Origin of the sequence: Azospirillum melinis (assembly GCF_013340935.1) — a bacterium.
GTDB lineage: Bacteria > Pseudomonadota > Alphaproteobacteria > Azospirillales > Azospirillaceae > Azospirillum > Azospirillum melinis.
In genome coordinates this window covers 1-56,105 of sequence record NZ_WHOS01000008.1, presented here as the reverse complement: position 1 = coordinate 56,105, position 56,105 = coordinate 1, and the positions used below count along the sequence as shown (strand labels likewise).

At 67.5% G+C, this 56,105-nt stretch carries 53 protein-coding genes (1 of these 53 running past the window's edge); 26 read left to right on the top strand and 27 right to left on the bottom strand.

The genetic code is table 11. From position 1 onward, the window contains the following. Nucleotides 1-1,549, bottom strand: the 5' portion of a protein-coding gene (locus GBZ48_RS08445) for an electron transfer flavoprotein-ubiquinone oxidoreductase (protein WP_174470630.1). It extends 101 nt beyond the left edge of the window; only the first 1,549 of its 1,650 coding nucleotides appear in the window; the start codon lies at nt 1,547-1,549; the stop codon falls past the left edge of the window. Nucleotides 1,550-1,701: 152 nt separating this feature from the next. Between GBZ48_RS08445 and GBZ48_RS08440 the strand changes: the two genes are divergently transcribed. From GBZ48_RS08440 to GBZ48_RS08420, 5 genes are all read left to right on the top strand, one after another. Then, nucleotides 1,702-2,592, top strand: coding sequence for a uracil-DNA glycosylase (locus tag GBZ48_RS08440; protein WP_174470629.1), 891 nt, complete (start codon nt 1,702-1,704; stop codon nt 2,590-2,592). Between the two features lie 426 nt (nt 2,593-3,018). Continuing rightward, a complete protein-coding gene (locus GBZ48_RS08435) occupies nt 3,019-5,103 on the top strand; it encodes a transglycosylase SLT domain-containing protein (RefSeq protein ID WP_343049444.1) in 2,085 nt (694 codons plus the stop codon). Nucleotides 5,104-5,155: 52 nt separating this feature from the next. Then, nucleotides 5,156-5,692 carry a molybdenum cofactor biosynthesis protein B gene (gene moaB / locus GBZ48_RS08430; RefSeq protein WP_174470627.1) on the top strand — a complete coding sequence of 179 codons (537 nt, stop codon included), beginning with the start codon at nt 5,156-5,158 and terminating at the stop codon, nt 5,690-5,692. Further along, nucleotides 5,689-6,705: a phosphotransferase family protein gene (locus tag GBZ48_RS08425; RefSeq protein WP_343049441.1), complete on the top strand. Its 1,017-nt coding sequence runs from the start codon at nt 5,689-5,691 to the stop codon at nt 6,703-6,705. Before moaB ends, GBZ48_RS08425 begins: the two co-directional genes overlap by 4 nt. Before the next feature lie 92 nt (nt 6,706-6,797). Further along, nucleotides 6,798-8,513 carry a tetratricopeptide repeat protein gene (locus GBZ48_RS08420; protein ID WP_174470626.1) on the top strand — a complete coding sequence of 572 codons (1,716 nt, stop codon included), beginning with the start codon at nt 6,798-6,800 and terminating at the stop codon, nt 8,511-8,513. Between the two features lie 45 nt (nt 8,514-8,558). Here the strand turns inward: GBZ48_RS08420 and GBZ48_RS08415 are convergent, their stop codons facing one another. Next, nucleotides 8,559-8,963 (bottom strand): bacteriohemerythrin, encoded by a 405-nt coding sequence (locus GBZ48_RS08415; RefSeq protein WP_174470625.1) that lies wholly within the window; start codon nt 8,961-8,963, stop codon nt 8,559-8,561. A 206-nt stretch (nt 8,964-9,169) separates the two neighbouring features. Here GBZ48_RS08415 and GBZ48_RS08410 point away from each other — a divergent pair, with 206 nt between their 5' ends. Next, a complete protein-coding gene (locus tag GBZ48_RS08410; RefSeq protein WP_174470624.1) occupies nt 9,170-9,922 on the top strand; it encodes a Fic family protein in 753 nt (250 codons plus the stop codon). On the opposite strand, the gene GBZ48_RS08405 is transcribed toward GBZ48_RS08410, so the two are convergent. From GBZ48_RS08405 to GBZ48_RS08360, 10 genes are all read right to left on the bottom strand, one after another. Beyond that, nucleotides 9,919-11,574, bottom strand: a complete 1,656-nt coding sequence (locus tag GBZ48_RS08405; protein WP_174470623.1) for a CocE/NonD family hydrolase — start codon at nt 11,572-11,574, stop codon at nt 9,919-9,921. The genes GBZ48_RS08410 and GBZ48_RS08405 overlap by 4 nt on opposite strands. A gap of 324 nt (nt 11,575-11,898) precedes the next feature. Next, complete coding sequence (gene ade / locus GBZ48_RS08400) at nt 11,899-13,608, bottom strand: adenine deaminase (RefSeq protein ID WP_174470622.1); 1,710 nt, start codon at nt 13,606-13,608, stop codon at nt 11,899-11,901. A gap of 66 nt (nt 13,609-13,674) precedes the next feature. Further along, the gene (locus GBZ48_RS08395; protein ID WP_174470621.1) at nt 13,675-14,871 is read right to left on the bottom strand and encodes a GNAT family N-acetyltransferase; all 1,197 of its coding nucleotides are present in this window, start codon (nt 14,869-14,871) and stop codon (nt 13,675-13,677) included. A gap of 28 nt (nt 14,872-14,899) precedes the next feature. Then, nucleotides 14,900-16,237 carry an ATP-binding protein gene (locus GBZ48_RS08390; protein WP_174470620.1) on the bottom strand — a complete coding sequence of 446 codons (1,338 nt, stop codon included), beginning with the start codon at nt 16,235-16,237 and terminating at the stop codon, nt 14,900-14,902. Beyond that, the gene (spbR, locus tag GBZ48_RS08385) at nt 16,234-17,370 is read right to left on the bottom strand and encodes a SpbR family protein (protein ID WP_174470619.1); all 1,137 of its coding nucleotides are present in this window, start codon (nt 17,368-17,370) and stop codon (nt 16,234-16,236) included. The genes GBZ48_RS08390 and spbR overlap by 4 nt, the downstream gene beginning before the upstream one ends. 162 nt (nt 17,371-17,532) lie before the next feature. Beyond that, complete coding sequence (locus tag GBZ48_RS08380; protein WP_174470618.1) at nt 17,533-18,297, bottom strand: DUF6969 family protein; 765 nt, start codon at nt 18,295-18,297, stop codon at nt 17,533-17,535. Nucleotides 18,298-18,411: 114 nt separating this feature from the next. After that, nucleotides 18,412-19,053 (bottom strand): ABC-type transport auxiliary lipoprotein family protein, encoded by a 642-nt coding sequence (locus tag GBZ48_RS08375; RefSeq protein WP_174470713.1) that lies wholly within the window; start codon nt 19,051-19,053, stop codon nt 18,412-18,414. 11 nt (nt 19,054-19,064) lie between these two features. After that, the gene (locus GBZ48_RS08370) at nt 19,065-20,024 is read right to left on the bottom strand and encodes an MlaD family protein (RefSeq protein ID WP_174470617.1); all 960 of its coding nucleotides are present in this window, start codon (nt 20,022-20,024) and stop codon (nt 19,065-19,067) included. A 9-nt stretch (nt 20,025-20,033) separates the two neighbouring features. Continuing rightward, nucleotides 20,034-20,855 carry an ABC transporter ATP-binding protein gene (locus tag GBZ48_RS08365; RefSeq protein ID WP_174470616.1) on the bottom strand — a complete coding sequence of 274 codons (822 nt, stop codon included), beginning with the start codon at nt 20,853-20,855 and terminating at the stop codon, nt 20,034-20,036. Further along, nucleotides 20,855-21,961, bottom strand: coding sequence for an ABC transporter permease (locus tag GBZ48_RS08360; RefSeq protein WP_246307073.1), 1,107 nt, complete (start codon nt 21,959-21,961; stop codon nt 20,855-20,857). Before GBZ48_RS08360 ends, GBZ48_RS08365 begins: the two co-directional genes overlap by 1 nt. A 319-nt stretch (nt 21,962-22,280) precedes the next feature. Between GBZ48_RS08360 and GBZ48_RS08355 the strand changes: the two genes are divergently transcribed. Further along, nucleotides 22,281-22,796: an adenine phosphoribosyltransferase gene (locus GBZ48_RS08355; protein WP_174470615.1), complete on the top strand. Its 516-nt coding sequence runs from the start codon at nt 22,281-22,283 to the stop codon at nt 22,794-22,796. Nucleotides 22,797-22,798: 2 nt separating this feature from the next. Here the strand turns inward: GBZ48_RS08355 and GBZ48_RS08350 are convergent, their stop codons facing one another. The 3 genes from GBZ48_RS08350 to GBZ48_RS08340 form a co-directional block, all read right to left on the bottom strand. After that, nucleotides 22,799-23,248 carry a DoxX family protein gene (locus GBZ48_RS08350; protein WP_174470614.1) on the bottom strand — a complete coding sequence of 150 codons (450 nt, stop codon included), beginning with the start codon at nt 23,246-23,248 and terminating at the stop codon, nt 22,799-22,801. Between the two features lie 70 nt (nt 23,249-23,318). After that, complete coding sequence (locus GBZ48_RS08345) at nt 23,319-24,278, bottom strand: DMT family transporter (RefSeq protein WP_246307072.1); 960 nt, start codon at nt 24,276-24,278, stop codon at nt 23,319-23,321. Nucleotides 24,279-24,423: 145 nt separating this feature from the next. Beyond that, nucleotides 24,424-25,266 (bottom strand): 2-keto-4-pentenoate hydratase, encoded by an 843-nt coding sequence (locus tag GBZ48_RS08340; RefSeq protein ID WP_174470612.1) that lies wholly within the window; start codon nt 25,264-25,266, stop codon nt 24,424-24,426. Nucleotides 25,267-25,427: 161 nt separating this feature from the next. Between GBZ48_RS08340 and GBZ48_RS08335 the strand changes: the two genes are divergently transcribed. Further along, nucleotides 25,428-26,744 (top strand): acetylornithine deacetylase/succinyl-diaminopimelate desuccinylase family protein, encoded by a 1,317-nt coding sequence (locus GBZ48_RS08335; protein ID WP_174470611.1) that lies wholly within the window; start codon nt 25,428-25,430, stop codon nt 26,742-26,744. Nucleotides 26,745-26,825: 81 nt separating this feature from the next. Here GBZ48_RS08335 and GBZ48_RS08330 read toward each other — a convergent pair whose 3' ends face one another. Then, nucleotides 26,826-27,524, bottom strand: coding sequence for a hypothetical protein (locus tag GBZ48_RS08330; RefSeq protein WP_174470610.1), 699 nt, complete (start codon nt 27,522-27,524; stop codon nt 26,826-26,828). Nucleotides 27,525-27,847: 323 nt separating this feature from the next. Between GBZ48_RS08330 and catB the strand changes: the two genes are divergently transcribed. Both catB and GBZ48_RS08320 read left to right on the top strand, forming a co-directional pair. Further along, complete coding sequence (catB, locus tag GBZ48_RS08325) at nt 27,848-28,483, top strand: type B chloramphenicol O-acetyltransferase (protein WP_174470609.1); 636 nt, start codon at nt 27,848-27,850, stop codon at nt 28,481-28,483. Nucleotides 28,484-29,084: 601 nt separating this feature from the next. Beyond that, a complete protein-coding gene (locus GBZ48_RS08320; RefSeq protein ID WP_174470608.1) occupies nt 29,085-29,945 on the top strand; it encodes a hypothetical protein in 861 nt (286 codons plus the stop codon). 270 nt (nt 29,946-30,215) lie between these two features. On the opposite strand, the gene GBZ48_RS08315 is transcribed toward GBZ48_RS08320, so the two are convergent. From GBZ48_RS08315 to prs, 3 genes are all read right to left on the bottom strand, one after another. Continuing rightward, nucleotides 30,216-33,056, bottom strand: a complete 2,841-nt coding sequence (locus tag GBZ48_RS08315) for a bifunctional diguanylate cyclase/phosphodiesterase (RefSeq protein WP_174470607.1) — start codon at nt 33,054-33,056, stop codon at nt 30,216-30,218. Then, a complete protein-coding gene (locus GBZ48_RS08310; protein WP_174470606.1) occupies nt 33,056-33,562 on the bottom strand; it encodes a hypothetical protein in 507 nt (168 codons plus the stop codon). The genes GBZ48_RS08315 and GBZ48_RS08310 overlap by 1 nt, the downstream gene beginning before the upstream one ends. Before the next feature lie 223 nt (nt 33,563-33,785). Further along, nucleotides 33,786-34,697, bottom strand: a complete 912-nt coding sequence (prs, locus tag GBZ48_RS08305; protein WP_174470605.1) for a ribose-phosphate diphosphokinase — start codon at nt 34,695-34,697, stop codon at nt 33,786-33,788. Nucleotides 34,698-35,086: 389 nt separating this feature from the next. Between prs and GBZ48_RS08300 the strand changes: the two genes are divergently transcribed. Further along, the gene (locus GBZ48_RS08300) at nt 35,087-37,243 is read left to right on the top strand and encodes a TonB-dependent receptor (protein WP_174470604.1); all 2,157 of its coding nucleotides are present in this window, start codon (nt 35,087-35,089) and stop codon (nt 37,241-37,243) included. Between the two features lie 49 nt (nt 37,244-37,292). Here GBZ48_RS08300 and GBZ48_RS08295 read toward each other — a convergent pair whose 3' ends face one another. Beyond that, the gene (locus GBZ48_RS08295) at nt 37,293-38,120 is read right to left on the bottom strand and encodes an AraC family transcriptional regulator (protein WP_174470603.1); all 828 of its coding nucleotides are present in this window, start codon (nt 38,118-38,120) and stop codon (nt 37,293-37,295) included. 183 nt (nt 38,121-38,303) lie between these two features. Here GBZ48_RS08295 and GBZ48_RS08290 point away from each other — a divergent pair, with 183 nt between their 5' ends. Together GBZ48_RS08290 and GBZ48_RS08285 are read left to right on the top strand one after the other, a co-directional pair. Next, nucleotides 38,304-38,702, top strand: coding sequence for a hypothetical protein (locus GBZ48_RS08290; RefSeq protein WP_174470602.1), 399 nt, complete (start codon nt 38,304-38,306; stop codon nt 38,700-38,702). Nucleotides 38,703-38,731: 29 nt separating this feature from the next. Beyond that, nucleotides 38,732-39,136, top strand: a complete 405-nt coding sequence (locus GBZ48_RS08285) for a hypothetical protein (RefSeq protein ID WP_174470601.1) — start codon at nt 38,732-38,734, stop codon at nt 39,134-39,136. A gap of 126 nt (nt 39,137-39,262) precedes the next feature. Here the strand turns inward: GBZ48_RS08285 and GBZ48_RS08280 are convergent, their stop codons facing one another. After that, nucleotides 39,263-39,772, bottom strand: a complete 510-nt coding sequence (locus tag GBZ48_RS08280) for a hypothetical protein (RefSeq protein WP_174470600.1) — start codon at nt 39,770-39,772, stop codon at nt 39,263-39,265. A 150-nt stretch (nt 39,773-39,922) separates the two neighbouring features. Here GBZ48_RS08280 and corA point away from each other — a divergent pair, with 150 nt between their 5' ends. After that, entirely contained in the window at nt 39,923-40,948 is a 1,026-nt protein-coding gene (gene corA / locus GBZ48_RS08275) for a magnesium/cobalt transporter CorA (RefSeq protein WP_174470599.1), read from the top strand. A gap of 89 nt (nt 40,949-41,037) precedes the next feature. After that, on the top strand, nt 41,038-41,442 hold the full coding sequence (locus GBZ48_RS08270; RefSeq protein ID WP_174470598.1) for a hypothetical protein: 405 nt from the start codon (nt 41,038-41,040) through the stop codon (nt 41,440-41,442). Between the two features lie 221 nt (nt 41,443-41,663). Here GBZ48_RS08270 and GBZ48_RS08265 read toward each other — a convergent pair whose 3' ends face one another. The 3 genes from GBZ48_RS08265 to GBZ48_RS08255 form a co-directional block, all read right to left on the bottom strand. After that, on the bottom strand, nt 41,664-42,665 hold the full coding sequence (locus tag GBZ48_RS08265) for a LysM peptidoglycan-binding domain-containing protein (RefSeq protein WP_343049438.1): 1,002 nt from the start codon (nt 42,663-42,665) through the stop codon (nt 41,664-41,666). A gap of 260 nt (nt 42,666-42,925) precedes the next feature. Then, nucleotides 42,926-43,822 (bottom strand): c-type cytochrome, encoded by an 897-nt coding sequence (locus tag GBZ48_RS08260; RefSeq protein ID WP_174470596.1) that lies wholly within the window; start codon nt 43,820-43,822, stop codon nt 42,926-42,928. A gap of 3 nt (nt 43,823-43,825) precedes the next feature. Further along, nucleotides 43,826-44,311 carry a c-type cytochrome gene (locus GBZ48_RS08255; RefSeq protein WP_174470595.1) on the bottom strand — a complete coding sequence of 162 codons (486 nt, stop codon included), beginning with the start codon at nt 44,309-44,311 and terminating at the stop codon, nt 43,826-43,828. 146 nt (nt 44,312-44,457) lie between these two features. On the opposite strand from GBZ48_RS08255, the gene GBZ48_RS08250 reads away from it, so the two are divergent. The 7 genes from GBZ48_RS08250 to GBZ48_RS08220 all read left to right on the top strand — a co-directional run bounded on the left by GBZ48_RS08250 (nt 44,458) and on the right by GBZ48_RS08220 (nt 50,831). Further along, nucleotides 44,458-45,042, top strand: coding sequence for an LOG family protein (locus tag GBZ48_RS08250; protein ID WP_174470594.1), 585 nt, complete (start codon nt 44,458-44,460; stop codon nt 45,040-45,042). A gap of 174 nt (nt 45,043-45,216) precedes the next feature. Continuing rightward, nucleotides 45,217-46,722 (top strand): replicative DNA helicase, encoded by a 1,506-nt coding sequence (locus GBZ48_RS08245; protein WP_174470593.1) that lies wholly within the window; start codon nt 45,217-45,219, stop codon nt 46,720-46,722. 5 nt (nt 46,723-46,727) lie between these two features. Continuing rightward, complete coding sequence (alr, locus tag GBZ48_RS08240) at nt 46,728-47,849, top strand: alanine racemase (protein WP_343049437.1); 1,122 nt, start codon at nt 46,728-46,730, stop codon at nt 47,847-47,849. Nucleotides 47,850-48,179: 330 nt separating this feature from the next. After that, a complete protein-coding gene (locus tag GBZ48_RS08235; protein ID WP_149231975.1) occupies nt 48,180-48,956 on the top strand; it encodes an MlaE family ABC transporter permease in 777 nt (258 codons plus the stop codon). Between the two features lie 11 nt (nt 48,957-48,967). After that, entirely contained in the window at nt 48,968-49,741 is a 774-nt protein-coding gene (locus tag GBZ48_RS08230; protein WP_174470591.1) for an ABC transporter ATP-binding protein, read from the top strand. A gap of 87 nt (nt 49,742-49,828) precedes the next feature. Then, a complete protein-coding gene (locus GBZ48_RS08225; protein WP_343049436.1) occupies nt 49,829-50,509 on the top strand; it encodes an endonuclease III domain-containing protein in 681 nt (226 codons plus the stop codon). A gap of 85 nt (nt 50,510-50,594) precedes the next feature. Further along, the gene (locus GBZ48_RS08220) at nt 50,595-50,831 is read left to right on the top strand and encodes a DUF1178 family protein (RefSeq protein WP_174470590.1); all 237 of its coding nucleotides are present in this window, start codon (nt 50,595-50,597) and stop codon (nt 50,829-50,831) included. 26 nt (nt 50,832-50,857) lie between these two features. Here GBZ48_RS08220 and GBZ48_RS08215 read toward each other — a convergent pair whose 3' ends face one another. Then, a complete protein-coding gene (locus tag GBZ48_RS08215) occupies nt 50,858-51,826 on the bottom strand; it encodes a peptidoglycan-binding domain-containing protein (protein ID WP_174470589.1) in 969 nt (322 codons plus the stop codon). 246 nt (nt 51,827-52,072) lie between these two features. Between GBZ48_RS08215 and GBZ48_RS08210 the strand changes: the two genes are divergently transcribed. Beyond that, nucleotides 52,073-52,399: a hypothetical protein gene (locus GBZ48_RS08210; RefSeq protein WP_246307071.1), complete on the top strand. Its 327-nt coding sequence runs from the start codon at nt 52,073-52,075 to the stop codon at nt 52,397-52,399. A gap of 4 nt (nt 52,400-52,403) precedes the next feature. On the opposite strand, the gene GBZ48_RS08205 is transcribed toward GBZ48_RS08210, so the two are convergent. Together GBZ48_RS08205 and GBZ48_RS08200 are read right to left on the bottom strand one after the other, a co-directional pair. After that, entirely contained in the window at nt 52,404-52,832 is a 429-nt protein-coding gene (locus GBZ48_RS08205) for a hypothetical protein (RefSeq protein WP_174470588.1), read from the bottom strand. 22 nt (nt 52,833-52,854) lie between these two features. Then, complete coding sequence (locus GBZ48_RS08200; protein WP_246307070.1) at nt 52,855-54,342, bottom strand: GH1 family beta-glucosidase; 1,488 nt, start codon at nt 54,340-54,342, stop codon at nt 52,855-52,857. Between the two features lie 149 nt (nt 54,343-54,491). Here GBZ48_RS08200 and GBZ48_RS08195 point away from each other — a divergent pair, with 149 nt between their 5' ends. The 3 genes from GBZ48_RS08195 to GBZ48_RS08185 all read left to right on the top strand — a co-directional run. Further along, nucleotides 54,492-54,686: a twin transmembrane helix small protein gene (locus GBZ48_RS08195; RefSeq protein WP_098735145.1), complete on the top strand. Its 195-nt coding sequence runs from the start codon at nt 54,492-54,494 to the stop codon at nt 54,684-54,686. 9 nt (nt 54,687-54,695) lie between these two features. After that, nucleotides 54,696-55,265, top strand: a complete 570-nt coding sequence (locus GBZ48_RS08190) for a cob(I)yrinic acid a,c-diamide adenosyltransferase (RefSeq protein ID WP_174470587.1) — start codon at nt 54,696-54,698, stop codon at nt 55,263-55,265. 199 nt (nt 55,266-55,464) lie between these two features. Continuing rightward, the coding region (locus GBZ48_RS08185; protein ID WP_174470586.1) for an electron transfer flavoprotein subunit beta/FixA family protein at nt 55,465-56,105 on the top strand (641 nt) is incomplete at its 3' end.

The window sequence follows — 56,105 nt, the reverse complement described above, 5'->3', positions numbered from 1 at the left end:
AATTCTGCGCGTTGATCTGCAACCGCGGATCGCTGCCGTCGTCGTTGCGGACGATCTCGTACACACCGGCCGGGCAGTAACGCTGCTCCGGCGCGTCGTAGAGCGCCAGATTGACGCTGATCGGGACCGACTTGTCCTTCAGCGTCAGGTGCGGCGGCTGGTCTTCCTCATGGTTGGTGTTGGAGAGGTAGACCGAGGACAGGCGGTCGAAGCTGACCTTGCCGTCCGGCTTGGGATAGGCGATCTTCGGCGCCTCGCTGGCCTTCACCAGCGTGGTGTGGTCGGCATGGTGCTTCAGCGTCCAGGGCGACTTGCCCTTCAGCCCCGTCTCGTAGGCGGCGTTCGCCAGACCGGCCCACAGGCCCTTCTGGAAGCCCGGGCGGATGTTGCGGACGGCGTACAGCTCCGGCCAGACCCAGGACTGCTTCAGACGCTCCGGATAGGCGATGACCTCCGGACCGTTGTTGTCGCCGCCGGTCAAATGGTCGAACACCGCCTCGGCCGCGACCATGCCCGACTTCATGGCGGTGTGGTTGCCCTTGATCTTCGGCACGTTCAGGAAACCGGCACCGTCGCCGATGAGGAGGCCGCCGGGGAAGGTCAGCTTCGGGATCGACTGGAAACCGCCTTCCGACAGCGCGCGGGCGCCATAGGACAGACGCCGGCCGCCTTCGAAGGTCGGGCGGATCGCCGGGTGGGTCTTGTAGCGCTGGAACTCCTCGAACGGGCTCATGTGGGGGTTCCAGTAGTCGAGGCCGACGACGAAGCCGACCGACACCAGATTCCCTTCCATGTGATACAGCCACGACCCGCCATAGGTCTTGGGGTCCATCGGCCAGCCGATGGTGTGGACGATCAGGCCCGGCTTCGACTGCGACGGGTCGACCTCCCACAACTCCTTGATGCCGATGCCGTAGGTCTGCGGCTGGCAGTCGCGGCGCAGGTCGAACTTCTCGAACAGGGTCTTGGTCAGCGACCCGCGGCAGCCCTCGGCGAAGATGGTCTGCTTGGCGTGCAGTTCCATGCCGGGCGTGTAGTTGCCGGTCTTCTCGCCGTCCTTGCCGATGCCCATGTCGCCGGTGGCGACACCCTTCACCGCACCCTTGTCGTCATACAGCACTTCCGCCGCTGCGAAGCCGGGATAGATCTCGACCCCAAGCTCTTCCGCCTGCGTCGCCATCCAGCGGGCGAGATTGCCCAGGCTGATGATGTAGTTGCCGTGGTTGTTCATCTGCGGCGGGGCGAAGGGCGACTTGTAGGCCTTCGTTTCCGTCAGGAACAGGAAATGGTCTTCGCGCGCCTTGGTGGTGAGGGGGGCGCCCTTTTCCTTCCAGTCCGGGATCAGCTCGTCCAGCGCATGCGGCTCGAAGACGGCGCCGGACAGCAGGTGGGCACCCACCTCCGACCCCTTCTCGATCACGCAGACGCTGAGTTCCTGCCCGGTCTCGACCGCGCGCTGCCGCAGACGGATCGCGGCGCTCAGGCCCGACGGGCCGGCGCCGACGATCAGAACATCGTATTCCATGACCTCGCGCGGTTCGCGTTCCATCACCACACTCCCCCACCGTCTTGTTTTGGTACTGTTTCCCTCGGGACGCCCTATGGTCTTTTTGCGGGCGCGTGCTTGTAGCACGGTTTGCGCCGCACCCAAATTGGGTATCTGGACATGTAAGACCACACGATCTGTGGTAAGGTCAAACGATGATTGACGTATGCGACATCCTCGACGCGCTGCGCTGGCATGCCGATATCGGCTGCGACGAGGCCATCGGCGACGAGCCGACCGACTGGGCCGCCCTCACCACCCGGCCGGTGGCACGCGCACCGTCCGCCGGCGCAGCCGCGGCCGGTGGCGCCGCTTCCGGCCCTGCTGCGGGGGCCAACACGGCGAGCGGTCCCACCCCGACTCGGGCGCCGGCCCCGGCGGCAGCACGTCCGGCAACGGCTCTCTTCGCCTCGCCCGACCAGCCGCTGGGCGCCAGCGAGGCCGGCATCCAGGCCCGCGCCCGCGCCGGCGAGGCGCAGACGCTGGAGGCGCTGGAGACGGCCCTGCGCAGCTTCGACGGCTGCCCGCTGAAGGCAACGGCGATGAACACCGTCTTCGCCGACGGCAACCCGCAGGCGCGGGTGATGCTGATCGGCGAGGCGCCGGGCGAGGACGAGGACCGGCAGGGCAAGCCTTTCGTCGGGGTCAGCGGCAAGCTGCTGGACCGCATGCTGGCCCAGATCGGCCTGGACCGCAGCGCCGTCTACATCTCCAACATCCTGCCCTGGCGCCCGCCCGGCAACCGCAGCCCGACCCAGGCGGAAATCGCTGCCTGCCTGCCCTTCCTGGAGCGGCATGTGGAGCTGGTGCGGCCGAAGCTGCTGGTGGCACTCGGCGGGGTTTCGACCAAGACCCTGCTGAACCGGGCGGAGGGAATCACCCGCCTGCGCGGGCAGTGGCGAACCTACGAGGTCGTGGGAACTCCCGTTCCGCTGATGCCCATGCTCCATCCGGCGTACCTCCTGCGCAACCCTATCGCAAAACGGGAAGCGTGGCGGGACATGCTTGCGTTGCAGCAAAAGATCGCCGAAGAAGGGATCAAGTAATCGAAAGAGAAAATGGGATGTCACAGGGCTGCCGAAATCGTTCGTATGATTGCGATCACCGCGCAGCACAAATGTGGTCAGACCATGCCGAAAGGCATTTTCCCAACGGGCTAGAGCCTTTTTCCCAGCTCTGTTAAAGCGTTGTAACATCTGGCGAATACCGGGGCCGACACATTCCGAGCGAATCCGTTGCTTGCGGTTCGCGCCGATGTGATGTATCCCGAAACCATGCTCCGGATATTTTGCAGTGCAGCATACCGGGTCGCGAGCGCGGCCCCGCTGCGGCGGAACCTTCTGGGGGTGCTGGGTCTCACGGTGGCTTACACCCTGGGACCCGACGGTGCGGTCGGGTTCCGGCCCGCTTGCGCCGCCCTCATCATCCACGCGCCGGACGGTCACGCCGTCGTCCCGCCCGGCGGGGATTCCGTGCCTGACCCCGCCAGCCCCGTTTTCGCCGACGCGCCGGTCGATCCAGCGATGGGGCTTCCCGAAACCGCCACCCCCGATTTCTCCGCCCCTGATTTCTCCGCTGCCGATTCCGCGGCATCCGGCAACCCGACCGCCGGAACGGCGCCGTCCGCCGTCGTAGACGACTCCATCGCCTCCGCCGGCGCGCTGCTGCTGGCTGCCGACGAGACGGCCCGCGCCGTCCAGCTGGACGAGGAGGATGCCGCCCGCTACCGCCGCATCTTCGCAGCCCAGGAACGGGCGGAGTGGGACGCCGCAGATGCCGAGATGGCGAAGCTGAAGGACCGCCGGCTGATCGGCTATGTCCTGCGCCAGCGCTATCTCCACCCCGACCGCCGCGCCGGTTACGAGGAACTCGCCCGCTGGATGCAGGATTACGGCGACCTCGCCGGGGCGGAGCGGGTCTACGCTCTGGCCCAGAAACGCCAGCCCGCCGGCCAGCGGGCGCCGAAGCCGCCGCGGGGCGAGGAGCGTGTCCGCCTCGTCGGGTCGCTGGAACGGCTGGGCGGCCTGCGCACCGTCGCCAGCAACGAGGAGGACGATGACGACAGCGTCACTGTCGCCCCGCGCAGCCGCACCGTGTCCCGTGCCCGCAGCGACCGTGCGGCGGTGGCGCGGGTGGAAGAGCTGCTGCGCTCCGGCCGCACCAACAGCGCACTGAGCCTGCTGAGCCAGGACGAGTTTGGCGGCAAGCTCGACACAGTGCAGTATGACGCCGCCCGCGCCCGCATCGCGACATCCCTCTATTATGCCGGCGAGACGGCCCAGGCACTGACGCTCGCCTCGGCCAGCGCCGCGCGGTCGGGCGACATGCTGCCGGAAGCGCATTGGATCGCCGGTCTGGCCGCCTGGCGGCTGAAGCAGACCGACCGTGCCGCCCGCCATTTCACCGGCATGGCCGCCGCCGGCCCGCGTAATCCCTGGAAGGCCGCCGCAGCCGATTACTGGGCAGCCCGCGCGCTGGCCCGCAAGCCCGGCAAGGAGAAGGAGGCGGCGGAGCATCTGGCCGCTGCCGCCCGCTACCCCCACACCTTCTATGGCCTGATCGCCCTGCAGACGCTGGGCAGCCTGGGCGACGTGCGCTGGCAGGCACCGGACCTGACCGGGCGGCAGCTGGCGGCGGTGGCGGCCAAACCGGCAGGATCCCGTGCCATCGCCCTGCTCCAGGCCGGTCAGCGCGAACTGGCGGGGCTGGAACTGCAACGCATCGACCCGCAAGGCGAGCCGCTGATCGAACAGGCGATGGTCGCACTGACCGACCGCGCCGGGGTGGCCTCGCTGGCGCTGCGGCTCGGCAATGCGGTGGCCGGTCCGGACGGCGCCCCCTATGCCGCCGCGCTCTACCCGCTGCCCCATTGGACGCCGCGCGACGGCTTCGCGGTCGACCGCGCGCTGGTCTTCGCGGTGATGCGGCAGGAATCGCGCTTCGACCCGCGGCTGGTCAGCTCCGCCGGAGCGACCGGACTGATGCAGATCCTGCCCAGCACCGCCCAGCATGTGCGGGAGCGCAATGCCGACATCGGCAGCGACGACGCCAACCGCGACGCCCTGTTCGACCCGTCCCGCAACATGGAGCTTGGCCAGCGCTATCTGTCGGAACTGCTGGGCATGCCGGAGATCGACGGCAACCTGTTCCTGGCGACGGCCGCCTACAATGCCGGGCCGGGCACGCTGGCGCGCTGGCGGCGGGATCTGAGCGACATCACCGATCCGCTGCTGTTCATCGAAAGCCTTTCCTTCGGCGAGACGCGCGACTATGTGGAGAAGGTGATGGCGAACTTCTGGATCTACCAGCTTCGGCTGGGCCAGGAGACCGCCTCGCTCACCGCCGTCGCCGACGGGAAATGGCCGGCCTATGTTCCCATGGACGGCCGTCCACCCCAGGTCGCGGCCCGTCCCGACCCGCAGCCTGCGGCGAAGGTGGCCCCCCCGGCTCCCGACCTGCCTGTCGCAACGGCGTCGGATCCAGTGGAAGCGGCGCCAGCGGGACCGGTGCCGGTGGAAACGGTTGCTGAGCGGGGAGAGGCCAGCCCGATACCCTGACCGCCGGCGCCCATGTCGGGCTCCGGCCCGACTTGAGGACACGCCTGCCGCCATGCCGAAGATCGACGAGAGCCGCCCCTTCCTTCCCGTGAACATCGCCGTGGTGACGGTGTCCGACACCCGCAGCGCCGACGACGACCGGTCCGGCGATGCGCTGGCGGAGCGGATCGCCGGGGCCGGCCACCGGGTCGCCGCCCGCACCATCGTCCGGGACGACATCGCCGCGATCCGCGCCCAGGTGCAGGCCTTCATCGCCGATCCGCAGATCGACGTGGTCCTGACCACCGGCGGCACCGGCGTCACCGGCCGTGACGTGACGCCCGAGGCGGTCGAGGCGCTCTATGAGAAGGCGATTCCCGGCTTCGGCGAGCTGTTCCGCTATCTCAGCTATGCCAAGGTCGGCACCTCCACCATCCAGAGCCGGGCGACCGGCGGCGTCGCCAACGGCACCTACATCTTCGCCCTGCCCGGCTCGCCCAGCGCCTGCCGCGACGCCTGGGACGACATCCTGGTCTGGCAGCTCGACAACCGCCATCGCCCCTGCAATCTGGTCGAGTTGATGCCCCGCCTGCGCGAGCATATGGCGTGAGCGAACCGCAGGGCTTCTCGATGGAGGCGCTGCACGCCGCCCTGATCCGGCTGCCGCGCCTTGCCGATCTCTCCCCCGACGCGCTGGAGCCGATGCCGCTGAAGGGCGTCGCCCACGACCATGTGCGGCTGCGCGGCCGGCGGCTGGTCGCCCGCATCCCGCGCTGGAGCCAGCTCGGACTCGATGCCTGGACGGCGCTGGACCGGCAGGCCACCGCCTTCCGGCGGGCGGAGATGTCAGGCCATACCCCGCGCTTTGCCGGCCTGCTTCCGCCCGGCGAGGGTCTGCCGCTGGGCGCCCTGGTGGTGGGCGAGGTCGAGGGGCGCACGCCTGTCCTGCCCGGCGACATGCCGGCCATCGCCCGCGCGCTCGCAGCATTGCACCGCATGGCGCCGCCGGACTTCTACGAGCCGCTGCCCGCTCCGCCCGATCCTGTCGCCGCATTGCTGGCCCAGGTCGAATGGCAGGCAGCATGGTTCGACAATGCCCCCCTGTCGACCGAGACCCGTGTCCTGATCGCGGAGGAACTTGCCGCCGCCCGTGTCGGCGACCTCTTACCGCCGCCCGAAACGCCGATGCCGCTGACCGCGGTCGGGGTGGATGTGCATCCCGGCAACTTCCTGATCGACGGCCACGGCAAGGCGTGGTTCACCGACCTGGAGAAGCTGCAATACGGCCACCCGGCCAGCGACCTTGCCCATGCCAGCCTTTACACCTCGACCAGATGGGACCCGGCGGTGAATGCGGAACTGGCCCCGGAGGACATCGACGCCTTCGTCGCGGCCTGGGCGATGGCGGTGCCGGGCGACCTCGCCGACGAGGTTCTGCCCTGGCTGAAGGCACTGCGCCGGCTGACCTGGCTGCGCACCCTGTCCTGGATGGCCCGCTGGTCGGTGGAGGGCGCCAGCCTGTCGCCGGGCATGCCGGAAGACTTGCGAGCCCATATGGACGCCCACGCCACCGACATTCTGCGGCCGGAACGGATCGAGCAGGTGCGGGGGGAGTGGCGTTAGCAGATGCGAAAAGGGGACACGTACGAAAGTCTCTTGCCCGCGCCCTGTCGAAGATGATGGGATACCGACTCGGAAAACGAGGTGACGAGAGCATGACGAGGTTCCGACGCCGGTTGCTGCCGGTCTCCCTGGCCATCCTGATGTCCGGGACCACCCTGACGCCCGCCCTTGCCGCCGGTCCCGGTGTAGACCGGGGCGCGGATGGCGGTGGAACGGCCACCGGCAGCTATCTGGCCGGCCGCTATGCCCAGCACCAGGACGACTGGACCGCGGCGGCGCGCTTTACCGCGCAGGCGCTGGCCGCCGACCCGGACGACCCCGCCCTGCTGGGCCGCACCTTCCTGCTGCGGCTGGGCGAGGGCCGGATCGAAGCGGCGATCGACCATGCCAACCGGCTGCTCAGCGGCCAGGGCGAGCCGCAGATGGCGCTGACCCTGCTGGCCGCCGATGCGCTGGCCAAGGGCAAGCTGGACGAGGCCGACGGCTATGCCGCCCGGCTGCCGTCCGACGGACTCGGCCGCTTCCTGACGCCGCTGACCCGCGCGTGGCTGGTGACTGCCCGCGGCAAGACGGACGAGGCGCTGGCGGCTCTGCAGCCGCTGTCCGACGTCAAGGGCTTCGAAGCGCTTTACAATCTGCATGCCGCGCTGATCCTCGATCTTGCCGGCCGCAACGATGAGGCGGCGGCCCGCTATGCCAAGGTGACGGATACCGACGCGCCGCTGCGGGTGGTGCAGATCGTCGGCAACTTCATGACGCGCACTGGCCGTAAGGACGAGGCGCACAAGCTCTATCAGACCTTCCAGGGCAACAACCCCGACGGACTGCTGGTGGAACCGGCACTGGCCGCCATGGCGAACGCGCCGTCGGAAGCCCGCCCGGTCCCCGATGCCCGGTCCGGTCTGGCGGAGGCGCTGTTCGACCTGGGCAGCGCGTTGCACCACGAGAATGCCGACGAGCCGGCCCTGCTGTTCGGCCGCATCGCCCTGCATCTGCGTGACGATCTGGCCCTGGCCCATCTGCTGATCGGCGACATCACCGCCTCGCGCGACCATCACGAGGAGGCGCTGGCCGCCTACAAGCGGCTGGAGACGGATCCGCTGCTGGGTTGGACCGCCCGCATGCGCGAGGCCGACAGCCTCGCCCGCATGGACCGCAACGACGAGGCCATCGCGATCCTCAAGGATCTCTCCGCCGAACGGCCGGAGCGCACCGACGCGATCACCCGGCTCGGCGACATCTACCGCTACTCCAAGCGCTACGCCGAGGCGATCCCCGCCTACACCACGGCGCTGGAGCGGATCGGCACGCCGCAGGAACGGCATTGGCCGCTGCTCTACGCCCGCGCAATGTGCTTCGAGAAGACCAAGCAGTGGCAACAGGCCGAAACCGACCTGCAAACCGCGCTGAAGCTGCGCCCGGACGAGCCGTCTCTGCTCAATTTCCTCGGCTACAGCTGGATCGACCGCGGTGAGAATCTGCCCAAGGCCAGGGCGATGGTGGAGCGAGCGGTGGAACTGCGCCCGCGCGACGGCTACATCGTCGACAGCCTGGGCTGGGCGCTCTACACGCTGGGCGATTACGAGGCGGCGGTCGCCAAGCTGGAGCGCGCGGTCGAGTTGAAGCCGGGCGATCCGACCATCAACGACCATCTCGGCGACGCCTATTGGCGGGCCGGCCGCCGGAACGAGGCCCGCTTCCAGTGGATGCGCGCGCTGCGCAGCGCCGACGAGGAGACTGACAAGGGAGCCATCCAGGCCAAGCTCGACAAGGGCCTGCCCGACCAGAAAGCCGCCGCGAAGCAGTGAAAGAAGGCCCTCCCTCTCTCCGGCGGGGAGAGGGGATTGTCCCGCCTATGCCTGCGTCCCCACATAGGGCTTGTACAGGCTGTCGGTCTGCTGGATGTGCTCCACGAACCAGTCCTTGAGCAGCAGGATCAGGTCCACGCGCAGCATGGTGGGGTTGTCGCCCTCGAAGTCGCGGGCCAGCTTCTCCACCTCGTCGGCGAAATAGCGGTGGGCGGCGAGGTGGCCGTCCAGTTCGGGATAGCCGCAGCGCACCATCATCGCCTCCTCCCGCGCGAAATGGACGGCGACATAGTCGCGGAGGCTGGCGAGCAGGCTGGACAGTTCCTCGCGGTTGGCGGGCGTGATCCCGCTTTCCAGCAGGCCGTTGAACAGGTCGAGGAGCCGCCGATGCTCGTCGTCGAGCACGGGCACGCCGACGCTCATGGATTCGTCCCAGACGACATAGCTCATCGCAGCCATCTCCCCCCTCGCATCCCGCAATTGCAGGTGCATCCCGCCAAATCAAGCGGTTGCGGCCGGCCATGGCAGGGTTGTGGACATCTTGACAGGGATCCTAAAACCGGCAACCGTGCCAGTCCAAGCGGCAAATCCCCGCAGGGGGGCGGCAGGATGCGCGGTACGCCACCCCCTCCCCTGCCAAAGCGACAGAGTGACCGATGGCCCTGCTCGACGAGATCGCGGAGAAGAAACGGGCGCTGGACGCCGCACGCCCCCTGCCGCAGGAGGTCGTCCACGGCATCGCCGACCGGTTCGAGCTGGATTTGACCGCCGCCGCCGCGGCGCTGGAGGATTATCCGCTCAAGCGCGCCGACGTTAAGGCCATATTGGAGCGCGGCAGCGTCCTGCGCCACCGTGCGGTCGAGGAGCAGCGATTCGTCCTGAACCACCGCGCCGCCCTGGAGCTGATGGCGCGGCTGTCCTTCGACCCGTCGGGAGCGGTCACCGAGCGCACCGTCACCGCCTTCCACAATGTGCTCTATCGCGGGATCGACGACGACGCCGGCAAATACCGCAATGCTGCGCCGAAGGACGATCCGGCGGAAACCGCGCCGGATCCGGCCAAGCTGCGCGTGTCGATGTCGGCACTGTCGACCTGGATGCGCAAGTCCGACGCCGGCCCCGATACCGCCTTCGAAGCGCATCACCGGTTGAGCGCCATCCGTCCCTTCGATGCCGGCAACCGGGCAACCGCACTGCTCTTGTGCAACCTGATCCTGAACCGTGCCGGCTATCCGCCGGTGGTGATCGGCGCCGATGACCGCAGCCTCTATCTCGACCTTGTCGAGCGGGCCTGGTCGGTCGGCGACAAGACGCCCTTCCGCGACCTGATGCTGCGCTTCCTGTCGCAGAGCCTCGAATTCTGCCTGGAGGCCGCCGGCCAGGGCACAGACGGGGACGAGACGCCTTAAACGGACAGCCCGGCCGGCAGGCGCAGGCGCGACGGCCGGTCGGGACCGCTGTGGATCAGCAACGTGATCGGCAACGCATCGACCCGGCGGGTCTCGCCCGGTTCCGCCCCAGTGCCGGGATTGACCGGATAGGCCGGGAAGCAGGATCCGGCAAGGCTGAGTCGCAAGGCCGATCCCGCCACCAGGGTTGCGCAGGTCGCCCGCATGGCGACGGTCAGCGGCCGGGTCGGGTCACCCGGTTCGACCCGCGCATGCCCCTGGGTCAGCGGCAGAACCTGCCCGTCGGGCCGCACCACCGACAGCACGGCGCTGACGTCGAAGGACGGAGCGTCGGCTTCCACCCACACCTCCAGCGCCACCCGCCCGGCCAGCGTCAACGGTTCGTCCAGCGGCAGGCTGGTGTAGGTGGCGACATCCGGGCGGCGGTCCACGGCGGCGCGGTCGGGGCGGCCGCAAGCGTCCGGCACCGCATGGCCGCCCACCGTCGGCACCGGCGTACGCGGATCGTGGACCACCACGTCGAGTGCCTCCATTTCGGGCATCTCCAACTCCAGCCGACCGCCCTGCCAGTTGGCGAGGCCGTCGCTGGACAGATGCAGGACAGCCTCGGCCGCCGGAAGGTCGGGCAGGTCGTGCCAGCGTCCCGCTTCCACGTCATGCAGGCGGACCGGACCGCCGCGGTCGGCCACCTCTCCCTTGAGCACCCGTTCGAACCAGGCAAGCTGCAGCGTGTCGAGAGTCGGCGCCTGTCCCGGAGCCGCGGCCGGTCCATCAGCGCCCCAGGGGCCGACCACCAGCCGCACCGGCGCCCGCCCGCGTGCCTTGAGGCGGTCATGGGCATCCAGCATGCCGGCCAGCCGCGGATCGTACCAGCCGCCGATCTGCAGGACCGCCACATCGGCCGGCATGCTGTCCTGCATGGCCTTGGGCGACAGCGCGGCCCAGGCCGGGCCGGGCACCGGGTTGGTCAGCCAGTCGTCGTAATGGGTGTAGCGGGCGTAGTCGCGCAGGGCCTGCGGCCGTGACGGGATCTCGTCATCGATAGGCAGACTGCGCGCCGCATCCGACAGTACGCGGTGGCCGGTGCCATCCTCGACCCGCTTTGCCGCGTCGGCGGCGGTGCGCAGGGCCCAGTTCATGGCGTCGGCCAGCCGGAAGGCCCCACCCTCGTAAGCCCAGTCGGAGAACACGTCCCAGCCGGCGAAGGCCGGCGCCACCGCCCGCAGGGCCGGCGGCGCCTCGGCCAGTGCCAGCCACTGCGCCATGCCGGCATAGCCGCAGCCATACATCGCCACCACCCCCGACGATCCCGGCAGGGATGCCGCCCAGGCAATGGCATCGGACCCATCCTCCCGTTCCGCCTCGAAGGGTCGGAACCGGCCGTCGGAGGTGCCGCAGCCGCGCATATCCTGCACCACCACGACATAGCCGCGCGCCGCATACCAGCGCGGGTGGGCGTAATGGCTGGTCTGGGCAACGCGACGGCCGCAGGGAGCCCGCAGCAGCAGGACCGGCCAGGTCCCCGCGGCATCGGGCCGGTAAAGGTCGGCATCCAGCCGAATGCCGTCCCGCGTCCGCATCGACACGGTTTCTGGCGGTCGGACCGGCAGCAGGCTGTGCAACGGGTGGATCATCGGGGCCAGATGGGTCATGGCGGGTCGGGCTCGCTCGATGACTGACAACGAAGTACGTGTTGTCGTGGCAAAGCTCGTGCCAGAGAGCCTGCACCAAATTGTATAAATCTTTCGGCCGTTTCCCCCCTCACTGAAAGCTCCTCTTCCCTTTCGGGAAAGAGGTTCGAGTGAGGGGGGTGGCGACAGGTAGGCCGATGGAAACCCTGTGTTTACGCCCCCTTACCCCGCCCCTCGCCCGCAAGCGGAGAGGGGATCCGTCAGGTGGGCAGGCTCCCGGCTGCCCAACCGGCCACCTCCGCCCAATCCCCGGGCTTCTGCCGTTTTCTTGGGCAGCTCGCCCGCTCAGGCGGCAATCAGTTCGAACCGGTCGACATCGACCATGCCGCGGTCGGTGATCTTCAGGTGCGGGATGACCGGCAGCGGCAGGAAGGCCAGTTGCAGGAAGGGCTCGGCCAGCGGGCAACCCATAGTGCGGACGGCAGCGCGCAGGGACCGCAGCCTCACCTCCACCGTCTCGAACGGTTCCAGGCTCATCAGCCCGGCCAGCGGCAGGGCCAGTTCGCCGACCACCTGCCCGTTGCGCACGGCGACGAAGCCGCCCTGAAGCTCGATCAGCCGGTTGACCGCGACGCGCATGTCGGCGTCGCTGGCACCGACCACACAGATGTTGTGGCTGTCGTGGCCGACCGACGACGCCAGTGCCCCCTCCGCAATGCCGAAGCCCTGGACAAAACCGCGGCCGATGTTGCGGTTGCTGCCATGGCGGGCGAAAACGCAGATCTTCAGCAGGTCGCGCGACGGGTCGGCCACCATCCGGCCGCCCACCACCGGCACTTCGATCCGGCGGTGTTCGGTCAGGATCTTGCCCGGCTCCAGCCCGATCACCGATTGGACCGACCCGCCGGCCGGCACGACGAAATCCTCGTCCGCCACCGGCTCCAGCTTCACCGAAGCGAGCCCCACCGGCGTTACCGCCGGCCGGCCGTCGAAACTGTGCGGCCCGACGATTTTGCCGTTGCGGATAACCCGGTTGACCGCGCAGTCCTCCAGATCATCGAGCAGGACGAGGTCGGCGCGATGCCCCGGTGCCACCAGCCCGCGGTCGTACAGGCGGAAGCCGCGTGCTGCCGACCAGGTGGCGGCGCGATAGACATGGGCGACCGGCGCCCCGAGGCGGATGGCGCTGCGGATCAGGTGATCCATGTGCCCCTCCTCCGCAATGTCCAGCGGGTTGCGGTCATCGGTGCAGAAGCCGAGGAAAGGGGAGGTCTCCGGCGTGATCACTTCGGCCAGGGCATGGACATCCTTCGACACCGACCCGTCGCGGATCAGCACCTGCATGCCCTTGCGCAGCTTCTCCATCGCCTCATCCGCACTGGTCGTCTCGTGGCAGTTGCGGATGCCGCAGGAGAGATAGGCGTTCAACTCCTTCCCCGACATCAGGGGAGCGTGGCCGTCGATGTGGCGCCCGTCGAAGGCGGCCAGCTTGTCGAGCACCCCGTCCACCTTGTGGAAGACGCCGGGGAAGTTCATGAACTCCGCCAGCCCCAGCACGCGGGGATGGTCCATGTGGCGGATCAGGTCCGGCGCCTCCAGCCGGGCGCCCGACGTTTCCAGCTCCGTCGCCGGCACGCAGGAGGACAACTGCACGAACAGGTCGAGCGCCGTCCCGCCGGCACTGTCGAGGAAATAGCGCAGCCCCTGCTCGCCCAGCACATTGCAGATCTCGTGCGGGTCGCAGATGGCGGTGGTGGTGCCGCGCGGCAGGACGCAACGGTCGAACTCCTGCGGGGTGACGCAGGTGGACTCGCAATGGACATGGGTGTCGATGAAGCCGGGAACCACGGTCAGCCCACGCCCGTCGATCTCCTCCACCCCATCATAGGACTCGTAGGTGCCGACGATGACCTCGCCGCAGACAGCAATGTCGCCTTCCGCGATCTCGCCGGTCACGACATTGAGAAAGCGCGTGTTCTTGATGACCAGATCGGCCTTCGCCTCGCCCAGCGCCTGCCCAATGCGCGTCTTCAGATCGTCGCGGCTTACAGTCATGTCCTACTCCGCCCCTCGTCCATTCAAAGAGGCAAGGTGGCCCGCCTCACCATGCCGTGCAAGCACCTATCGGCCATCCCGTTGCCGGTAAGGGGAGCGGGCCTGCTCCTGCACGAATTTGGCGAGAGCCTTTGCGTTGTACAGCTCCAACCCTTCCGCGACCGCGCCGCGCATGTTGGTGTGAAGGAACCAGTGGCAGGCATGGGCCAGCACCGGCAGGAAACCGCGCTCAAGCTTATGCGGTCCGCCGCGCCCACCATTCACCCGGCTCAGGCCATGGGCGATCGCCCGTTCGATGCTGCGGTAATAGCAGGTTTCGAAATGAACGAAGCGCGCCTCCTCTCTTGCCCCCCAGGTCCGGACATAGAGGCAATCGTCATCTTCCACCGTCATAAGGGCGCCGATCGCAACGCCGCCGGATTCGGCAAAGGTCAGCGTCACAGCATCGCCCAGAACGGCACAGAGCCGCAGAACGAAATCCATGGTCAGTGCCTGACGCCTTCCCCGGCGGAGATGAAGGTCGCTCAGCAAGTCCAGGAAAATTGCGACATCGGCCTCTGCGACCCGACTGCCCGGCACCTCGCGGAACCGCACCCCGCTCGCCACGATTTTGCGGCGCTCCCACAGCATCACTCTGCGCCGGCGGCTCGACAGGGCGGCGGTGAAATCGGCGAAGTCGCGATATCCCTCGTTCCGCCACTCGTAATCGACGGCATGGCGGGTTAGCCATCCCGCCGCCTCGAAACGGGCACGGTCCTCTTCATCGGGAAAGCCGACATGGATGGACGACAGACCGTGCTTGTGGGCCAGCGACCGCAGGGCGGCGATCAGCGCATCGGCCGTGCCGGACAGCGCCCCATTCCGCAGCAGGATGCGCGGCCCGGTCACCGGCGTGTAGGGAATCTCCATGACCAGCTTCGGGAAATAGCGTCCGCCCGACGCCTGATAGCCATCGACCCAGGCCTGATCCGACCAGAATTCGTCCGTCGAGCGGTCGCGCAGATAGAGGGGAGCCGCACCGACCAACCGGCCAGACGCCTCCCGTACGATCATATGGGCGGGACGCCAGCCGATGTCCGGGCCAGCCAGGCCGCTTTCTTCCAGCGCCCTCAGATAGGCATGGCTCACGAACGGCCCCTTGCCGGCGGCGCAGGCGTCCCACTCCAGCGGATCGACCCCGGAAATCCCGAACACCATCGCAACCGACAACGGCCCATCGTTCCGGTCGCCGTCGTGCGTCGCCGGTCCCTGTATCACAGACATGTCATTCCCTGATTGCTTCGGGCCCTGGCTATTCCCCGTCATACGGCAACGCCACCGGCAGACGCACGCTGACCGTGGTGCCTTCCCCTTCGCGGCTGAGGATGTCCAGCGTGCCGTTCAGCAGATCGACGAAGGACCGCACGAGCGGCAGGCCCAGTCCGGTGCCGCCGGACCGCCGGGACAGTTGGCTGTCGACCTGACCGAAGGGTTGCAGGGCGATGGCGATGCCCTCCGCGCTCATGCCGATCCCGCTGTCCGCGACCTCGATCAGGATGCGGTCGCCCTCCGGACGGACACGCAGGGCGACGCTGCCGCCGACGGGGGTAAACTTCACCGCATTGCTCAGCAGGTTCAGCAGGATCTGCTTCACCCGTACCGGGTCGCCCAGCAGGTGGGGGGTGTCGGAAGCGATGTCCTGGGACAGGGTCAGTCCGCCCTCCTCCGCCCGCTCGGCGATCAGCAGGAGCGAGCTTTCCACCGCGTCGCGGACATCCATCGGCTGGGGGTGCATTTCCAGCTTGCCGGCTTCGATCTTGGCGACGTCCAGGATGTCGCTGATGACCGCCAGCAGATGCTGGCTCGACTTGCCGATCACCTTGGCATAGTCGAGATATTTGGGATGGCCGAGCGGCCCGACGATCTCGCTCTCCATCATCGAGGAAAAGCCGATGATGGCGTTCAACGGCGTGCGCAGCTCATGGCTCATGTTGGCCAGGAACTCGCTCTTGGCGCGGTTGGCCAGTTCGGCCTGCTCCTTGGCCTGGATCAGTGCCTGCTCGGCGCGGCGGCGTTCCTGAACCTCCTGCATCAGCGCGCGGGTGCGCTCGGCCACCCGCATCTCCAACTCGTCACGGGCCTGCCGCAGGGCCAGTTCGGCCCGCTTGCGCCGGGTGATGTCCTGGCCGACGCACAGGATGCCGGCGGAAGCGCCGTCGGCCTTTGGCAGGCGGTTCAGGTTCCACAGCAGCACCCGCTCGCTCATGCAGTCCTGCTCGCGCAGCACCTGCTCGAAGTTGCGGACCTCCGTGCCCATCGCGGCAACGGCAAGTTGGGCCGCGAAGGGGCCGGTCGGCTGCTCCCTCATCGCCTCGGCCCACAGACGGCCGATGGCGCTGCCGGCTTCCAACCCGAAGGCACGCTCGGCATCGCGGTTGGCCTCCACGATGCGGCCGTCGTCGCCCAGAACCAGGATGATGCTGGCCGCCGTCCGCAACAACGATCGGAATCGTGCTTCACCGGCCCGGGCCTCGCTCTGGCGCAGGGCGGATTCCAATTCGGCAATGCGGCGTTCCAGCCGGCGGACGGTGTCGGCCGGACCGCCGCCTGCCGGCTGGCCCGGACCGGAGAAAAAGGTCGGGTCGGTCACGCCGCCGCGTTTTCCGGCTGCATCATGTCGCCCAGCTTCGCCAGCAGGAAGTCCAGATCCTCCGGCGCCAGATCCTCATACTGGGTCAGGATGCGCTCGATGACCCGGCGGCGGTGGCGTTCGCGGTCGCCCGGCTCGCCGTCATAGGGGGTCTCCTTCAGCACGTCGATGGCGATGCGGCAGGCCGGCAGCAGAGCCGGCGGCAGCTTGGCCTTGTCGTACAGCGACTTCAGCCCAAGCCGGCCGGCATCGTGGATCAGCAGCCGGGCATTGGTCATCGGCACATTCGCCATGCGCGACATCGCCGTCTCGAAGAAGGCGATGTCGCCGGTGCACAGCGAACGGACCAGCAGCGACGGCGTCAGGCGGCCGGTGCGGGCAAGCTGCATCACCAGACGGTCCAGCGCCCCTTCGTCGCTTTCACCGGTGAACAGGGCGACGGTCGCCCGCTCGCGGCTCTGCAGGATCAGCTCCGACGCGACCTTCGACGGCAGTTCGTGATGCGAGACCAGATGCTGGCGCAGCCGTTCCGACACCACGGCAACCAGCCGTTCGGCGATGGTGATCGGCAGTCTGGAGCGGTGGACCAGCGGGTCCTGCACCGCCTCGCTGGCGCCGAAACGGTCGATGACGCGGCCCAGGCTCTGCTCGCCCAGTTCCGCCCCCTCGTTGGCGACCAATGCTGCGACCGCGCGTTCGGACCCGCTTTCGATCAGCGCGTCGGCGACGGCGGCCGGCACGGTCGGGCGCTGGGCGATGGCGGTGCTCTTGGCGTCGGCACCGGAGCGCACGATCTCGACCAGATCGGCCGGTGTCAGCACGGTGGAGACGCTCAGCACCGGAATCGCCACCGCCTCCACGTCGCGGGCCAGGGTCAGGGCGACGTCCCGCGGCAGAGAAGGGCTGGATTTCAGGTTCTCCGCCAGGGTCTGGCGGACGCGCAGGACCGTGTCCTTGACCATGACGCGGATGATGTCTTCCGCCAGCTTGCGCTCCGCCTGCGACAGCTCGGGACTGTCGAACTGCTGGGACAGCTTGGCGGCCAGATCGGTCCGGCTGTTCGGCGACGGGTCGGCCAGAAGCCGCGCCACGTCCTGCTGGGTCAGATGACCCGACTTGAAATCGTCACTCATGGGTCCCGGACCCTTCCTGCCCTGGTCCGTCTCCATATTGGACGCGGAACGCAAAACCCGCGCGGGTGTGGGCGGAGACTTGTCCACACGTTCAGGATCTTCCGAAACGGTTGAACCTTCCTTAACGCTCTGCGGTCATAAGTCCATCCGCCGGGTCGCCGATCACGGGATTTCGACGAAGCTGGGCGGTTCCGGCAGGATGGAGCCGCGGCGGCGCGTCCCGCGCAGCTGCAGGGCCACCTCGGCGATCTGCTGCTCCACCGAGATGTGGCGCTGCGAGGCGACCTCCAGCCCGCGGTCCTCATAGACATAGGCATCGGGATGGCTGTCGACCCAATGCCGGATGGCGGTGTCGCGTTCGCGCAGCAGGGCGACGACGGTCGGGCGGAACAGCCGCATCATCGCCGTGATCCAGCGGTTGGCCGGCCAGGACGGCCTGGCGTGATCGATCTCGAAGGCGTCGAGCATGGCGATCACGTCGTCCGCCTTGTACCAGGTCTCGCCCGTCACCCAGCGGTTGGTGGTGAACAGCCGAACCGGCTGGCCGGCGACGTCCATGGCGATGCCGATCAGGTGGGACAGCGCGTCGTTGTCGTTGTCAGGCGCCACGAAATCGGCCAACGGCGCCGGCCGCAGGCCCGGCGGCATGCCGTGCGGGCGCAGGAAGGTGTGGAAATGGCCATGCTCGCCATGCGGCCGCTCGCCTTCGGGATGGCAGTGGTAATAATACTGGGCATGGAACTCGGCGTCGTAGACGTCGCCCGGCGGATAATGCTTCCACTCGTACAGCGTGCCGTGACCGCGTAGAAGCTCGCCCACCACCGTGTCGCCGGTCTTGGCGAGAACACGCTGGCACAGGCGCACTTCGCGTCCCGCCTCGGCCATCGCCTCCAACTCTTCCCGGGACACGTCCGACAAATCCGTCATCGCCCGATCCTGCGCTGCGCGAACATCCCTATTACGTACGCGGCTATGCGGGCGTGGCAAGGTCTTTTCGGACATCGCACCTGTGGTTGCAGCCCCGCCTGCGCTTCCCGGCCATCAGCTGCCGGAAGGGCGGAAGCGCTGCGACAGCGACCAGCCGACCAGTTCGCCGGTGACCTGCCCCAGCGCCTGGTCGAAGGCGGCGATCACATCGGTGAAGGAGCGGCCGCGCACCGGGGCCGACGCCTCGAAAGTCTCGCCGGCCTCGATGGTCCGGCGCGGCATAGCGACCAGCTTGGCCGACAGCCGCACATGCACCCGATCCGGCATGGCCGCCCCCGGTGTGGCGTATTCCGCCTGGAAATCGCGCAGTTCCGACTTCAGCACATAGTCGGAGCGCAACCCCACCGTGTCGCGCCCGACCGAGACGATGCGGCCGCTGTCCTCGAAGGTCTGGACGATCAGCCCCTGCACCATGTTCGGCGCCCGGTCGGCCCAGGAGACGTCGGCGAAATAGTCGAGCGAGGTCGGCGTGCGGGCCAGCGCGATGCGCGGCGTGTCGATCCCCGCCGCCGCCGCCGGCGTCTCCACCAGCAACTGCCAGTCGGCCTTCGGGCCGGCGGCGACGCTGGCCCGCGGGGTCAGGGTGTAGAGATGCGGCGCCGTCGGATTCAGCGTCGAACAGGCGGCCAGCCCCAGCAGCAGGGCCGCCCCGCACATCCCGCGCAGGACAGCCCCTGCAAACCCGCTCCGCACCATCGTCACCCGCCTCATTTCCCACGCACCTCCACGCCCTGCCGCGTCCCGCCGAAGAGGAAGTTCGACGGGTCGTTCTCGATCCGGGTGACCACCCGCGACAGCTGTCCGGACAGATCGCGCAACTGGGTGATCAGCAGCGTCAACTCATACAGCCCCGTGGCGGTAAAGTCGCGCACCGGCTCGCGGTTTTCGGCGACCAGCGAATTCAGCGTGTCCGACGTGCGCTTCAGCGAGCGCAGCAGCTCGCGCGTCTCGCCGCCCAGCTGCTTGGCGGTGCCGTCGACCGTCGCCAGCGTGTCATGCGCCTGGGCCAGCGTGCGGTCCAGCTGCGGCCCGACCGTCTCGAAGCCGTGCAGGGTCTGGCGCGCCTGGGTCATGGTTTCCTCCAGGCCGGCGCTGGCGCGGGCAAGCTCGGCGCTGATGGTGCGGGCGTTGGCCAGGATGTCGCCGATGGCCTTCTGGTTCTCGCCGTTCAGCATCTCGCCCAGCTTGGTGATGACCTCCAGCGAGCGGTTGACCAGCTGCGGCGCGCTGTCGACCACCGCGGTCAGCGAGCTGGGCCGCGACGGGATGGTCAGCACGCCGTCGGCATCGGTGGCGGTCAGGCGCTTGCCCCCAGCATTCCCGCCGGAGATCTGGACATAGGCGCCGCCGGTGATGCCCTGCACCTCCAGCGAGGCGATGGAATCGGACATGATCGGCGTGCCGTTCTGCACCATGATCGTCACCCGGACCCGCGTCACGTTGTCGGGGTCGAGCCGGATGTCCGACACGGTTCCCACCGGCACGCCGCGGTAGCGCACCGGGCTGCCCTGCTGCAACCCGGTGACGGATCCGGTGAAATAGATGCGGTAGGTCTCGCGCGTCTCGTCGAGCTGGACCTTGGCGATCCAGGCGGTGAAGACCAGCAGGCCGGCGACCAGAGCCAGCACGAAGCTGCCGACCAGAATGTAGCTGGCGCGGGTTTCCATGACGTGCCCCTACCCTTTCGCAAGACGCCTGGCGTCTTCTTCTTCGTGGCGTCGAGCCTGGTTGCGCTCTTTAGCGTCGAGCGCCGCGCGGCCGCGCGGTCCGTGGAAATAGTCGTGGATCCACGGGTGGGGATCGGCCAGATGCTGGGCCAGGGTGCCCACCCGGATCTTCTTGTCGACCAGCACGGCAATGCGGTCGCAGATGGAGGTCAGGCTGTCCAGATCGTGGGTGACCATGAAGACGGTCAGCCCCAGGCTGCGCTGCAAACCCTGGATCAGCGTGTCGAAGGCGGCGGCACCGATGGGGTCGAGGCCGGCGGTCGGCTCGTCCAGGAACAGGATGTCGGGGTCGAGCGCCAGAGCGCGGGCGAGGCCGGCGCGCTTGATCATGCCGCCCGACAGCTGAGCCGGATGCTTGGTGCCGGCGTCGGGCGGCAGCCCGGCCATGGCGATCTTCACCCGCGCCACCTCGGCGACCAGCGCGGGGGCCAAGTCGGTGTGTTCCTTCAGCGGCAGCATCACATTCTCCGCCACCGTCATCGAACTGAACAGGGCGCCATTCTGGAACAGCACGCCGGTGCGGGCCTGCAACGCCGTGCGCTCCGCCCGGTCCAGTTCGGCGGTGTCGTGGCCCAGCAGCTCGATCCGGCCGGCGGCTGGGTCGATCAGGCCGAGGATTTCCTTCAGCAGCACCGACTTGCCGGTGCCGGAACCGCCGACGACGCCCAGCACCTCCCCCCGCTCGACATCGAGGTCGAGGCCGTCATGGACGGTCTGCGGGCCGAAGCGGGTGACCAGTCCGCGCACGCGGATGACGGGGGATCCTGCCATCACACCCCCAGCATGGAGAAGAGGACGGAGAACACCGCATCGATGACGATAACCAGGAAGATGCCCTCCACCACCGCCTTGGTGGTCATGATGCCGACGCTCTCCGCACTGCCGGAGACCTTCAGCCCCTCGTAGCAGCCGACCATGGCGATCACCAGGGCGAAGACCGGCGCCTTGATCAGGCCGGCGATCACCGTGTTGATGCCGACGGCGCTGTGAAGCTGGCGGATGAACTGCCCGAAGGTGATGTCCAGCGTGGCGTAGGCCATCACGGCGCCGCCGAACAGCCCCATCACGTCGGCGTAGAAGGCCAGCAGCGGCAGGGTGATCATCAGCGCCAGAGCCCGCGGCACCACCAGCAGCTCCACCGGGTCGAGGCCCATGGTGCCGATGGCGTCGACCTCCTGGTTCACCTTCATGGTGCCGATCTGCGCGGTGAAGGCCGAGCCGGAGCGGCCGGCGACGATGATCGCCGTCATCAGGATGCCGATCTCGCGCAGGACGGAGATGCCCAGCAGATTCACCACATACAGCTCCGCCCCGAAGCGCTTCAGTTGGTCCGCCCCTTGGAAGGCCAGCACCACGCCGATCAGGAAGGACAGCAGCCCCAGGATCGGCAGGGCATTCAGCCCGGTCTGCTCGATGTGGAACAGGACGGAGGTCAGCCGCAGGCGCGACGGGCGCAGGATCAGCCGGGCGAAGGTGACGGTGACGAGGCCGAGGAAGCCGACGAGGTCGAGGATTTCCTTGGCGGCGTTCACCGTCGTCTGGCCGGTGCGCACCACCATGTCGAGGATCGGATGGTGTTCGCGTTCGATCGGGTGCGGCGGCGCCTTGCCGGCATCGCGCACGGCATCGAACAGGGCGGAATGTTCCGGCCGCAGACCGGCAACCGACACGGCATGCCCGTCGGCCCCGAGCCGTTCGGCCAGGCGGTTCAGCAGATAGGCGCCGACGGTGTCGAGCGCCTCCACCTGCGCCAGATCGAGCCGCACCGCGGCAGCGCCCGGCGGCTTGGGTGCACGGTCCAGCGCATCCGACGCCGCCGTCGCCCATTCCAGGGTCCAGCGCCCGGCAGCGGCGATCCGCCACCCGCCGTCGGCCAAGCCCGGATCGTTCCCGGCTTCGATCCGGGCCCCATCCTTCGCCGCTCCGTCCTTCGCTAAAGTCGCTGCCACAGGCTCCGCCGCACGCATCCGCACATCGACCGGTACGTTTGGCCGGCACGCCTGGAACGTGGCGGAGCATCGCCGGATGGTCAACCCCATCCGGCAAATCCGGCTCATCCGGGGCATGGCCGGGGCATGGCGACACCGTGTCTGCGTCCAATCGCGGCTTTGCGCCGGGGTGGCCAGCCGCTAGAGTGCCGGAAGGCGGACCGGGCCATGCATGCCGGCTTACGATTCTTTACGGACAAGACCTCCGATGAACTTCAAAGACCATATCCGCGACATCCCGGATTTCCCGAAGCCCGGCATCCTGTTCTACGACGTCTCGCCGCTGCTGGCGAACGGAGCCGCCTGGAAGGCCGCCATCGACGCGCTGGCCGAGGCGGTGCGCCCGCACAAGCCGGACCTGCTGGTCGGGATCGAGTCGCGCGGCTTCCTGGTCGCCGCCCCGCTGGCGCTGACGCTGGGCATCGGGTTCATCATGGTGCGCAAGCACGGCAAGCTGCCGGGCGACAAGATCGCCCATTCCTATGACCTCGAATACGGCACCGACACCATCGAGGTGCAGGCCGACGCGGTGAAGCCCGGCCAGCGCGTGGTGGTGCTGGACGATTTGCTGGCGACCGGCGGCACCATGGCCGCCGCCATCAGCCTGCTGCGCCAGGTCGGCGCCGACGTCCGCGCCGCCGCCTTCCTGGTGGAGCTGACCTTCCTGAACGGCCGCGACCGGATCGACGTGCCCAGCGTCTCGCTGATGGCGTACGATTCCTGAGGTCAGCGGCGGCTGAGCCAGCCGTCGACGCTGAAGCGCCCGCCGCCGGAGGCAACCAGCGAGAGGAAGCCGCCGATGATGGCGAGGTTCTTCATGAACTGGATCTGCTGCATCTTCGCGGCGTCGGGCGCCGCTTCCCAATAGCGGTGGGCGATCAGCGTCGCGGCGACGGTGAAGACCGCGACCAGCAGAGCCGCCAGCCGGGTCCAGGCCCCCAGCACGATGGCCAGCCCGCCGAACGCCTCCACCAGCGCGCCGATGGGGGCGACGATGGCGGCCATCGGCACGCCCTGGCTCTCCATTCCGGCAATGAAGCCGCCGAGCGCCATCAGCTTGCCGAAACCGCTCTGCACGAAGATGGCGCCCAGCAGCACGCGGGCCGCCAGCAGCAGCGCGTCCTGCCCGGTGGTGGCGGCGCCGTATCCCGCCGATGTGGTCGCATAGTTCGTCATCTCGGATATCCTTTTCATTCTGTTGGAAGAAGAGACGACGGACGGCGTAGGATTATTCCCCGCAAAAAACTCAGGCCGTCTTCCACAGGCTGATGATCATGACGCCGGCGACGGTCAGAGCGGCGCCGGCCAGCTGAAGCCAGCCCATCGGTTCCGCCAGCACCAGATAGCCGAAGACCGCGGCGGAGACCGGGCCGATGGCGCCGCTCAAGGCCACCAGATTGGGGCCGACCCGCCGCAGCGCCTCCGCCGTCATCAGCACCGGCAGCACGGTGCAGACCACCGCCATCACCGCCGACAGCCCATAGACCGGCAGCGGCAGGTCCAGCGCCGACAGGGGCCGCAGCACCAGGAATTGCAGGATGCAGCACAGGCAGGCCGCCGTCATCGCATAGGCGGTGAAGCGCATGGAGCCGATCCGCTGGACCACGCGGCTGCTGCCGACCAGATAGATCGAATAGAGGAAGGCACCCATGAAGACCAGCGCCGCCCCGGTCGCGAAGTCGGGATGGCCGGTCCCGATCTCCGACCAGACCACCAGGGCGACGCCGGCATAGGAGACGACCAGAGCCACCACCTCGCGCAGGCCGATCCGCTTGCCGAGGAACAGGGCCGACAGCAGCACGACGATGGTCGGGTAGAGGAACAGCAGCAGCCGCCCCATCCCGGCCGTGACATAGCGCAAGCCCAGGAAATCGCAGAAGCTGGCGGCGTAATAGCCGGTGACGCCCAGCGCCACCGTCAGGGCGAGGTCGCGTCCGGCAATCGGGGCGCGCTCTCCCTTGCTGGCTCCTGCCCAAAGCGCCATGCCCAGGAAGAAGGGCAGCGCGAAGACCATGCGCAGCATGATCAGGGTGACCGGATCGACATTGTAGCGGTAGGCCAGCTTGATGATGACCGGCCGCAGCGAGAAGGCGACCACCCCGGCCACGGCAAGCCCCAGCCCGGCCAGCATCTGGACGGGCGGCAGCAGGCGCGTCCCGGAAATGTCGGGCGCGGTCGCTTCGGAGGACAGGCTGGGCTGGGACAAGGGGAAAAATCCGGGGACTGGAGGGGGGAGGCCATTCAAGCATCCCCGCCGCCATTTGGCTTCCGTCAAGGCCGTGTCGGGCCATGACCGGCGCCATACCCTGGATTGCACCAGCCGCGGTGCTGATGGTGAAGGGAATGAACCGTCAGGCGCCCACTGCCCCGGCGGCGACGGCGGTGCCGGACATCGGCTCCAGACCGGTGAAGGCAATGCGCGCCTGCTGGCCGATGGCGATGGCATGCACGCCGGTCAGGGCACCGGTGGAGATCCACTGCCCGGCCTTCAGAGGACGGCCCAGCCGGACCGCGACGCTCAGCGCAACCGCGACCGCGGCGGCGATCCCGCCCGGCAGCTTGGCGCTGCTGCCGACGCCGACGCTCTGCCCGTCGATCAGCACCTCGGCGCGCAGGGCGTCGCTGCCCTCGACGCCGCCGACGATCTCCTCGCCGACGATCAGGCCGTTGTTGTTGCCGAAGACGGCGGTGGAGGCGGTGGGCCCCAGCGTGTTGACCGGAGCCAGCGGACCGCCCGCCACCTCGATGGCGGCATGGACGGCGGCGATGAAGGCCGCGGCCTCCGCCGGGCTGTAATCCAGCTTGTCGGCGGGGGCATCGGCGGCGATGCGCACCGCGAATTCCGCCTCGACCGCGCCGAAGCCGCCGGGGATGACCGGGAAAGTCAGGGGGCCGCCAGCACCCGTCACCACGGTCCCGGCGAAGATCGGGCCGATGTAGCGCATGGCGCCCAGCGTCTCCTCCAGGGCCGGCGGCACCCGCGCCACCTTCCAGCCGGCGACCTCGTCGGGCCAGGCGGCGGTCGCCGTCGCCTGGATGGCGTAGGCGGTGGCGAGGTCGGCCGGCAGCGGGCCGGGGAAATCGGCAAGGCCGGTCGCGCTGCGGCGGGCGTCGACAAAGCGGGCCGCGGCCTCGGCGATCACCGGGTCGGCCAGGGTCGGGGCGCTCAGCCCGATGGGATGCGTGACGGTCATGGGAAACTTCTCCGCTGAAGGGCGCCGCGACTGTAGCGGCCCCGGACGATCCGGGAAAGTGCGCTGCACCAGACCATCAACAGGGCCGCTTCCCGAAAGGCGGGGTGGACGGACCATCGGGATGCGGCGACACTGACGGCGTCCTTGCCGCGGGAGAGGCCATGCGTTCCGACACCGACGCCGCAACCAAGCTGCTGTTCCGCCGGATCGAATCGCGGCGCGACGATCTGGTCGCGCTGACCCAGGATCTGATCCGCATCCCCACCGTCAACCCGCCGGGCGACGTCTACACCGACTGCGCCGAACTGATCGGCCGGCGGCTGGCGGCGCGCGGGTTCGCGGTGGAGTATGTGCGGGCGGAGGGGGCGGCGGGAGACAGCGACCGCTATCCGCGCACCAACATCGTCGCCCGCATCGAGGCGCCGCGTCCGGGAGCTTGCGTCCATTTCAACGGCCACATCGACGTGGTGCCGGCCGGCCAGGGCTGGACCGTCGATCCCTTCGGCGGGGTGGTGAAGGACGGCCGGGTCTATGGCCGCGGCGCCTGCGACATGAAGGGCGGCATCGCCGCCTCGATCATCGCGGTGGAGTCGCTGCTGGAGGAAGGGCTGCTGACGGCGGGCGCCCTGGAGATCTCCGGCACGGTGGACGAGGAGTCCGGCGGCTATGGCGGGGTCGGACATCTGGCGAAACTCGGCTATTTCTCCCGGCCCAGGGTCGACCACGTCATCATTCCGGAGCCGTTGAACGTCGACCGCGTCTGCATCGGCCACCGCGGCGTCTGGTGGGCGGAGATCGAGACCAAGGGCCGCGTCGCCCACGGCTCGATGCCCTTCCTCGGCAACTGCGCGGTGCGCCACATGGGGGCCGTGCTGCACCGGATCGAGACGGAACTGATCCCGCGCCTCGCCGCCAAGCGCACCGACATGCCGGTGGTGCCGGAGGGGGCGCGCCAATCGACCATCAACATCAACGCCCTCCATGGCGGCCAGCGCGAGGACCATGACGGGCTGCCCAGCCCGATGGTGCCCGACCGCTGCCGCATGGTGATCGACCGCCGCTACCTGATCGAGGAGGACCCCGAGGCGGTGCGCGGCGAGATCGTCGCCATCCTGGAGGATCTGCGCCGCAGCCGCCCCGGCTTCGACTATGAGCTGCGCGAGGTGCTGGCCTTCCTGCCGACGATGACCGACGCCGACGCCCCCGTGGTGCGGGCGGTGGCCGCCGCCATCGAGACGGTGCTGGGCCGCCCGGCGCAGCATGTGGTGTCCCCCGGCACCTACGACCAGAAGCATGTGGTCCGCGTCGGCCAGTTGAAGGACTGCATCGCCTACGGCCCCGGCATCCTCGACCTCGCCCACCAGCCCGACGAATGGGTCGGCATCGACGACATGGTGCAGTCGGCGCAGGTGATGGCGCTGGCGACGATGGGTCTTCTGGGGAGTGCGGCGGAGGTCGGCGGCGGGCTGCGCTTCTGACGGCTCCGGCTCTGCGCCCGGAGGGACGGATGGAACGGCGTGGAACAGTTTCCGCCGGACGTTCCATCTACCGCCGGCCATCTACCGCCGGCCGGCGAAGGCACCGGCGGCACGGCGGCTGACCGGGCCCGGGTTGAGGTTGGGGTACTCCTCATACTGGTTGAGCGTGTAGGGGAAGACGCCTTTCGGCCCCGTCGCCTCCGGCTGGGCCAGCACGGCGGCGACCAGCTCCGGGCTGGGCGGGCAGCGCTCGCGCAGGGCGCCGGGGATGGCGTCGTCATCCAGTTCGGGGACGATGACGGCGGGCGGGTCTTCAGGCTTCGGGGCCGGTCTCGGGGCGGGCGGCTGATCGGGCTTGGAGTCTTGCCGCTTGGCCGCGGGCAGGTCGAGGCCGGCGAACAGGCCGAGCCGCTCGGCCAGCCAGCGCACGGTGGCGGGATCGCCCGACGTGACCAGCCGCTCGATCTGCTCGGCCACGAGGATGCGCAGGGAGGACAGGCGCAGCTCGGCCTCGCGGTTCAGCGCCTGCCGCTCCCACCACACCCTGTGACGAAAATCCTTGGAGCCGTAATAGGCCCGCCGCAGCGTGGTCCGGCTGCACCCCATGGCGCGCGAGACCTGGAGGAAGCTGTTGCCGCGCGCCAGCATGCCGGCGGCCATGATCCATTGTTCCTCGTGGAACTGCGATCCGGGAACCAGCGCACCTTCGGACGGGGTCGGCGGCTCTTCGGCCCAGCGGGGGAAATTGTCGGTGGTGAAGCTGCGGGGATCGAGGGGCATGGTGGGACTCCACAAGCGAAGGGGCTCGCGGGAGAGGTTACAGGAAAATTTTCCTTTACGGTGGCGTTCTTTGAAAATGGAGATGGGGGTTGCTTCATCGGCACAGCGGAAGTCCTGCCCTCTCGCTCTTGCGATCCGAGTGCTCCGCTGTAAATATCCTCGCCATGAAGGCCGCACCAAGTACCACCTGCATCGCGCTCTCGCGCACCTGACGCGAAGAGCGTTAGCGTGAGCCCCCTGAATGGCGGCTCGCATCGGTTGTCTGCGCGCCCACGCAGGCAGGAAACCGCCTATCTGGCGGCTCGGATGCAGAGAGTGATCCGATGAAGAATTTTTTCGAGAACCCCTTCAAGGGCATCCTTCTGGAAAAGCAGGTCACCAACCCAAACATCGTTTATGGCCGATACAGCTATTATTCAGGCCATTATCATGGCCACAGCTTCGATGACTGCGCCCGGTTTCTTCTCCCGGACGAAGGGGCCGACAAGCTGGTGATCGGCAGCTTCTGCTCTATCGGGTCTGGTGCAGCATTCATCATGGCGGGCAACCAAGGCCACCGGAGCGACTGGATCAGCACCTTTCCCTTCTTCTGGATGCCCGACGTGCCGGCCTTCGCCGGCGCGCAAAACGGCTACCAGCCCGCAGGCGACACGGTGATCGGCAATGACGTCTGGATAGGGTCGGAAGCCATCGTCATGCCCGGCATCACGATTGGCGACGGCGCTGTGATCGGCACAAGGTCGCTGGTGACGCGAGATGTCGAGCCCTATGCGATTGTGGGCGGTTCCCCCGCCAGAACGATCCGGAAACGGTTCGATGACCATCTTGTTGCGTTGCTGCTTGAGATGGCGTGGTGGGAGTGGTCCGACGACCAGTTGCGGAGCGCCATGCCGATCCTGACCAGCGGCGACGTCGCAGCGCTTCATCGTCACTGGGAAAGCGTGGTCAAACGCAGCTGAACACCTCGGGCGCTAAGCGGGCGCAGTTCGCCACCCGAGCCAGATCAGGCGTCGGAAATTGTAGGCGAGGTTGGCGATACCGATCTTCACCGTGGCGCGCCCAAGGCCAATGGTGCGGATGAACAGCGCCATGCGCTCCTTTCCGGTCGGCGAACACATGCTCGACGGCGGACCATACCGCCGAGTGGGCGCGGTTGGCGCGCTGGTGCGCGCCCCGGCATCGGCCGTCCCTTGGGCTTCTCGGAAATGAACCATGCTGCGGCGGCCCGCCGCCGCGATAGCTTTTCATTGGCCTTCGAACGGTAGGCGCTGTCCGCCCACCCCCGGCTGTCGAAGGATCGCCGCTCCTGCTCAACTCTGCATAGCCATCCCGAAGACAGAACAGCCCTTCTTGACCGGCCATGCTCCCCCCCAAGCGACCTTTCGGGGCAAGCGAATCACGACAGCGCCAGCAGCGCTAAGGTTTTTCGAGGCATTCAATTCTCCGCACATACTCAGTAATCCCGTACTCGAATCGCTACACAGTCCCACCAGCTTAGCTGATTTTTAACGAAGACCCATTTTTATCGGTGTATTGCGTTTATCCGTTGGAGAGCAATTCATGCTGCGGAAAGAAGTACTCGCAAAACTCCGGTCAAGCAAACAAGAACCAATGATTGATGAGGATACGAAGGAGGAATACAAGAAAAAAATATTGGATATATACAAAGATATGAAGTCTATGGCGTATCATACCAAAGGCGTTCCCTTAGGAAAACTTTCAGATTCTCCAAAATTATCTTTGAGGCCAGTTACCGCAACGTCTCTTGTAGGCAAAAAGCTACAGTCGGCAGGCCAAAAACATGGTTGCTGGACTTGTGGAAAGAAGATGGGCGCAGATGGAGCCGCGGGCTGGGTGGCGGACCATATTCCACCCTATAGCCTTAATATGAAAAGAAAGGTGTTTAAGGAATTTGAGAGCAAACATAATGTCTTCAGCAGCCTCCCAAAATGGAAGTTGCTGCCTTCCTGCGTTGATTGCTGCAGAAAGCAATCTTCTGTTGTAGCAAAATTAAATAAAACAAAATCATTAGAGGATTTTGAAAAAGAATACAATAAAAATGGCGATTATTTGACCGGAGGCCCACATTATAATCCGAATCACGCTGTCCCCACTTCATCGAAACGAACAGATCATGCCAGAGCAAAATGGATTGGAGAGACTCTCCATTGTCATATCTGTGGATCAAAATCAACGACATCAGCAAACACTCGATATACAGCGGACCATTTACCACCTCGCGAATTTAACACGCCATATGTAATACGGTTACTTCTTTTTGCAGGAATTGCAGATCGAGAATTTAAGATCATGCCACAATGTGTCAAATGTTCAGGGAAGCAAGCTAATTTCAAGAGCTTGGCGAAGAAACTCCGAGCTATCGGTGCGGAGCTTGGCTTCAAAACAGCCAAAGGAATGTAGTTTTATTGTTTCCATGGCTTTCCTGGAAACAAACTTGATAGTATTTCCGATATATTTCAGAATCCACAGGCGCCATGGATGAAACAAACCGGTACACCCGGAAGCCACCACAAAACGCCGGCACGTGTCATCGCTCTGATGCTCGGATCATCAGACCGCATCGCGTATGATCGGCATCTGTGTGAGACTTGACTTTTATAACCGAACGAAAGGTTGCAGCGTCGCGCATTCCGCATTGGGCGCACGACGCTGCAACCACCGCAGTCCCAATCACTCCGCCGACACCGTCTGCACGGGGGGCTGCACGGGCGGCTGCACCGCCGTCAGCGTCTCCAGCAGCCGCTCCACCTCCTCGACCGGGATGGGGCGGCTGAACAGGAAGCCCTGGTAGCTTTCGCAGGCCAGATCGCGCAGAAGCTGCAACTGCTCCTGCGTCTCCACCCCCTCGGCGATCACCGACAGGCCCAGGCTGCGGCCGAGACCGACGATGGCGCGCGGGACCGACGCGTCGCTGGCGCCGGTCGACAGATCGTGGATGAAGGAACGGTCGATCTTCAGCTTGTCGATGGGCAGACGGTGCAGGTAGCTGAGGCTGGAATAGCCGGTGCCGAAATCGTCCAGCGCGATCAGCACGCCACGCTGTTTCAGCGCCGCCAGGGTGGCCGCCGCCGATTCGACGTCGTCGATCAGCGTGCTCTCCGTCACCTCGATCTCCAGCTCGCAGCCGCGGAGGCCGTTGGCGTCGAGCGCGCGGGCGACCTTGGCCGGCAGCTGCCCGTCGCGGAACTGGACGCCGGAGACGTTGACCGCCACCGGAATCGACAGGTCGAAGCGCGTGCGCCAGCGCCGGATCTGGGCGCAGGCCTCGAACAGCACCCAGTCGCCCATCGCCAGCACCAGCCCGGTCTCCTCCGCCACCGGCAGGAAACGGCCGGGCAGGATCAGACCCTCCTCGGGATGGCGCCAGCGGACCAGCGCCTCCAGACCGACCATGCGGCCGGTCAGGGTGTCGACCTGGGGCTGGTAGACCAGGAAAAGCTCGCCCTCGCGGATCGCCTGACGCAGCGCGCCCTCCAGATCCATGCGCTCGCGCGACTTGGCGCCCATCTCCTTGGTGACGAAGCGGAAGCCGTTCCGCCCCTGCTCCTTGGCATGGTACATGGCGATGTCGGCGCAGCGGATCAGCCCTTCGGGATCGTCGGCATCGTCCGGGTACAGGCTGATGCCGATGCTGGGTGTCACCACGAAATTCTGGCCGCCGACGGCAAACGGGCTGGCCAGATGCGCCACCACCTTCTCCGCCACGCGGGCGGCGTCGCCCGGCTCCGCCACCCGGCGGACGACGATCAGGAACTCGTCGCCGCCCAGCCGGCCGACCGTGTCGGATTCGCGCAGGCCCGCCTGGAGCCGGCGCGCGACCGAGCGCAGAACCTCGTCGCCGAAGCTGTGGCCAAGGCTGTCGTTGATCACCTTGAAGCGGTCGAGGTCGATGAACAGAACCGCCACCCTGGTGCCGTCGCGCCGCCCCTCGCGCAGGGCCTGGGCGATGCGGTCGTACAGCAGGACGCGGTTGGGCAGGCCGGTCAGCGCATCGAAATGGGCGAGATACTGGATGTGCTGCTCGGCCCGGCGCTTCTCGCCGATGTCCTCGGCGAAGGCGAGCACGAATTTCAGCGCGCCCCCGGCGGTGACCGGCTGGAAATGCAGGCTGAAATGGCTGCGCCGGCCGCCCATCAGCAGGGGCTGGTCGGATTCGAGCTTGCCGCTCTCGCCATGCAGCGCCGCCTCCAGCGCGAAAACCGAGGCCTGGTCGCCGAAGCGCAGCCGGGCGTCGGTGCCGAGCAGCCCCTGGCGCGGCAGGCCGGCGGCACTGGCGAAGGCCGGGTTGCAGTCCATCACCAGCCCGTCGGTGCCGACCAGCGCGATGCCCAGCGGCGCCTGGGTGAACAGCTGCTGCCGCTCCGCCTCCTGCAGGCGCAGCGAGGCGGTCATCTCGCCGGCCAGCTCGACCGCGCGGGAATGGGTCACCAGCGCCATGCGCAGGACCAGCGACAGCGCGATGCTGAGCGCCATGCCGACCGCCAGCAGGGCGCCGGGCACCCAGTCATGGGCGGTGATCACGCCGTCGGGAAGGCTGTCGTAGCGGACGGTCCAGACGCGCCCGCCGACCGGCAGCTCGCGGTCCAGGCTGAGGGTGGGCTTGCTCTCCAGCGGGCGGTGGCTGCGGTAGAGCGGAAACTCGGCCTCCGCCGGCGCCACGTCGTAGATTTCGAGACCGGTGTCGGCCCGCCGGCCGTCGATCAGCCCGTCCACCAGCGGGCCGATCCGGACCGGGGTCAGCACCACGCCGGTGAAGGAGGCGCGGCGCGCCTCCAGCGACGGCGGCAGGGGGTCGCCGCGGTAGGTCGCCTGAAACAGGATGAAGGCGGGCCTGGCCCCCGCCGCCTCGTCGATCTTCAGCGTGATCGCGCGGGTGGCGGCCGGCTCGCCGCTGTCGCGCGCCCGTTCGACGGCCGAGCGACGGACCGCCTCCGACATCAGGTCGAAGCCGATGGCCCGCACATTGCCCTCGTTGACCGGGGCGGTGAAGATGTTGACCACCCGGTCCGCCCCGGCATGCTCCGGCCAGATGCGGAACCCCGTCAGGCCGGAGGCCCGCATCGACGCCACCAGATCACCCGACCGCTCGGCCGCGACGGCGCGGGCATAGGCGATTGAGATGATGCCGGGATAGCGCTGCGGCATGTCGAGCGCCTCGACGAAGCGGCTCCACTGCGTCCAGTGCAGGTCGGGGAAGGTCATCGCCAGCGAGGCGGCGCTGCGCGCCACCTGCTCGTACACCTTGATGCGGTCGGCAAGCTGGCCGTGGATTTCCTCGACCCGCGCGGAGAAGCGGTGCGCCTCCTCGCTGGCCAGCAGGCGTTCGGACTGGAACATCGCCAGCAGGGACAGGCCGGTGCCGACAATCAGGGCCAGCAGGGGGACGGCCACCGGCACGTGGAGATTGCACAGGAAACGATGGGTTTTCGGGTTCGGACCGGAGGCCGACGGGCTGTCCGCAATGGGATCCGCTTTGGGATCTGCCTTGGGATCGGCTGCCGGTTCCGGCATCAGAACTCCTCTAGGATCTTCGGGCTGGTCAGCAGAAGCTTTTCGATCATGCCGAGGATCTGTTCGATCTTGCTGCGGGTGGCGTCCAGCTCGTCGGCCATCCTGTCGTCGATGCCGGCTTCCATCAGCATGGTGTCGAAGGTGTGCAGGGTCTCGTTGAAGGCCTTCTGCTCCGCGACCAGCACGTCGAAGGCGCCCAGCGAGGCGGTCAGCGCCAGCGGCGGGTCGCTGACGAAGGAATGGCTGATGTCGGTGAAGATGGCGATGGCGCTCAGCTTCTGCCGCAGCACCCATTGCGGGAAATTCGACGGCAGCTCCCTGCCGGCGGCCTCCAGCCTTTCCTGGATCGAGAAGATCAGGCCCTGGATGTCGAGATAGGCCGCCCGGATTTCGCGGAAGCGCGGAAAGGTCTTCGGCTTGCCGGCGGCACGCAGGCGGGCCAGCGCCGCGATATCCTCGGTCAATTTGCGGGCCATCCGAAGAACGACGTCCGTCACCTTAGACATCACACGCCTCCGCTCAACGGACCGCCCCCGCGCATCGCCAGATCCGGACCGCCGCTCTCGACGGTCCGGAGCCCAGATTACACCAGTTTCTACCACGAACGTTAGTATTACTGATGGGAAACAGGATGCCCACGGCCCAGTCGCGCGCCTCGGCCTCGGCAGACTGGACAGGCAGCCTGGCATTTCTTCCACGCTTCGCCCGCCGCCGCCGGACCGGGACGGCCTATTTGCGTCCGAACGACGCGATTGCGTCGGCGAGAAGGCCGCTGAGGGACAGGGCGTTGGAGGGGTGTGGCACGCCGTCGCAGGACAGCGGGCTGCCCAACCCCTCCGCCGCGAAACGTTCGGCAACGATGTCGCTGAACAGGGCATGGACGCCATAGACCTGCACCCGGCTCGCCCCCAGAACCCGTGCCGCGCGGGCGCAGGAGAAGATCGTCTCGCCGGAGCTGATGACGTCGTCGACGATCACCACCGGCCGGCCATGGATCGGCGCGTCCGGGGGCAGCGCCACCGTCACGTCGCGGTCGCCGCGCCGCTCCTTGCGGCCGACGATGCCGGTCAGGCCGAGCGGGCCGGCCACCGCCCCCACCAGCGGGGCGGATTCCTCGTCCGGGCCGACGATGACGGTGCCCGGCGCCACGCCGTTCGCCCGCAGATGGTCGGCAATGGGGCCGGCCCCGCTGAGCGCGGCGGACGGGCGGCCGACGAAGACCTCGTCCAGCGTGTGGGTGCGGTGCAGGTGTGGCTCGACGCAGACGAAGCGGTCGAAACAGCGGCCGAGCCAGTCGCCGACCACCGTCTGGCTGACCGGCTCGCCCGGCCTGAAGATGGCGTCCTGGCGCATGTAGGCCATGTAGGGCGCCACCAGGCAGAGGTCGGTCGCCCCCTGGCGCCGCAGCACCGATGCGGCGAGCGTCAGCTCGACAAGCTTGTCGTTCGGGCGGTCGAGCGAGCGGTAGACGATGGCGCGCTCCACCGGCTCCGGCAGCCGGACCAGGCTTTCGCCGTCGGGGAAGCGGTGCAGCTCGGCGATGTGGCAGGGGATCTCCAGTGCCTGGGCCAGACGGCGCGCGGCGTCCGCCGATTCCGGAAAGCCATAGACGGCCGTGTAGTTGCCCGTATTGCGGGCCATGCCCCTTCTCCCTCTACCACCTTGGACGGCAGCAAGCTTGGCGCAGGCAGTACGGGCGGGTCAATCACGGCAAAAGGCAAGCTTTGCCGAGCCGCCGTCCCGGAAGGTCGGCCTATGCGGTGTCGGTCAAAGAGCCGGTTTCCAAAACGCTCCTTCGCTGACGGCCCTGTCGGAAACCCGCCGGCATCCGAGAGGTCGGCGAACCCCATGGCTCGGGTCTCGCAAAGGACGCCCCCCGGCAGCGGCTGGGCCGGGAAGCCGTAGTTTGGCCGGATCGACCTATCGATTGGCGAGACCGCGAGAGCGTGTTCCGCCGATTCCAGATTATTCTAACGCTAATGCGGATCATTTGCATCAAGCCGCCGCAGCCTATCGCATTGGAACGACAAATGAACCGCTCGAACATCTACAAGTTGCCGGCGAGTCCGATCTATCTGCTCGCGACGTTTCTTGCTTCGGGATGGGCCTGTGTCGCAGAAGCGCAAACGGCACCAGCACAGACAAAGCCCGCGCAAACGAATTCACGGTCGGACACTCTGGTCCTCGACCCTATCGACGTGACGGCCAGAAAGACCAGGGAGGACCTGAAAAATGTCCCTGAAAGCATCACCGTCGTTCCCCAGGACAGCTTGAAGGCGGCACCGTTCGATCCCGGCGCGGCGATTGCCCGCAACTCGCCGAACGTGCAGTGGGTCAGCAGAGCCACGGGGTCGCAGTTCTTCTCGATTCGCGGCGTCAGCTCCCTCGGATCGCCCGTCAATTATTCCGACGGCACGGTTGCCTTCAGCACCGACGGCGTGCCGAACAGCATGATGGGCGCGTCCAGCATCCTCCTCGACGTCGATCGGGTCGAGGTGATGCGCGGCCCGCAGGGCACGCTCTGGGGCAGCAATGCCCTGGGCGGCGCCATCAACGTCGTCACCAATCAGCCGGACGGGACGCGGGATATCCATGCGACCGGCGAGATCGGCTCGAACGGCTACCGCATGGGTGAGATGGTCCTGGGCGGCACTATCGCCGATGCGCTCGATGGACGCATGGCTCTCCGTCTCGGGCACCAGAGCGGCGACGTCCGTAGCCTCTACACCGACGACCTAGGCAAACGCAACATCGGGGCCTTCCGTGGCGGGCTGCGCTTCACCGGCAGCGACGATACGACCGTCACCCTCACGGGCAGCTACCTGCGGGATGAAGGCAACGCACCCTTCTATCTCCTGCGCGATGCGTCGCACTTTCCGACCAGCGGAAGCTTGACCGAGCCGAAGTCGATGACGACCCAGGGCGGCGCCACGCTGACCGTGGAACACCAATTCGGCGCCTTCAGGGTCACCTCCATCAGCGCCTATCAGCACAATGAGCTGAACAGCAAGAGCGACAACGCCGACAGGCTGCTCTACGACCGGGTCGGATTTCCAGCCTTCAGTTCCCGCGGCCACCTCGACGATAAGGAGAACGTCTTCAGCCAGGAGCTTCGGCTGAGTTCGCGGGAAGGCGATCCGATCCGGTGGGTCATGGGCGCCAGCGTCGCCCGCAGCGAGGGGAGACGTACGTGCGTCAGCGCGCAATGTGCGCCCGCGCCGTACTTCGACGCCATCACGATGAACTCCGATTTCAACAGCACCAATCTTGGCCTGTTCGGCGACATGTCGATCCCGGTCGCGGAGCGGTGGGAGTTTTCGGTCGGCGGCCGGTTGAGCCATGACGACATCGAAATCAAGCGCCGGAACTCGCAGGGTATCGGCGATCTGACAGGCTCGAATTCCGCCTCGCAAACCTATCCGACGGGCCGGATGGCGCTGGCCTACAAATGGTCGGATGAGGTCCGGACCTACGTCTCGGTGGCGCGCGGACACGCCGCGCGGGTCTATCCGCTGTTCGGCTATCCGGTGAAGGGCGTGGTGGACGATCCATATCCGGCGGCGACCGGCTGGACCTATGAGGCCGGCATAAAGACAAGCCTGTTCGACGACCGCCTCGAACTCGATGCCAGCGCCTTTCGCAACACCATCAAGAACGGCGTCATGACCTACCTGGATCCGGCGCGCGGAACGTTCGGCACGACTTACCAGGATTACGAGACCACCGGCTTCGAATTTCAGGGCCGCGCGCTCATCACCGATGGGCTGACCCTGACGGGCGGCCTCGGCTACACCCACAGCAAGCTGGGAGCCAATGGCGCCAGCATAAACACCGTCACGGGGAACGGGGTGCCCAACGCGCCGAAATGGACCACCACCACGGGACTGCAATACGACATCCCGGCCGGCGTCGTGAGCCTCCCCGGTTCGTTGTCCTTCGGGGTGCAGTATCAGTTCACCGGGAGCCGTCCCGCCGATGTCGACAACTCGTTCGATCTGAAGCCCTACCACATTGTCGATGCGCGGGTCGCGTGGAGCAACGATGCGAGCGATCTGGCAATCTATGCCTTCGGGCGCAATCTCCTCGACCAGCGTGCCGAAACCTTCGGTTCGCTCTATTTGGGCGTCGAAACCGTCGCGGCCGGACCGGGCCGCATCGTCGGGCTCGGGATGACCAAGAGCTTCTGATCGTGAGCACGTCGCGTATCGGTACGGCCAGCCTTGCCGGAAACCCGCCTCATCCGCCGTCATGATCGCGAGACGCAGGCCCAGACCCAGGCCGCTCCAGAAGATACCGGGCCGGTGGTTTTCCGACCATCTTCCGGAACATGGTCACGAAACCGCTGGCGCTTTCATAGCCGAGATCCATCGCGACGGCTTGCACGGTCTGGCCGGTGCTCAGATGCCGCAAGGCAAGGACGACATGCAACTGCCGGCGCCAGCGGCCGAAACTCATGCCGACCTCCTCCGCCAGCATGCGGCTCAGGCTGCGCTCGCTGAGCGCGACCCGGGACGCCCATTCCGCGACGGAGGCACGATCCGCCGGCGCCGCGATCAACAGGGCGGTGAGCTTCTTCAGACGCGGATCGCTGGGGATCGGGAGGCGGAGGTCTTCGATCGGAGCCGCAGCCAGCTCGTCGAAGATAACGGACACGAGTCTGCCGTCCGGACCGTCGACGTCATAGTGCTCCGGAATCCCGTTCGCCCGCATCAGCAGATGATGGAGCAGGCCCGATACCGTGATCGTGCAGCACTTGTCCGGCAGCCTCGGCGCCTCGGGAGGCTCGATGAAGAGGGAAATGCACTCCACCACGCCTGAGCCGAAGACCGTATGGGGCAGTCCCCCGGGAATCCACACGGCGCATTGCGGGGGCACGATCCAGACAGCGTCATCGACCTCGCAGTTGATGATCCCACGGACAGTGAAAAGCAGTTGCGCTTTCTGATGCGAGTGCCGCGGCGACCGCTCCAGGGTCTGGAGACTGGCAACGGCATTCGCCGCGACGAGGGCGCGGGGAATTTCATCGACATAAGAGAGCCAGTCGCCACGGACATCCAAATACATCGGGGCCTCACCCGGCGGCGTTCCAACTTGGCCGAATTAAAACATACATTGGTCAGATTGCGCAATGACGCCAAAAGTCGAGTGAGCTATTGCTTCCAGGGTGCGGGGACATGCGGCGCGCTCTTTCTTAATGGCGGCGGCGCACAACTCCCCCATCGAGAAAATCCAAACAGGAGTGAGCCCATGATCGAAACGAAATCAATCAGACTTGCGCTCGCATGGCTGGTCCCTGCAGTGGGGTCTACGATTTTCATCACGTTCCAATGCTTCTCCTATATGAACGAATACATCAGAAGCGGCGGAAAGATGCCGGCCATAACGTTCGATTCCACAATGCTGTGGGGCGCGGTGATCTTTTATGGCGCCTGGGTCATCCCGGCGTTGCTGGCTCTTGCCGGACGGCGCGCCACCGATTGGGCCATGCTCGCTTTCGGCGGACTCCTTTTCACACTGTGCACGCTCGGCGGCGTCTTCGATGGCTTGCGCGACGGCGGCCATCTCGTCGCCTTGGAACTGCTGGCCGTCACCCTTCCGAGCGCGGTCGCGACGATCATGTCTTGGCGGCACATCCGCTCCACGTGACAGCATCAATCCCGCTCAGGAGACAAGACATGTCGTTTGACAGCACGAACTTTCCATTGGTCTGGGTGACTTTCGAAAAAGGCCCGGATCATGACCACGACAAGGATTTCCAAGCATTCGAGGCGAGCCTGAGTCGCGGTGAGCCGTTCGTTCTGCTGACCGATTCCACGCCGGACGAGGAGCATGAGCACAGCCAGGAGGAAAACAAACGCAATGCGCTGTGGATGAAGAAACACAAGGCCGAACTGCGCAGCCTCGTGCTGGCGATGATCGTGATCGAGCCGAGCGCCGCCAAGCGCTTGGCCTTCAAGGCTTTCGGTGTTGCCTTCGCCAAATTCTGGGGCTATCCGTTGCGGATCGCCTCGTCCCGCGAGGAGGCCCTGGAGATCGCCGGGACCCTGCTGTCGGAACGCACCGGGTCCGCGGTCGCCTGACGAACGACGCTCCCCGATGCGGTTGTTGGCGCTGTCGTGGCCTTGCGTCGGCGTTGAGCCTGCCGATGGCGGATCGGCGGGGCTTCCGACCGCGCCGTCAGCGACGGAGAGTTCTGGAAACCGCCGCTAGACCTCCGGCCGCTTGTCCTCATCGGCCTCGTCCGCTTCCGACGCGGCGGGATCGACATGGATGCTCTCCGCCTTGCGCGCCAGCAGCTGGAAGGCGCCCAGCCCGACGACCAGCAGCGTGACCACGCCCAGCAGCATCACCGGATAGATGATGGCGGAAATCTCGCTGGTGCGCGCCTCGAACACCAGGACCAGCCCCTCCAGGCTGGCGGCGATGATGATCGTGGTCAGGAACTTGGTCAGGGTGCGGCGGGCCTCGTCGGCGCGGCGCAGCTCGCGTTCGCGGACGATCTCCTCCTCGTAGAGGTATTTGGCGATCTCGAACACCGCGATGGCCAGCACGATCATCCCGACACCGTCCAGCATGGCCGAGGTCAGGACGCCGCTGTCCAATGCGACCACCCCCTCCACCACCGTCAGGGCCGACACGCCGATGAACATCAGGGCGAACAGGCCGAGCGTCACCGCCGCCAGAAAATACATCATACGCGCCGCCGATTCGAACATCGCCCCCGCCTTCCTGCAAGCTGGTCCTTGGCAATGAGAACGCGCGAGGCGGCCGGTCCGCCCGGATGAGGGCTGCGGATCCGTCGACGCTGCCGGGGAACCTCTTTAGAGTGGCGGCGACCTGCCGCCTCTCTTCCGGTTTTCCACTCCATGACGCAGCTGCCCTCCCCTTCCCCTGCCCCATCTCCTTCCGCTGTCCCGCCCCGCGACGGCGTGGTCGCGAGCGCCGCCTATTGCGACGGCCGGCGTATCGCCGAGGTGCCCATCGACGAGGCTGGCGCCTGGGCGGCCAAGGAGAACCACTTCGTCTGGATCGGCCTGTGGGAGCCGGACGAGGCCCTGCTGATGGAGGTGAAGCGGCAGTTCGGCCTGCATGAGCTGGCGGTGGAGGATGCCCTGCACGCCCACCAGCGGCCGAAGCTGGACGTCTATGGCGAGAGCCTGTTCATGGTCCTGCGCACCGCCCGGCTGGAAAAGGGCGAGCTGGTGCTGGGCGAAACCCATGTCTTCGCCGGCCGCGGCTATGTCGTCACCGTGCGGCATGGCGCCTCGACCAGCTATTCGCCGGTGCGGGCACGGGCGGAAAGCGCGCCGCAGCTTCTGAAGCATGGCGAGGACTTCATCGTCTACACCATCATGGACTATGTGGTGGACTGCTACTTTCCCGTGCTCGACCAGATGGGAACCACGGTGGACGAGCTGGACGCCATGCTGATCGCCCGCCCGCCCAGCACGGGGGAGATTGAGCGCATCCACCAGCTGCGCCGCGACCTGGAACGGCTGCGCCGCAACGCCTCGCCCCTGCTGGAGGTCTGCTCGCGGCTGGAGCGCTTCGATTTGCCGATGATCGACCCGGCGATCCGGCCCTATTACCGCGACGTGCAGGACCATGTGATCCGCGTCAACGAACAGATCGGCTCACTGCGCGAGGTGCTGTCCTTCGCCTTCGAAACCAGTATGATCCTGGCATCGGCGCGGCAGAACGACGTGACGCGCAAGCTGGCCGCCTGGGCCGCCATCCTCGCCGTGCCGACGGCCGTCGCCGGCCTGTACGGCATGAACTTCGAGCATATGCCGGAGCTTCACTGGCGGTACGGCTACCCGGCGGTGCTGGCGGTGATCGCCGTCGCCTGCACCGCGCTGTATGTCCGCTTCCGGCGGACGGGATGGCTGTGACGGCGGTCCGGCCGGGCGGTTCCGGTGCGAAATGGCCCGATGACAGGGTTGCGATCTGACTGGGTTGGTTTTGGAGTTTGGTGACGGACATGACCGACGCGACGAACACGCTGCGCGCCCTGCTGGACGCCTACCTGCGCTGCCCGGTGGAGGCCGCGCGCACGGAACTGGAACAGGCGCTGCGCGGCTACCAGACCGACTGGATCCGCGCCCGCGCCGGGGCCGACGCCCCGCCGGTGCCCGCCCCCGCACCGGCGCCGGCCGCCAAGCCGGCGGTGGCGAAGCCGCGCTTCCCCATCGCGGCGGCCGACCTCGACGTCCTGAAGCGTCTGGCCGAGGGCTGGACCGGCACCACCGCTGAGGTGGCGCGCTGGGCCTGGTTCGAGAACCGCGAACTGGTGGCGCTCGACCCGAATCCGGCCGGCGAAGGGCCGGAGGTGCTGCGGCTCACCCCGCTCGGCTGGGCCGCCATCGGGCGGATGCCGCCGGGCTGAGAGTTTGTAAGTTTTTATGGGGTTTGCCGGGGGAAGCCTTGGATTTGAACCGCTTGACTGCTGGCTTCAATCACGAGCTTCTTTCGGCCGTCATTCCCGCGAAGGCGGGAATCCAGTGTTTCCCAAGCGTGGCCAATCGGTAAGCCTGGATCCCCGCCTTCGCGGGGATGAAGGCCGATGAAAATTCCGGAAACCCACAACGTCCGAAGGGGCAGCGCGCCTCAATTCACCTGCGGCAGCGCGAAGATCTGACCGGGATAGATCATGTCCGGGTCGCGGATCTGCTCGCGGTTGGCGGTGTAGATGGTGGTGTAGAGCATGCCGTCGCCATAGGTGCGGCGTGCCAGCCGCCACAGGCTGTTGCCGGGCTGGACGACGACGTTGCGCCCGTCCGTGGCGGATGCCGGCATGGCGGAGACCTGGACCGGCAGTTCGGCCCGCGACACCACCTTGCCGGACAGGGTGACCTGATCGGCGCGCAGGGTGTAGAGGCCGGGGTCGATCAGCTTTTCCGGGGTCAGGCGCCAGTTGCCCTTGGGATCGCTGTGGGCACTGCCGACGAGGATGTTGTCGAGATAGAGCTGCACCGCGCTGTTGGGAGCCGCCCGCCCGCCCAGCGCCACCCGGCCGGCGGGATCGTAGTCCATCGTCTCCACCGACACGCCGCCCGGTGGCGGCGGGGCGCCGTTGTCGGGAAGCGGCGGGGCCTGCAAAAGTGAACTGCCGCCCATGGCCGGCGCCGCGCCGGCCAGCCCGTCGCGCGGCACCGCCACCGCGACCGGCGCGGCAGGCGACTCAGGACCGGGCTTCGCCGCGGGCTCCGGCACCATCACCACAACCACCTTGTCGGCGGGAAGCGGGGCGTCGGCGCCGGGGCGGGTTTCGGTCAGGTTCAATTCGCGGGTGCCGGGCGACAGCGGCTTGTCGGGTAGCATCACCCATTCGCCGCGCTGGTCGGCCTTGGCCGACGCGACGCGGGTGCCGGCATCGGTGACCGTCACCTCCGAACCGGGGGCGGCACGGCCGGCCATCACCGTCGCCCCGTCCGGCGCCACCCGCACCACGTCGAAGCTCGGTGCGGCGGGTTTCGCCTGTTCCGGAACTGCCGCCGGCGTCGCCGGTGCAGGCTTCTGCGTCTCGGTCCGCGTCGCCGTCTGTGCCGGCGCAGCCGTGGGGACGGGGGCCGGAGCGGAGGCCAGAGTCGCCTGCCCGGTCGCTGGCACGGTCGCCGGTTTCCCGGCGGGCCAAAGGGCGACCGCCGCCGCCCCACCCATCAGAGCCACGCCCAAAGCTGCGAACAACGCGTTTCGTTTCACCTGAGCACCCATCCGGCGGCCCGCCACACTGGCAGGATGCCTGACTATAGCAGAAGGACAGGTCGCAAAAGAATGGCGCCGTTGGAGCGGACCCATCCGCCAAACGGGCTCGATTGCCCGAATGGATCAGGATTCCGCACCAAATCGGCGCCTGTTGCCGCCAAGCCTCACTCCTTCGCCGGCACCGTCCGCAGATAGGCGACGATGGCGGCGCGGTCGTCTGCCGTCAGCTTGGAGGTGGTGTTGCGCACGACCTCGCCCATCGCGCCGCCGGCGACATCGCCGTCCGGGGTCAGGCCGGCTTCCAGAAACAGCGACAGGTCGCCGTCCGACCAGTCGCCGATCCCCTTGCCCTTGGCCTTGGAGCCGGTGATGCCCGGCACCTTGTCGTTGTCGGGCCCCTGCGGATTGCCGGCGAGATAGCGGTCGGACTCGAGTCCGCCGAGCTGGGTGCGCGGGCTGTGGCATTCGGCGCAATGGCCGAGCGCATCGACCAGATAGCGCCCGCGGTTCCAGGCCGGCGGCTTGGCCGGGTCGTCGGCGACCGGGCCGGGGGTCAGGTACATCCACTGCCAGACCGGCACCAGGAAGCGCCAGGAGAAGGGCGGCGACAGGTCGTGCGGCTTGTTGGGGGTGGATGCCGCCGGCAGGCTGAGCAGATAGGCCTTCAGGTCCAGCAGGTCGCGGTCGGTCATCCGCGTGTAGCTGGCATAGGGAAAGGCCGGGAACAGGGCGGCGCCGTCCGGCCGCACGCCCTCGCGGACGGCGCGGATGAAGTCGGCGTCGCTCCAGCGGCCGATGCCGTTCACCGGGTCCGCCGTGATGTTCGGGGTGTAGAAGGTGCCGAAGGGGGTCGCCAGCGCCCGGCCGCCGGCCAGCGGCTGGCCGCCGCCCTTCTCATCCGTGTGGCAGCCGAGGCAGCCGGCGGCGTTGAAGATGTAGGCGCCCCGGCTGACGGCGTCCTTTGCAGCGTCACTTGTGGGAGCCTCGCCAGCCGCCTGCGCACTGCCGCCCGCGAAGGCGAGCGGCAGCAGCAGGGCAGCGGCGGTCAGGACGCGCCGCACCGGTCAGTTCTTCTTGACGCGGAAGTCCTCGTGGCAGCTCCCGCAGGTCTTGGAGGTGGTGCCGAGCGCCTGGGCGATCTGCGTGCGGTCACCGCCCTTGATGGCGGCGTCGAGCTTCTCGGCCGCGGGCTGGACGGCGCTCCAGTATTTCTGGGTCTCGGCCCAGCTTTTCCACAGCTCCGGCTTGGCGGCACTGTCGGCCACGCCGACGGCGGTGCCTTCGGGGAAGATCTTCTTAGGGTCCATCTTGGACACCGCCAGCACGGCTTCCGCCCCCTTGGCCGCATCCTCGGCGGTGGCGCCCTCGTTCTTCACGAACTTGGCGACGGCGCCCATGCCGCCGCCCAACTTCTTCATGGTCTGCTGCCGGTCCTTGACCTGCTCGGCCGGATCGGCGGCGCCGGCGGCGCCGGCCGACATGCCGAACAGCGTGAACATCAGACCGGCGACGGATGCCGCCGCAAGAACATTGACGACCCGGTTGCTCATGTGGTCCCTCCCGATGATGCCGTGGCTTAAACGGTGCCTGTGCCGCTGTTGACGCGCCGCCCCCACCCGATATTCCATGGCATTCGCCAGATTTTTTTGCGGCCCCGCCTCCTTTGGAGGACGGCGGCGAGAAAGGTTGACCCGCGATGAAGAGCCTGTCGTCCGTCTGCGTCTATTGCGGTGCGTCGTCCCGTGTCGCCGATGTCCACAAGGAGGCCGCCCACGCGCTGGGCGACGGGCTGGCACGGCGCGGCATCCGCATGGTCTATGGCGGCGGCCGGGTCGGGCTGATGGGCATCGCCGCCGACGCCGCGATTGCCGCCGGCGGCGAGGTGGTCGGCATCATCCCGGAACACATCCAGTCGGCCGAGGTGGAGCACACCGGCCTGACCGAGCTGCATGTCGTCGACAGCATGCACACCCGCAAGCGCATGATGGTGGAGCGGTCGGACGCCTTCGTCATCCTGCCGGGCGGCCTGGGCACGCTGGACGAGGCCTTCGAGATCCTGACCTGGAAGCAGCTTCAGCTGCACGACAAGCCCATCGTCATCGCCGACGTCGACGGCTACTGGCGCCCGCTTTTGGGGCTGATCGACCATATGGTCGCCCAGGGCTTCGCCCGCATCGACCGCTCCACCCTCTACCGCGTCGCCGACCATGTCGACGGCGTGTTCGAGGCGCTGGGGACGATGCCCGACCCGGCCCAGCCGGCCCAGCCCAAGAAGATGTGAGGCCCCGGAAGCTCTGAGGCCACGCCTCCAGGCGTCACATTCAGGCGTCACCGGCCCTTCCCGCCGTTATCCCCAGACTTCCCAGCCTGTGGATAACTTCTGTGCACAGCTTTTGTGGATGGCTCCCCGCCCTTCACCGAGCGTTCGCGTTCTGTTTCTGATACTGTGTCCTCCATGAGCAACCAGACCTCATCGCTGTTCGATCCCCGCCCGTCATCCGCGGTCAAGCCGACGGCGGAATACCGAACGCCTCCCAACAACGAGGAGGCGGAGCAGGCGCTGCTGGGCGCGATCCTGGTCAACAACAAGGCCTATGAGAAGGTCGGCGAGTTCCTGCGGCCGGAGCATTTCTACGATCCGGCCCACCAGCGCATCTTCGCCGCCATCACCAAGATGGTCGACCGCGGCCAGATCGCGAACCCGGTCACGCTGAAGGCCCTGTTCGACAACGATCCCGAACTGGCGGTCGAAGGCGGCAGCGCCTATCTGGCGGAACTGGCCGCCAACGTGGTGACGGTGGTCAATGCCGGCGATTACGGCAAGACCATCCACGACCTGTTCATCCGCCGGCAGCTGATCGAGGTCGGCACCGACATGGTGAACGAGGCGTACCGCCACGACCTCGACATCACGGCACTCGACCAGATCGGCGAGGCGGAAAAGCAGCTGTTCGACCTCGCCTCCACCGGCGACGTGCAGGGCGGCTTCGTCGCCTTCGGCGAGTCGGTCAAGCACGCCATCACGACGGCGGAGGCGGCCTTCCGCCGCTCCAGCCACGTCACCGGCGTGACAACCGGCTTGATCGACATCGACCGCAAGCTGGGCGGCCTGCACCCGTCGGACCTGATCATCCTCGCCGGCCGCCCCTCGATGGGCAAGACGGCGCTCGCCACCAACATCGCCTTCAACGCCGCCAAGGCGCACATGCGCTCCTCCGGCCAGGAAGGCGGCGTCGTCGGCTTCTTCTCGCTGGAAATGTCGGCGGAACAGCTCGCCACCCGTATCCTCGCCGACGAGGTGCAGGTGCCCGGCGACAAGATCCGCCGCGGCGAGATCCGCGACACCGACTTCCCGAAATTCGTCCAGGCCAGCCAGGATCTGGCGCGCTGCCCCTTCTATGTCGACGACACGCCGGCCCTGTCGGTCGCCGCGGTGCGCACGCGCTGCCGCCGGCTGAAGCGGACCTCGGGCCTCAGCATGGTGGTGGTCGACTATCTCCAGCTGCTGCGCGGCTCGTCCTCGCGCGGATCGGAGAACCGGGTGCAGGAAATCTCGGAGATCACCCGCGGCCTGAAGGCCATCGCCAAGGAGCTGGACGTGCCGGTGGTGGCGCTGTCGCAGCTGAGCCGCGCGGTGGAGCTTCGCGAGGACAAGCGCCCGCAGCTGGCCGACCTTCGCGAATCGGGCTCCATCGAGCAGGACGCCGACGTCGTGATGTTCGTTTTCCGCGAACAGTATTATCTTGAGCGCGCCGAGCCTTCGCGCCGGCCCGACGAGAGCGACGACAAGTTCAACGACCGCTATCAGCGCTGGCAGCAGCGCCTGGGCGAGGTGCACAACACCGCCGAGGTGATCATCGCCAAGCAGCGTCACGGTCCGATCGGCACCGTCCGTCTCTACTTCGACGGCCAGTTCACCAAGTTCGGCGATCTCGACCAGCACCACCAGACCGACGAGTGACCAGAGTGACGAGCGACCAGACCCCGCGCGCCGGCGCAATCCTCACCGTGGATCTCGGCGCCGTCGTCGCCAACTGGCGCCAACTGCGCGACCGGGTGGCACCGGCGGAATGCTCCGCCGTGGTCAAGGCCGACGCCTATGGGCTGGGGGTGGCGCAGGTTGTGCCGGCCCTGGCCGCGGCCGGCTGCCGGACCTTCGTCGTCGCCCAGCTGGAGGAGGCGCTCGCCGTCCGCCGGGCGCTGGAGCCGGTCGCCCCGGAGGCGCAGGTGTTCTCGCTGGGCGGGCTGCCGCCGGGCTGTGAGGGGGATTTCCTCGCCGGCCGCATCCTGCCGGTGCTGAACCACCTGGGCGACATCGCGGCGTGGCGGGCCTTCGCCGTGTCGCGCGGCGAGGTCCTGCCGGCGGTGATCCACATCGACACCGGCATGAACCGGCTGGGCCTCGGCCCCGACGAGCTGGACGAACTGGCCGGCCATCCTGAGTGGCTGGAGGGCATCGACGTCCGCTATTGGATGACCCACCTCGCCTGCGCCGACGAATTCGACAACCCGATGACCGGGGAGCAGCTCGACCGCTTCCGCGGCGCGCTGGCCCGGCTGCCCAAGGCGAAGGCCAGCTTCGCCAACTCGTCCGGCATCTTCCATGGCAAGGACCATCACTTCGACCTCGCCCGGCCGGGCTGCGCGCTCTATGGCGTGAACCCGACGCCGCATCTGCCCAACCCGATGCGCGGCAGCGTGCGGCTGGACGCGCGGCTTTTGCAGGTGCGCAATTGCACGGCACCGATGACGGTCGGCTATGGCGCCGCCCACAGGGTGACCGGCCCGGCGCTGATCGCCACCATCGGCGTCGGCTATGCCGACGGCTATCTGCGCTCGCTGAGCGGCAGGGGCCATGTCTTCGTCGACGGCGTCGCCGCCCCCATCGTCGGCCGCATCTCGATGGACCTGATCACCATCGACGTCACCGGCCTGCCGGAGAGCGTGGCCCAGGCCGGCCGCATGGTCGAGCTGATCGGCCCGAGCCGCCCGGTCGACACGGTGGCGGATGAGGGCGGCACCATCGGCTACGAAATCCTGACCTCGCTCGGCCGGCGCTATCACCGGGTTTATGTGGGTGGGGAGTAGACGAGGCATGTGATCCAGCCGGCGCGCAGCTTCGTCTGGCAAGATTTACACGGATGTCACGGATTTTGACACGGATTACACGGATTTTTATTTCACTTGGGCAAGTGGCTGCTTTGCCTGGAAGGGCATGACTGGCCGAAGCGATATCCGTGAAATCCGTGCCTTAATCCGTGACATCCGTGTCATCGTTGTCCGACACAGCCGCACGCTCCCTCGACCGCGACGACCAACTCGCCCCACCATTGCAAAGTCCAAGGATGACCTAGCCGTTCATCGGTGCTATGACCGCATCGCCCAAATGAGTCTCAAACCAAGGATGCGGTCCGACTGATGGGTTTCCTTGCCGCCACCGGCCGGGCCTTCCTGATTTTCCTGGAAGCGACCGGACGCCTTGCCCTGTTCACCGGGTCCGCCCTGTCGCACTGCGTGCGGCCGCCGCTCTATCCGCGCCAGATCCTGCGGCAGATGATCGACATCGGCTATTACTCGCTGCCGGTGGTCGGGCTGACCGCGCTGTTCACCGGCATGGTGCTGGCGTTGCAGAGCTACAGCGGCTTCTCCCGCTTCCAGGCGGAGGGCGCCATCGCCACCGTCGTCGTGCTGTCGATCACGCGCGAGCTGGGGCCGGTGCTGGCCGGCCTGATGGTGGCGGGCCGCATCGGCGCCGCCATGGCGGCCGAGATCGGCACCATGCGGGTGACCGAGCAGATCGACGCGCTGTCCACCCTGTCGACCAACCCGCACAAGTATCTGGTGGCGCCGCGGCTGATCGCCGGGCTGACCATGGTGCCGCTGCTGGTCATCGTCGCCGACATCATCGGCGTCTTCGGCGGCTTCCTGGTCGGCGTCTACCGGCTGGATTTCAACGCCGCCAGCTACATCAACCGCACCTGGGAATTCCTCCAGCCGGTCGACGTCATCTCCGGTCTGGTCAAGGCCGCGATCTTCGGCTTCCTGATCGCGCTGATGGGCTGCTACCACGGCTACCACTCCAAGGGCGGCGCCCAGGGCGTCGGGGCTGCGACCACCAACGCGGTGGTGTCGGCGTCGATCATGATCCTGGTGTGGAACTACCTGATCACCGGCCTCTTCTTCTCGACCAAGTGAGCGCCATCGAAATGACCGTTCCCAAGATCGCGCTCAAGAACGTCACCAAGCATTTCGGCCCGAAGAAGGTGCTGAACGGCATCGATCTGGAGGTGGCGAAGGGCGAGTCGCTGGTCGTCATCGGCGGGTCGGGCACCGGCAAGTCGGTGATGCTGAAGAGCATCCTCGGCCTGCTGACTCCCGATTCCGGCTCGATCCAGGTCGACGGCGTCGAGACGACCCGGCTGCGCTCGCGCGAGCGCGAGAAGCTGCTGCACAAGTTCGGCATGCTGTTCCAGGGTGCCGCCCTGTTCGACAGCCTGAAGGTCTGGGAAAACGTCGCCTTCGGCCTGATCCAGGGCTCCCACATGCCCCGATCCCAGGCCAAGGAGATCGCCGTCGCCAAGCTGGGCGCCGTCGGCCTCGGCCCCGACGTGGCGGAGCTGTCGCCGGCGGAGCTGTCGGGCGGCATGCAGAAGCGTGTCGGCCTTGCCCGCGCCATCGCCGACGAGCCGGAGATCATCTTCTTCGACGAGCCGACGACCGGCCTCGACCCGATCATGGCCGACGTCATCAACGAGCTGATCGTGCAGTGCGTGAAGGATCTCGGCGCCACCGCGGTCACCATCACCCACGACATGGCGTCCGCCCGCAAGATCGCCGACCGGATCGCCATGATCTACCAGGGCCGGATCATCTGGACCGGCCACGCCCGCGACATCGACAATTCGGGCAACGCCTATGTCGACCAGTTCGTCCATGGCCGGGCGGACGGGCCGATCAAGATGCAGATCAAGGCGCTGTAAACGGGACAGGACGGGCGGAACAATCGGGAAATTTGCCGGTTACCGGACAGGGCTCTTCGGCAGCCCGTTCCCCGGAGGTGGCCTCCCGTGAGTGTGCAGCCCGCGACGTCCCAGGACTTCGACATCGACGAGGTCTTCCGCCGACTGCGGGTCGCGGTCGCCCCCTATCCCAAGGCGGCGATGTTCGAGCTGCGCGACCGCGGCTATGCCACCCCGTTCCAGCAGCTGGTCGCCAGCCTGATTTCCGCCCGCACGCGGGACGAGACGAGCCTGGAGGTGGCAGAGCGGCTGTTCGCCGTCGCCGACACGCCGGCCGCCATGGCCGCCCTGCCGGAGGAGCGGCTGGTCCAGCTGCTGCACGGCGCCACCTTCCCCGAACCGAAGGCGCGCGACATCCGCGCGCTGTCCCGCCGCATCGTCGAGGAACAGGACGGCGAAGTGCCCGACACGCCGGACGGGCTGATGCGCTTCCATGGGGTGGGGCCGAAGATCGCGGCGCTGACGCTGGCGGTCGGCTTCGGCATCCCGGCGCTGGCGGTCGACATCCATGTCCACCGCATCGTCAACCGCTGGGGCTATGTGCAGGCGCGTAACCCCGAGAAGACGATGGCGGCGCTGCTGGCGGTGCTGCCCAAACGCTACTGGGTGGAGATCAACGAGCGGCTGGTGCCCTTCGGCAAATGGGTGTGCACCGGCGAACGGCCGCGCTGCTCCACCTGCCCGCTGCTGCCGATGTGCGCGCGGGTGGGGGTCACCGAGTCACGCTGACGCTTCCGATTGATGCAGATCCTGGCGGGACATCGGAGGGCTGGCTAGAAGAGCGCCCGGACTTCCGCTTTTCGAGGCTCCCGCGATGATCGTCTACGCCCTGCACTGCGCCTGCGGCCATGATTTCGACCAGTGGTTCGACAACATGGCCGATTACGATGCCAAGAAGGACTCTGGCATCCCCTGCCCGTCCTGCGGCGGCACCGAGGTCGCCAAGGCCATCATGGCGCCGCGCGTCGGAAAGTCCCAACCGGCGCCCGCCCCTGCCCCCGCCTGCGGCCCCGGTGGCTGCGGCGGAGGCGGCTACCCGATGATGATGTAAAGGGGATGATGTGATCGGGGCGGTGCTCAGCGCCGCCGGGCCTCCGCCGTCAGCCGCGGTTCGGTGGTCAGCTCCTCGCGGCGGCGGGGGGTGCCGAAGCTCGGCTCGACACGGTTTTCACGTGGCCTGTCGTCGCCGGCCGGCGCCCGGCTGAGCGGATCGACACCGCGGCCGCTGCGCCACCAGGCGAAGCCGATGCCGCCCAGCGTCGCGGCGATCAGCCCGGCGACACCGGCCCGCGCGGCATTGGACTGCCAGATCGAGGGCGCAGCGCCGACCGCCGCCGGTTCCTCGACCGGGGCCGGCTTGCCGTCGGGCGTGGTCGCCGCCACCGCTCCGCGCGGCGCGGCCTGCGGAGTCGGTCCTTCGGACGCGCTGGACGATGGGGCGGCCGATGGGGAGACCGATGGGCGCGGCGCGCTCTGGGGCGTGGCGCTGGATGTTGCGGCGGCAGCCGGCGCCGACGGGCGGGCCGCCGGAGCCGCGGCGGGCGCGCTGTGGCTGGCCGAGGACGAGGAAGAAGAGGACGAGGAAGACGACGACACCGGGGCGCCGCCGAACTGGGCCATGCCGCCGACGCTCTCATTGCCGGATTCGACACGGCCGGTCGGGGCGGCGCGGGGCGCCACCTCCTTGTCGTGGCGGGTCTGGCCGACCTGGCTCTTGGACAGGCTGCCCATGGTCGGCGCGGCCTTGCTCTCGCGCTCGCCCATCATCTTGGCGATGGTGGCCTGGTCGAGGTTGCCGGTAGCGGGAAGGCCCGCCGACTTCTGATAGGCGCTGAGCGCGGACCGGGTTTCCGGCGTCATCTGGCCCTTGGCCCGGCCGCCGATGTTGTAGCCCTTGTCCTTCAGGATGGTCTGCGCCCACTGGATGTCGGCGACCGACGCCTCGGCCCATGCCGGGCCCGGCGCTCCCACCGTCAGGGCCGAAACCACCAGTGCTACAGCCGCCACCGCGGCGCCACCATGCACCCGCCGCGAAATCCCAGACATTGCCTCTCCCTTTCGTCCGTGACGCCAGACCGACTTCAGAGCCACGACACTCCCCCCGAATCGGGGACCAGGATCGTGTTACCAGATTGCGCCCTATTTCCGGCGGCGATTTTTGGGCGTCTGCTTTGTCAGCCGCGCAGCGTTGCCGAAAAGGCGCGTTCCCGGAAATGGTGCGCGAAAATGGATCGGAAAGGGCCGGACGTGGTAGCGTCAAATCGTGGGCGAAAAAGGAACAGGACGCACGCCATGACCGGGACCATGACCGGCGCCAAGGCCGGAACCGACGCCGCACGCCCGCGACTCCTGGCGGCCTTGCCGGGGCTGGCCTGCCTGTCCGCGGCCCTGTCCGCGCTGGTCCTGCTGTCCGGATGCAGCAGCCCGCCCGCCTACCGCGAATGGACCGCCAGCCCGGACGTGCCGACCGTCGCCTATGACGAATGCACCGAGCAGGTGGACACCACCATGCGCCTGCGCGGCTATCCGCTGCGCCCGCTGCCGGAAACGCCGCAGTTCGGCTATCGCAAGGAAATCTTCGCCCAGTGCATGCGCCGCAAGGGCTACACGGCGGAGTGAGGCTCTACCGTCCACCGACGAAGTGCAGATAGGCGAGGCCGCCAGCCAGCGTGCCGATCAGGATCACCGCCAGATAGATGCGCAGCGGCAGGGCGACGGGCTCCGCGGCCGTGCGCCCGCCCTTCGGCTTGCGAGTGGCGGTCGGGACGGGCTTGGGCGGAGCCGGCTTCGCCGCCGGCCTCACCCGGCCGCCTTGGGTGGGATCGTACAGCTCGATCAGCGTCCAGTTGAACTCCATGCCCTCATAGCCGGAGTCGGCGTTGTAATCGAGCTGGATCAGCCGGAAATAGGCCCGCGGGTTGACGCCGACCATCCGGTCGAACCGCGCCTTGGCATGGGCCAGTTCCTCCCCAACCTCCAGCGTCCTCCAGCCCTTGCCACGCGCCTTCTGGATGGCGAACCGGGTGGGCTGGGGCGGGCGGGGGGTCGGCATGGCCACAGTCTAGCGCGGTTGCTCAGACCAGCGGAACGGCGTTGTTGCGGATGACCGAGGCGTACCAGTCGTAGCTGGCCTTGGGCGTGCGGGCCATCGTCTTGCGGTCGACCTGGACGAGGCCGAAATGGCGGCGGTAGCCCTCCGACCATTCGAAATTGTCCAGCAGGGTCCAGGCCATGTAGCCCTTGAGGTTGCAGCCCTCGTCGATCGACTTGGCGGCGGCCAGCAGATGGTCGCGCAGGTAGGCGATGCGGTCGCGGTCCTCGACCCGGCCGCTGGGGCCGACGCTGTCGGGGTAATCGGCGCCGTTCTCCGTCACATAGACCGGCGGGTTGCCGTATTTCTCCTGCAACTCGGCCAGGATCTCGCTCAGCCCGTCCGGCTCGACCGGCCATTCCATGCCGGTCTTGCGCGTGCCCTCGGGGGCGGAGCCATAGCCGGTGCCGAACAGCCCCTGCCCGTCCGGCTGCTGGTGCATGCGGCTGTAGTAATTGACGCCGAGGAAATCGACCGGCTGCTTGATGCGGGCCAGATCGTCGGGCTTGGCGATGCGGGTGAACTCGGCCTCCAGCTGCTCCGGGAAGCGGCCCTTGAACAGCGGGTCCAGGCAAGAGCGGTTCCACAGGGCGTCCCACATCAGCGACGCGGGATAGTTCGAGTCGAGCCCGCCGACCGGCCAGGACGGCTGGAGCGACAGCACGGTGCCGAGCCGCCAGTTCCTGCCGCCGGTCTGGCGCAGCGCCGCGATCGCCGTGCCCTGGGCGAGGTTCTGGTGGTGGATCGCCTTCAGGCAGTTCTGGCGGCCGGTCAGGCCCGGCGCATGCCCGCCGGTACCGTGGCCGAAGATGGCGACCACCGACGGCTCGTTCAGCATCGCCCAGTTGCGGGCGCGGTCGCCCAGCCGGGCGGTCACCGCCAGGGCGTAGTCGGTGAACCAGCCGGCGATGTCGCGGTTGGTCCAGCCGCCCCTGTCCTGCAACGCCTGCGGCAGGTCCCAATGGAACAGGCAGGGCCAGGGCTGGATGCCCTTCGCCAGCAGCGTGTCGGTCAGCCGGTCGTAGAAGTCCAGACCCTTGACGTTCACCGCACCGGTGCCCTGCGGCATCACCCGCGGCCAGGCGATGGAGAAGCGGTAGGCCTTCATCCCGGCCTTCGCCATCAGATCCACATCCTCGGCATAACGGTGGTAATGGTCGCAGGCGACGTCGCCGGTGTCGCCGTTGGCGATCCGCCCGAAGGAATGGCTGTAGGTGTCCCAGACGCTCGGCCCCCGCCCATCCTCGGCGACGGCGCCCTCGATCTGGTAGCTGGAGGTCGAGACGCCCCAGAGGAAGTCCATCGGGAAGGACACCGACGGGACAGCGGCGGGAGCGGCCCCGGGGGCAGCCTGGACGGCCTCGCGGCCCAGCACCGCCAGGGCGCCGGTGCCGGCCGCGGTGATCGCGGTCGCCTTCAGGGCCGTCTTCAGGAAAGTCCGCCGCTGCATCGCCTGCTTCTCCAAAGTCATGTCAGTTCCGCCAGCCCATTCCGCCGGCTTCCCCGGTCCCGACGCCGCGCACTGTATGCAGTCCAACGGCTTTGGCAACCGGGTGATTACCCCAAGTCCCGATTCCGTCGCCGTAGGCGCGGGCCGGATGCTGGGATATAGTGAGCCCCATGCAGACTCTCTTCCCCATCCTGATGGTCATGGCGATGCTGGCGGTGGTCGGCTCGCTGTTCGTCGGCCTCTTCTTCATGGCCCGCGGCGGAAGGGGAGACCCGCGCCGCTCCAACAAGGCGATGCGGCTGCGCGTGATGCTCCAGGGTGCCGCCCTGCTGCTGTTCGTCCTCGCCATCCTGACCCAAGGCTGACGCTTTCCCATGGTAAAGCTGACCAAGATCTACACGCGCGGCGGCGACGCCGGCGAAACCTCGCTCGGCGACGGCAGCCGGGTGCCGAAGGGCGACCGCCGCGTCGCCGCCTACGGCACGGTGGACGAGGCGAACGCCGTCATCGGCATGGCGCGGCTGCATACCCGTGATTGGCCGGACGCCGACGCCATGCTGGGCCGCATCCAGAACGATCTGTTCGATCTGGGCGCCGACCTCTGCACGCCGGAGGAGGAGGAGCCGAAATACCCGCCGCTGCGCATCGTGCAGGCCCAGGTCGACCGGCTGGAAACGGAGATCGACGCGATGAACGCCGGTCTGGCGCCGCTGACCTCCTTCATCCTGCCCGGCGGCTCGCCGGCCGCGGCGCATCTGCATCTGGCCCGCACCGTGGTGCGCCGGGCGGAGCGGCTGATGACCGATCTGGCGCGGCACGAGCCGGTGACCGCGGCGGCGTTGAAATACGTCAACCGGCTGTCGGACCACCTGTTCGTGCTGAGCCGGGTGGTGAACCGCAATGGGGCGGACGATGTGCTGTGGGTGCCGGGCGCGAACCGCTGAGTATGCGCATTCCGATTGGCGCCGCGCCCTCTCCCTTGCCGCCGCCCTGGCCGCGACAAACAGGGCGGCAAACAACGCCACCCGCGCGTCCGGCGCGTCATTGACAGTGGTATTGCCAGATCCTATGGTCCGTTCGCAACCACAGCAATTTTCGCGGTGTTCGCCGTAACAGGCGCGCGCTCAGCAGCCAGGGTGAGTTATGAAAGTCCTCGTCCCCGTTAAGCGAGTGGTCGACTACAACGTGAAGATCCGCGTCAAGGCGGATGGCAGCGGCGTCGAGACCGCCAACGTGAAGATGAGCATGAACCCCTTCGACGAGATCGCCGTCGAAGAAGCCGTGCGCCTCAAGGAAGCCGGCAAGGCGACCGAGATCGTGGTGGTCTCCGTCGGCCCGACCCAGGCCCAGGAGACGCTGCGCACGGCACTCGCCATGGGCGCCGACCGCGCCATCCTGGTGCAGACCGACGTGACGACCGAACCGCTGGCCGTCGCCAAGGTCCTGAAGGCGCTGGTCGGGAAGGAGGCCCCCGGCCTCGTCATCCTCGGCAAGCAGGCCATCGACGACGACTGCAACCAGACCGGCCAGATGCTGGCGGCCCTGCTCGGCTGGGGCCAGGGTACCTTCGCCTCCAAGATCGCCGCCGGTGACGGCACGGTTGCCGTGACCCGCGAGATCGACGGCGGGCTGGAGACGGTGGAGCTCAAGCTGCCGGTGGTGGTGACCGCCGACCTGCGCCTGAACGAGCCGCGCTATGCCTCGCTGCCCAACATCATGAAGGCGAAGAAGAAGCCGCTGGAGACCGTCACGCCGGACAGCCTGGGCGTCGACGTCACGCCGCG

What these genes read in the sequence shown, in the direction of transcription:
- GBZ48_RS08245 (WP_174470593.1), top strand. Translation starts at nt 45,217, where the DNA reads ATGAGCAACCAGACCTCATCGCTGTTCGATCCCCGCCCGTCATCCGCG.
- ade (WP_174470622.1), bottom strand. Translation starts at nt 13,608, where the DNA reads ATGACTGTAAGCCGCGACGATCTGAAGACGCGCATTGGGCAGGCGCTG.
- corA (WP_174470599.1), top strand. Translation starts at nt 39,923, where the DNA reads ATGACGCAGCTGCCCTCCCCTTCCCCTGCCCCATCTCCTTCCGCTGTC.
- GBZ48_RS08195 (WP_098735145.1), top strand. Translation starts at nt 54,492, where the DNA reads ATGCAGACTCTCTTCCCCATCCTGATGGTCATGGCGATGCTGGCGGTG.
- GBZ48_RS08335 (WP_174470611.1), top strand. Translation starts at nt 25,428, where the DNA reads ATGCGTTCCGACACCGACGCCGCAACCAAGCTGCTGTTCCGCCGGATC.
- GBZ48_RS08315 (WP_174470607.1), bottom strand. Translation starts at nt 33,056, where the DNA reads ATGCCGGAACCGGCAGCCGATCCCAAGGCAGATCCCAAAGCGGATCCC.
- catB (WP_174470609.1), top strand. Translation starts at nt 27,848, where the DNA reads ATGAAGAATTTTTTCGAGAACCCCTTCAAGGGCATCCTTCTGGAAAAG.
- GBZ48_RS08280 (WP_174470600.1), bottom strand. Translation starts at nt 39,772, where the DNA reads ATGTTCGAATCGGCGGCGCGTATGATGTATTTTCTGGCGGCGGTGACG.
- GBZ48_RS08210 (WP_246307071.1), top strand. Translation starts at nt 52,073, where the DNA reads ATGACCGGGACCATGACCGGCGCCAAGGCCGGAACCGACGCCGCACGC.
- GBZ48_RS08365 (WP_174470616.1), bottom strand. Translation starts at nt 20,855, where the DNA reads ATGGCAGGATCCCCCGTCATCCGCGTGCGCGGACTGGTCACCCGCTTC.
- GBZ48_RS08420 (WP_174470626.1), top strand. Translation starts at nt 6,798, where the DNA reads ATGACGAGGTTCCGACGCCGGTTGCTGCCGGTCTCCCTGGCCATCCTG.
- GBZ48_RS08235 (WP_149231975.1), top strand. Translation starts at nt 48,180, where the DNA reads ATGGGTTTCCTTGCCGCCACCGGCCGGGCCTTCCTGATTTTCCTGGAA.
- GBZ48_RS08410 (WP_174470624.1), top strand. Translation starts at nt 9,170, where the DNA reads ATGGCCCTGCTCGACGAGATCGCGGAGAAGAAACGGGCGCTGGACGCC.
- GBZ48_RS08230 (WP_174470591.1), top strand. Translation starts at nt 48,968, where the DNA reads ATGACCGTTCCCAAGATCGCGCTCAAGAACGTCACCAAGCATTTCGGC.
- GBZ48_RS08440 (WP_174470629.1), top strand. Translation starts at nt 1,702, where the DNA reads ATGATTGACGTATGCGACATCCTCGACGCGCTGCGCTGGCATGCCGAT.
- GBZ48_RS08330 (WP_174470610.1), bottom strand. Translation starts at nt 27,524, where the DNA reads ATGCCCCTCGATCCCCGCAGCTTCACCACCGACAATTTCCCCCGCTGG.
- GBZ48_RS08215 (WP_174470589.1), bottom strand. Translation starts at nt 51,826, where the DNA reads ATGTCTGGGATTTCGCGGCGGGTGCATGGTGGCGCCGCGGTGGCGGCT.
- GBZ48_RS08250 (WP_174470594.1), top strand. Translation starts at nt 44,458, where the DNA reads ATGAAGAGCCTGTCGTCCGTCTGCGTCTATTGCGGTGCGTCGTCCCGT.
- spbR (WP_174470619.1), bottom strand. Translation starts at nt 17,370, where the DNA reads ATGAGTGACGATTTCAAGTCGGGTCATCTGACCCAGCAGGACGTGGCG.
- GBZ48_RS08395 (WP_174470621.1), bottom strand. Translation starts at nt 14,871, where the DNA reads ATGTCTGTGATACAGGGACCGGCGACGCACGACGGCGACCGGAACGAT.
- moaB (WP_174470627.1), top strand. Translation starts at nt 5,156, where the DNA reads ATGCCGAAGATCGACGAGAGCCGCCCCTTCCTTCCCGTGAACATCGCC.
- GBZ48_RS08320 (WP_174470608.1), top strand. Translation starts at nt 29,085, where the DNA reads ATGCTGCGGAAAGAAGTACTCGCAAAACTCCGGTCAAGCAAACAAGAA.
- GBZ48_RS08415 (WP_174470625.1), bottom strand. Translation starts at nt 8,963, where the DNA reads ATGAGCTATGTCGTCTGGGACGAATCCATGAGCGTCGGCGTGCCCGTG.
- GBZ48_RS08340 (WP_174470612.1), bottom strand. Translation starts at nt 25,266, where the DNA reads ATGACCGTCACGCATCCCATCGGGCTGAGCGCCCCGACCCTGGCCGAC.
- GBZ48_RS08295 (WP_174470603.1), bottom strand. Translation starts at nt 38,120, where the DNA reads ATGTATTTGGATGTCCGTGGCGACTGGCTCTCTTATGTCGATGAAATT.
- GBZ48_RS08190 (WP_174470587.1), top strand. Translation starts at nt 54,696, where the DNA reads ATGGTAAAGCTGACCAAGATCTACACGCGCGGCGGCGACGCCGGCGAA.
- GBZ48_RS08380 (WP_174470618.1), bottom strand. Translation starts at nt 18,297, where the DNA reads ATGACGGATTTGTCGGACGTGTCCCGGGAAGAGTTGGAGGCGATGGCC.
- GBZ48_RS08205 (WP_174470588.1), bottom strand. Translation starts at nt 52,832, where the DNA reads ATGCCGACCCCCCGCCCGCCCCAGCCCACCCGGTTCGCCATCCAGAAG.
- GBZ48_RS08375 (WP_174470713.1), bottom strand. Translation starts at nt 19,053, where the DNA reads ATGGTGCGGAGCGGGTTTGCAGGGGCTGTCCTGCGCGGGATGTGCGGG.
- prs (WP_174470605.1), bottom strand. Translation starts at nt 34,697, where the DNA reads ATGGCCCGCAATACGGGCAACTACACGGCCGTCTATGGCTTTCCGGAA.
- GBZ48_RS08285 (WP_174470601.1), top strand. Translation starts at nt 38,732, where the DNA reads ATGTCGTTTGACAGCACGAACTTTCCATTGGTCTGGGTGACTTTCGAA.
- GBZ48_RS08355 (WP_174470615.1), top strand. Translation starts at nt 22,281, where the DNA reads ATGAACTTCAAAGACCATATCCGCGACATCCCGGATTTCCCGAAGCCC.
- GBZ48_RS08300 (WP_174470604.1), top strand. Translation starts at nt 35,087, where the DNA reads ATGAACCGCTCGAACATCTACAAGTTGCCGGCGAGTCCGATCTATCTG.
- GBZ48_RS08310 (WP_174470606.1), bottom strand. Translation starts at nt 33,562, where the DNA reads ATGTCTAAGGTGACGGACGTCGTTCTTCGGATGGCCCGCAAATTGACC.
- GBZ48_RS08255 (WP_174470595.1), bottom strand. Translation starts at nt 44,311, where the DNA reads ATGAGCAACCGGGTCGTCAATGTTCTTGCGGCGGCATCCGTCGCCGGT.
- GBZ48_RS08350 (WP_174470614.1), bottom strand. Translation starts at nt 23,248, where the DNA reads ATGACGAACTATGCGACCACATCGGCGGGATACGGCGCCGCCACCACC.
- GBZ48_RS08370 (WP_174470617.1), bottom strand. Translation starts at nt 20,024, where the DNA reads ATGGAAACCCGCGCCAGCTACATTCTGGTCGGCAGCTTCGTGCTGGCT.
- GBZ48_RS08290 (WP_174470602.1), top strand. Translation starts at nt 38,304, where the DNA reads ATGATCGAAACGAAATCAATCAGACTTGCGCTCGCATGGCTGGTCCCT.
- GBZ48_RS08220 (WP_174470590.1), top strand. Translation starts at nt 50,595, where the DNA reads ATGATCGTCTACGCCCTGCACTGCGCCTGCGGCCATGATTTCGACCAG.
- GBZ48_RS08200 (WP_246307070.1), bottom strand. Translation starts at nt 54,342, where the DNA reads ATGACTTTGGAGAAGCAGGCGATGCAGCGGCGGACTTTCCTGAAGACG.
- GBZ48_RS08270 (WP_174470598.1), top strand. Translation starts at nt 41,038, where the DNA reads ATGACCGACGCGACGAACACGCTGCGCGCCCTGCTGGACGCCTACCTG.
- GBZ48_RS08405 (WP_174470623.1), bottom strand. Translation starts at nt 11,574, where the DNA reads ATGACCCATCTGGCCCCGATGATCCACCCGTTGCACAGCCTGCTGCCG.